This is a genomic window from Telluria sp. ZB2R32, assembly GCF_059685715.1.
The window spans coordinates 511,479-568,598 of sequence record NZ_JCASIG010000003.1; the positions used below are offsets into that span (position 1 = coordinate 511,479).

General features: G+C 65.6%; 49 protein-coding genes and 6 tRNA genes (2 of these 55 running past the window's edge). 31 read left to right on the forward strand and 24 right to left on the reverse strand.

All coding sequences use genetic code 11. The features are described 5' to 3' along the window. The 5 genes from AC56LG_RS11685 to AC56LG_RS11705 form a co-directional block, all read right to left on the reverse strand. On the reverse strand, nt 1-25 hold the beginning of the coding sequence (locus AC56LG_RS11685; RefSeq protein ID WP_497166268.1) for a diguanylate cyclase. Its footprint begins 1,334 nt before the window's first position; the window shows 25 of its 1,359 coding nt (coding positions 1-25); it begins with the start codon at nt 23-25; its stop codon lies off the left edge, out of view. A 169-nt stretch (nt 26-194) separates the two neighbouring features. Continuing rightward, nucleotides 195-1,388, reverse strand: coding sequence for an aminotransferase-like domain-containing protein (locus AC56LG_RS11690; RefSeq protein WP_497166269.1), 1,194 nt, complete (start codon nt 1,386-1,388; stop codon nt 195-197). Between the two features lie 106 nt (nt 1,389-1,494). Then, the gene (locus AC56LG_RS11695; RefSeq protein ID WP_497166270.1) at nt 1,495-1,956 is read right to left on the reverse strand and encodes a RidA family protein; all 462 of its coding nucleotides are present in this window, start codon (nt 1,954-1,956) and stop codon (nt 1,495-1,497) included. Between the two features lie 74 nt (nt 1,957-2,030). Further along, nucleotides 2,031-3,230 carry an alpha/beta hydrolase gene (locus AC56LG_RS11700; protein WP_497166271.1) on the reverse strand — a complete coding sequence of 400 codons (1,200 nt, stop codon included), beginning with the start codon at nt 3,228-3,230 and terminating at the stop codon, nt 2,031-2,033. An 83-nt stretch (nt 3,231-3,313) separates the two neighbouring features. Further along, nucleotides 3,314-3,880 carry a hypothetical protein gene (locus AC56LG_RS11705; protein ID WP_497166272.1) on the reverse strand — a complete coding sequence of 189 codons (567 nt, stop codon included), beginning with the start codon at nt 3,878-3,880 and terminating at the stop codon, nt 3,314-3,316. 235 nt (nt 3,881-4,115) lie between these two features. Between AC56LG_RS11705 and htpG the strand changes: the two genes are divergently transcribed. Beyond that, nucleotides 4,116-6,029, forward strand: a complete 1,914-nt coding sequence (htpG, locus tag AC56LG_RS11710; RefSeq protein WP_497166273.1) for a molecular chaperone HtpG — start codon at nt 4,116-4,118, stop codon at nt 6,027-6,029. 187 nt (nt 6,030-6,216) lie between these two features. Here the strand turns inward: htpG and AC56LG_RS11715 are convergent, their stop codons facing one another. From AC56LG_RS11715 to kynU, 4 genes are read right to left on the reverse strand one after another with little or no spacing between them, the layout of a single operon-like run. Beyond that, nucleotides 6,217-7,347 (reverse strand): acyltransferase family protein, encoded by a 1,131-nt coding sequence (locus AC56LG_RS11715; protein WP_497166274.1) that lies wholly within the window; start codon nt 7,345-7,347, stop codon nt 6,217-6,219. Between the two features lie 37 nt (nt 7,348-7,384). After that, entirely contained in the window at nt 7,385-7,930 is a 546-nt protein-coding gene (locus AC56LG_RS11720; RefSeq protein WP_497166275.1) for an RBBP9/YdeN family alpha/beta hydrolase, read from the reverse strand. Nucleotides 7,931-7,981: 51 nt separating this feature from the next. Next, entirely contained in the window at nt 7,982-8,824 is an 843-nt protein-coding gene (gene kynA, locus AC56LG_RS11725) for a tryptophan 2,3-dioxygenase (protein WP_497166276.1), read from the reverse strand. Nucleotides 8,825-8,832: 8 nt separating this feature from the next. Further along, nucleotides 8,833-10,092, reverse strand: a complete 1,260-nt coding sequence (kynU, locus tag AC56LG_RS11730; protein ID WP_497166277.1) for a kynureninase — start codon at nt 10,090-10,092, stop codon at nt 8,833-8,835. A gap of 586 nt (nt 10,093-10,678) precedes the next feature. Here kynU and flhD point away from each other — a divergent pair. The 15 genes from flhD (at nt 10,679) to AC56LG_RS11805 (ending at nt 23,243) form a co-directional block, all read left to right on the forward strand. Continuing rightward, nucleotides 10,679-10,996 (forward strand): flagellar transcriptional regulator FlhD, encoded by a 318-nt coding sequence (gene flhD, locus AC56LG_RS11735; RefSeq protein WP_229437064.1) that lies wholly within the window; start codon nt 10,679-10,681, stop codon nt 10,994-10,996. A gap of 109 nt (nt 10,997-11,105) precedes the next feature. Next, a complete protein-coding gene (gene flhC / locus AC56LG_RS11740; protein WP_497166278.1) occupies nt 11,106-11,693 on the forward strand; it encodes a flagellar transcriptional regulator FlhC in 588 nt (195 codons plus the stop codon). Nucleotides 11,694-11,700: 7 nt separating this feature from the next. Next, on the forward strand, nt 11,701-12,462 hold the full coding sequence (locus tag AC56LG_RS11745) for an SAM-dependent methyltransferase (RefSeq protein ID WP_497166279.1): 762 nt from the start codon (nt 11,701-11,703) through the stop codon (nt 12,460-12,462). Between the two features lie 155 nt (nt 12,463-12,617). After that, on the forward strand, nt 12,618-13,478 hold the full coding sequence (gene motA / locus AC56LG_RS11750; RefSeq protein WP_497166280.1) for a flagellar motor stator protein MotA: 861 nt from the start codon (nt 12,618-12,620) through the stop codon (nt 13,476-13,478). Nucleotides 13,479-13,521: 43 nt separating this feature from the next. Next, nucleotides 13,522-14,451 (forward strand): flagellar motor protein MotB, encoded by a 930-nt coding sequence (gene motB / locus AC56LG_RS11755; RefSeq protein WP_497166281.1) that lies wholly within the window; start codon nt 13,522-13,524, stop codon nt 14,449-14,451. 33 nt (nt 14,452-14,484) lie between these two features. Next, on the forward strand, nt 14,485-15,033 hold the full coding sequence (locus AC56LG_RS11760) for a chemotaxis protein (RefSeq protein WP_497166282.1): 549 nt from the start codon (nt 14,485-14,487) through the stop codon (nt 15,031-15,033). A 48-nt stretch (nt 15,034-15,081) separates the two neighbouring features. After that, the gene (locus AC56LG_RS11765) at nt 15,082-15,447 is read left to right on the forward strand and encodes a response regulator (protein ID WP_497166283.1); all 366 of its coding nucleotides are present in this window, start codon (nt 15,082-15,084) and stop codon (nt 15,445-15,447) included. Nucleotides 15,448-15,501: 54 nt separating this feature from the next. Continuing rightward, nucleotides 15,502-17,640 (forward strand): chemotaxis protein CheA, encoded by a 2,139-nt coding sequence (gene cheA, locus AC56LG_RS11770; protein ID WP_497166284.1) that lies wholly within the window; start codon nt 15,502-15,504, stop codon nt 17,638-17,640. 24 nt (nt 17,641-17,664) lie between these two features. Beyond that, a complete protein-coding gene (locus AC56LG_RS11775; protein ID WP_497166285.1) occupies nt 17,665-18,153 on the forward strand; it encodes a chemotaxis protein CheW in 489 nt (162 codons plus the stop codon). Nucleotides 18,154-18,219: 66 nt separating this feature from the next. Further along, nucleotides 18,220-19,086 (forward strand): CheR family methyltransferase, encoded by an 867-nt coding sequence (locus AC56LG_RS11780; protein ID WP_497166286.1) that lies wholly within the window; start codon nt 18,220-18,222, stop codon nt 19,084-19,086. Nucleotides 19,087-19,109: 23 nt separating this feature from the next. Next, nucleotides 19,110-19,706, forward strand: coding sequence for a chemoreceptor glutamine deamidase CheD (cheD, locus tag AC56LG_RS11785; RefSeq protein WP_497166287.1), 597 nt, complete (start codon nt 19,110-19,112; stop codon nt 19,704-19,706). Nucleotides 19,707-19,732: 26 nt separating this feature from the next. After that, a complete protein-coding gene (locus AC56LG_RS11790) occupies nt 19,733-20,794 on the forward strand; it encodes a protein-glutamate methylesterase/protein-glutamine glutaminase (protein ID WP_497166288.1) in 1,062 nt (353 codons plus the stop codon). 144 nt (nt 20,795-20,938) lie between these two features. Then, on the forward strand, nt 20,939-21,331 hold the full coding sequence (gene cheY / locus AC56LG_RS11795; protein WP_192052371.1) for a chemotaxis response regulator CheY: 393 nt from the start codon (nt 20,939-20,941) through the stop codon (nt 21,329-21,331). Between the two features lie 2 nt (nt 21,332-21,333). Continuing rightward, nucleotides 21,334-21,981, forward strand: coding sequence for a protein phosphatase CheZ (gene cheZ / locus AC56LG_RS11800; protein ID WP_497166289.1), 648 nt, complete (start codon nt 21,334-21,336; stop codon nt 21,979-21,981). Between the two features lie 56 nt (nt 21,982-22,037). After that, entirely contained in the window at nt 22,038-23,243 is a 1,206-nt protein-coding gene (locus AC56LG_RS11805) for an EAL and HDOD domain-containing protein (RefSeq protein WP_497166290.1), read from the forward strand. A 183-nt stretch (nt 23,244-23,426) separates the two neighbouring features. Here the strand turns inward: AC56LG_RS11805 and AC56LG_RS11810 are convergent, their stop codons facing one another. The 6 genes from AC56LG_RS11810 to metG form a co-directional block, all read right to left on the reverse strand. Then, nucleotides 23,427-24,158: a PilZ domain-containing protein gene (locus AC56LG_RS11810; protein WP_497166291.1), complete on the reverse strand. Its 732-nt coding sequence runs from the start codon at nt 24,156-24,158 to the stop codon at nt 23,427-23,429. Between the two features lie 18 nt (nt 24,159-24,176). Then, nucleotides 24,177-25,016, reverse strand: coding sequence for a pantoate--beta-alanine ligase (panC, locus tag AC56LG_RS11815; RefSeq protein WP_497166292.1), 840 nt, complete (start codon nt 25,014-25,016; stop codon nt 24,177-24,179). 36 nt (nt 25,017-25,052) lie between these two features. Continuing rightward, nucleotides 25,053-25,931, reverse strand: coding sequence for a segregation and condensation protein A (locus AC56LG_RS11820; RefSeq protein WP_497166293.1), 879 nt, complete (start codon nt 25,929-25,931; stop codon nt 25,053-25,055). 30 nt (nt 25,932-25,961) lie between these two features. Beyond that, on the reverse strand, nt 25,962-26,162 hold the full coding sequence (locus AC56LG_RS11825; protein WP_497166294.1) for a DUF3460 family protein: 201 nt from the start codon (nt 26,160-26,162) through the stop codon (nt 25,962-25,964). Nucleotides 26,163-26,235: 73 nt separating this feature from the next. Then, nucleotides 26,236-27,552, reverse strand: coding sequence for an enoyl ACP reductase FabMG family protein (locus tag AC56LG_RS11830; protein WP_497166295.1), 1,317 nt, complete (start codon nt 27,550-27,552; stop codon nt 26,236-26,238). A gap of 139 nt (nt 27,553-27,691) precedes the next feature. Further along, nucleotides 27,692-29,833 (reverse strand): methionine--tRNA ligase, encoded by a 2,142-nt coding sequence (gene metG, locus AC56LG_RS11835; protein ID WP_497166296.1) that lies wholly within the window; start codon nt 29,831-29,833, stop codon nt 27,692-27,694. 147 nt (nt 29,834-29,980) lie between these two features. Between metG and apbC the strand changes: the two genes are divergently transcribed. From apbC to AC56LG_RS11905, 14 genes are all read left to right on the forward strand, one after another. Next, complete coding sequence (gene apbC, locus AC56LG_RS11840) at nt 29,981-31,069, forward strand: iron-sulfur cluster carrier protein ApbC (protein WP_497166297.1); 1,089 nt, start codon at nt 29,981-29,983, stop codon at nt 31,067-31,069. Next, on the forward strand, nt 31,070-32,089 hold the full coding sequence (locus AC56LG_RS11845) for an RNA methyltransferase (RefSeq protein ID WP_497166298.1): 1,020 nt from the start codon (nt 31,070-31,072) through the stop codon (nt 32,087-32,089). It begins immediately after the preceding gene. Between the two features lie 174 nt (nt 32,090-32,263). Continuing rightward, nucleotides 32,264-34,810, forward strand: coding sequence for a bifunctional diguanylate cyclase/phosphodiesterase (locus AC56LG_RS11850; protein WP_497166299.1), 2,547 nt, complete (start codon nt 32,264-32,266; stop codon nt 34,808-34,810). A 42-nt stretch (nt 34,811-34,852) separates the two neighbouring features. Beyond that, the gene (locus AC56LG_RS11855; protein WP_497166300.1) at nt 34,853-36,235 is read left to right on the forward strand and encodes an aminotransferase class I/II-fold pyridoxal phosphate-dependent enzyme; all 1,383 of its coding nucleotides are present in this window, start codon (nt 34,853-34,855) and stop codon (nt 36,233-36,235) included. Continuing rightward, the gene (locus AC56LG_RS11860) at nt 36,228-39,821 is read left to right on the forward strand and encodes an AMP-binding protein (protein WP_497166301.1); all 3,594 of its coding nucleotides are present in this window, start codon (nt 36,228-36,230) and stop codon (nt 39,819-39,821) included. Before AC56LG_RS11855 ends, AC56LG_RS11860 begins: the two co-directional genes overlap by 8 nt. Nucleotides 39,822-39,851: 30 nt before the next feature. Beyond that, nucleotides 39,852-41,255: a glutamate--tRNA ligase gene (gltX, locus tag AC56LG_RS11865; protein ID WP_497166302.1), complete on the forward strand. Its 1,404-nt coding sequence runs from the start codon at nt 39,852-39,854 to the stop codon at nt 41,253-41,255. A gap of 75 nt (nt 41,256-41,330) precedes the next feature. Further along, a tRNA-Ala gene (locus AC56LG_RS11870) sits at nt 41,331-41,406 on the forward strand. A 46-nt stretch (nt 41,407-41,452) separates the two neighbouring features. Then, nucleotides 41,453-41,528: transfer RNA gene (locus tag AC56LG_RS11875), tRNA-Glu, on the forward strand. Between the two features lie 90 nt (nt 41,529-41,618). After that, a tRNA-Ala gene (locus AC56LG_RS11880) sits at nt 41,619-41,694 on the forward strand. A gap of 39 nt (nt 41,695-41,733) precedes the next feature. Further along, nucleotides 41,734-41,809: transfer RNA gene (locus tag AC56LG_RS11885), tRNA-Glu, on the forward strand. Nucleotides 41,810-41,855: 46 nt separating this feature from the next. Next, nucleotides 41,856-41,931 (forward strand) — tRNA-Glu (locus AC56LG_RS11890). A 65-nt stretch (nt 41,932-41,996) separates the two neighbouring features. Then, entirely contained in the window at nt 41,997-43,157 is a 1,161-nt protein-coding gene (gene earP, locus AC56LG_RS11895; protein ID WP_497166303.1) for an elongation factor P maturation arginine rhamnosyltransferase EarP, read from the forward strand. A gap of 67 nt (nt 43,158-43,224) precedes the next feature. Beyond that, complete coding sequence (locus tag AC56LG_RS11900) at nt 43,225-43,800, forward strand: elongation factor P (RefSeq protein WP_192052358.1); 576 nt, start codon at nt 43,225-43,227, stop codon at nt 43,798-43,800. Between the two features lie 145 nt (nt 43,801-43,945). Further along, entirely contained in the window at nt 43,946-45,547 is a 1,602-nt protein-coding gene (locus tag AC56LG_RS11905; protein ID WP_497166304.1) for an amidase, read from the forward strand. 44 nt (nt 45,548-45,591) lie between these two features. Here the strand turns inward: AC56LG_RS11905 and AC56LG_RS11910 are convergent, their stop codons facing one another. From AC56LG_RS11910 to AC56LG_RS11950, 9 genes are all read right to left on the reverse strand, one after another. Further along, nucleotides 45,592-46,068 (reverse strand): TssQ family T6SS-associated lipoprotein, encoded by a 477-nt coding sequence (locus tag AC56LG_RS11910; protein WP_497166305.1) that lies wholly within the window; start codon nt 46,066-46,068, stop codon nt 45,592-45,594. Between the two features lie 10 nt (nt 46,069-46,078). After that, a complete protein-coding gene (locus AC56LG_RS11915; protein ID WP_497166306.1) occupies nt 46,079-47,518 on the reverse strand; it encodes a PEGA domain-containing protein in 1,440 nt (479 codons plus the stop codon). 89 nt (nt 47,519-47,607) lie between these two features. Beyond that, nucleotides 47,608-49,014, reverse strand: coding sequence for an ATP-dependent RNA helicase DbpA (gene dbpA / locus AC56LG_RS11920; protein ID WP_497166307.1), 1,407 nt, complete (start codon nt 49,012-49,014; stop codon nt 47,608-47,610). A 23-nt stretch (nt 49,015-49,037) separates the two neighbouring features. Continuing rightward, nucleotides 49,038-49,292 carry a hypothetical protein gene (locus tag AC56LG_RS11925; RefSeq protein WP_497166308.1) on the reverse strand — a complete coding sequence of 85 codons (255 nt, stop codon included), beginning with the start codon at nt 49,290-49,292 and terminating at the stop codon, nt 49,038-49,040. 65 nt (nt 49,293-49,357) lie between these two features. Beyond that, nucleotides 49,358-49,434 (reverse strand) — tRNA-Met (locus AC56LG_RS11930). A 54-nt stretch (nt 49,435-49,488) separates the two neighbouring features. After that, nucleotides 49,489-50,628, reverse strand: coding sequence for a methyltransferase (locus tag AC56LG_RS11935; protein WP_497166309.1), 1,140 nt, complete (start codon nt 50,626-50,628; stop codon nt 49,489-49,491). Between the two features lies 1 nt (nt 50,629). Next, nucleotides 50,630-50,839 (reverse strand): hypothetical protein, encoded by a 210-nt coding sequence (locus tag AC56LG_RS11940; protein ID WP_497166310.1) that lies wholly within the window; start codon nt 50,837-50,839, stop codon nt 50,630-50,632. 345 nt (nt 50,840-51,184) lie between these two features. Further along, nucleotides 51,185-54,946: an AAA family ATPase gene (locus AC56LG_RS11945; protein ID WP_497166311.1), complete on the reverse strand. Its 3,762-nt coding sequence runs from the start codon at nt 54,944-54,946 to the stop codon at nt 51,185-51,187. Then, nucleotides 54,943-56,184, reverse strand: coding sequence for an exonuclease SbcCD subunit D C-terminal domain-containing protein (locus tag AC56LG_RS11950; protein ID WP_497166312.1), 1,242 nt, complete (start codon nt 56,182-56,184; stop codon nt 54,943-54,945). The genes AC56LG_RS11945 and AC56LG_RS11950 overlap by 4 nt, the downstream gene beginning before the upstream one ends. 116 nt (nt 56,185-56,300) lie before the next feature. Here AC56LG_RS11950 and AC56LG_RS11955 point away from each other — a divergent pair, with 116 nt between their 5' ends. After that, nucleotides 56,301-57,120 carry the 5' portion of a winged helix-turn-helix domain-containing protein gene (locus AC56LG_RS11955; RefSeq protein ID WP_497166313.1) on the forward strand. 419 nt of this gene lie beyond the right edge of the window, so only the first 820 of its 1,239 coding nucleotides appear in the window; the start codon lies at nt 56,301-56,303; the stop codon falls past the right edge of the window.

A 57,120-nucleotide genomic window follows, 5' to 3' on the forward strand; every position in this document is an offset into this window, starting at 1 on the left:
CCGGGGCGAGGGCGGGAGTGGACATTGCGTGCGTCGCGGTGACGGATGTGATCTCGTTCAAAATCATACCGCGATGTCGGTACGAGCGGGCAATTTTGTTGCTTCTAAGCCAGTTTTATTTGTTGCAATTATGCAACCAATCGGGGTGCCCGTTTTCGTCCGGTGGACGGGTTTTCCCCGTCCACCGGACTTTTTTACAACATCGCGGCGATCAGCTTGCCCAGGATCGCAATCCCTTCGCGAATGCGCTCCGGCGGCACCGTCACGAACGACAGCCGCAGCGTATTGGTCTCGCCTTCGTTCGCATAGAAGGGCGCGCCCGGCACAAAGGCGACGCGCGAAGCGATGGCCGTGTCGAGCAGTTTCATGGCGTCGATGCTCTTCGGCAGGGTCACCCAGATGAACATGCCGCCGTCCGGCCTGGTCCAGCTGACGCCTGGCGGGAAGTGCTCGTCCATCGCATCGAGCATGGCGCGGCACTGGTTGCCGTACAGGGTGCGGATGGTGGGAATGTGCTCGTCGAGGAAGCCATCCTTGACCACTTCGTGCACCACCATCTGGGTCAGCTGGGCGGTGTGCAGGTCGGCCGCCTGCTTGGCCAGTTCGAGGCGGCGCACCAGCGGCAGCGGGGCGCACACGTAGCCGAGGCGGATGCCCGGCGTAAGCACCTTCGAGAACGAACCCATGTAGATGACGCCGTCCGGGTTCATGGCGACCATCTTCGGCATCGGTGCGCCCGAGTACGAGAGGGCGCCGTAGGGATCGTCCTCGATCAGGGGCAGGCCCAGGCGGGCGCAGGTTTCCACCAGTTCCTGGCGGCGCGCGATCGAGAGCGAGCGGCCGGTCGGGTTCTGGAAGTTCGGCAGCGAATACAGCAGGCGCGCGCCGTCGGCCACGGCTTCGATCGAGGACGGCACCAGGCCGTCGTCGTCGGTGGCGACCGAGGCGAATTCCGGGCGATAGACCGAAAACGCCTGCAGCGCGCCCAGGTAGCTCGGGGTTTCGACCAGCACGCGGCTGCCTTCGTCGATCAGCACCTTGCCGATCAAATCGAGCGCCTGCTGCGAGCCCGACACCATCAGGATCTGCTCGGGCAGGATCTTCGTTCCTTCCGTCGACAGCGAAGCGGCGATCCATTCGCGCAGCGGCGCGAAGCCATCGGTCGGACCGTATTGCAGGGCGACCTTGCCGGTCTGCGACAGCACCTTGTCGTAGGCCGCCTTCATGCGCTCGACCGGGAAGGTCGCGGGCGAGGGCAGGCCGCCGGCAAAGGAGATGATCTCCGGACGCTGGGTGATCTTCAGGATCTCGCGGATGAACGAGCTTTGCAGGCCCTGCGCGCGCTCCGAAAACTGCCACTGGATGGGATAGGGATTCTCGATTTTCATGCTGGTCTCACTGGTAGGTGCCGCCGGTCGGGCCGGCCATGATGGCGTGCCGGTAGGCCGCCTGCCGTAAAAAAGGCCGGGCTTGTGGCCCGGCCTCCAGGAAGTGTTACGCGACTTCGACGATCATTTCGATCTCGACGCAGGCGCCGCGCGGGATCTGGGCCACGCCGAAGGCCGAGCGGGCGTGCTTGCCGGCGTCGCCGAAGACTTCGCCGAACAGTTCCGAGGCGCCGTTGGTGACCAGGTGCTGCTCGGTGAAGTCCGGGGTCGAGTTCACCAGGCTCATCAGCTTGACGATGCGTTTGACACGGGTCAGGTCGCCGCCGCAGGCATCCTGCAGGGTGCCCATCAGGTCGATCGCGATCGCGCGTGCGGCTGCTTGCCCGTCGGCCGTGGTCTTGTCCTTGCCCAGCTGGCCGACGTTGACCGAACCGTCGGCATTCTTGGCGATGTGGCCCGACACGAAGACCAGGTTACCGGTCTGCACGTACATGACGTAGGCGGCGGCCGGGGCGGCGGCGTTCTGCAGGGTGATGTTCAGTTCCTTCAGTTTGTCGTAGACGGACATGGTGTTCTCTGTAGCGTGGATGAAGCCGGTATTGTACGACTTGCCAGCCCGGATGGACACCGCCCGGCGCGGCCTTATTGCGGTTGCCGGTCGAGTTCCCCGATGGCGGCATTCCAGACGTTCACCCAGGTGTTCAAGCCGTGGCCGCTCGGGACATAGGTCTCCGTCACGGCGGCGCCGCGCGCTTTCAGCCCGGCCGCGATCACCAAAGCGTTCTGGTAATAACTGCGTTCCATGTAACCGGCGCCCACGAAGGCAAGGCGGCCAGCCAGGGAGCCGTCGCCGCGGGTACGCCACTGCGCCGGCGACATGACGATGGCGCCGTCGAAATGCCGGCCCTGCGAGAACAGTGCATCGTAGGCCCAGGCGCCGCCGTTCGAGTAACCGGCCGCCAGCCGGCGTTGGGGCCGGACGCCGCCTTCGATCCGGCGCGCCAGGTCCGCGGTGACGAAACGCATGAAGGCGTCGTAGCGCGCCGGGTTCGCGTCCAGCACCAGTTCCTCGATGCGCGACCCGGCGGGGTCGCGCTCGGCATTGTGCACCCCGGCCACGACGAAACGGCGCATGTCGAACCCGTTCGCCAGCGCGTTGTCGACGAGTTTGCCGATGTCGTGACCGTCGGGCATATAGAGGACCGAGCAGGCAGCGACCGTCGCGCGGCAGGACGCGCCCCGGAAGACGGTGACCTTGCGCGCTCCGTATTCGCCCGCTGCGGCATAGGTGCTGGTCGTCAATTGCGCCCCGGCGCGGGTGACCAGGCCAGGGATGACCTTGTCGCCGGCAAACACGAACTGCGGCGAGCCGCGCAGCTGGAAGCGGGTCTCCGGGCGGCCTTTCAGTTGCAGGAATTGCAGGTCCAGCATGGCGCTTGCCATCCGGTTCCAGCGAAAACTAGCGGCATATACATTTTCCGAGACCTTGTCGAGGTAGGCCTGGATTTCGCAGCAGAGGTAAGGGCCTTTCGGGTAGGCGATCTCGCCCGGCGTCATGCGGACGCTGACGAACAGGGTGTCGCCTTCCACTGCATAGGCGAAATCCGTCGTTTTCAGCTTGTCGAGTTCGGCCGCGATGGCCGGTGCCGACAAGGGTTGCTTGCAGGGGAGTTCGTCACTGGCGGCGCCGGGTTCCGCGCTACAGGCGCGCATGTCGCGCGGAATGAAAGTGTCCGCGGCGGCAGGATTGCAAAGCGCCAGGCCGGTCAGCGTGAACAGCAGGGACAGGATGCGGCGCACGCGCGCGCGGCAGGTGGGGAAGAAGGTGAACGGTGCGGTCATCGTCAGCGAGTGAAATTTGCCAACGGCCGAGTATAAGCATTTTATTTTCTTACAAACTCACCAATTGTCATCCTGGCGGGGCATCACGCCGCGCCCTCGGCCATCCGCCGGAAGGCGGCAATCACCCGCGACCCCGGCTCGGCGCCGCGTTCGCGGTAGCCGACGTGCTGGTAGGCGTACCAGTAGCTGATGACGCGCCGCTCGGTCGTGTCGAGGAAGCGCGGATTGTCGCGCAGGAAGCTGCCATAGGCGGCGTCGAGACCGGGCAGGGCCGCTTCGATGGCGGCCACGATCTGGGCCACGTACTCGCCGACCAGACGCACAACGAAGGGAATGACCCAGTCGTGGCGCTCGCTCAGCAGGCGGCGCACGCAATGCTCGCGCACGAAGCCGTCGTGATCGCGCGTGCCGAGACAGAGCGCGATCGCCCCCTCGATCCCTTCGATGCGCGTGGCCGCCAGCAGGGTGTCGGGTTTGCAGTACAGCCGTTCCGGAATGAACAGTTCCTCACCGTGCAGGCGGACCGCAAAGCAGTGCGGGGAAATGCGCGGCTGTTCGAGGGCAAGGCGATCGGCAACCCCGTCCACCCTGAGCGCGAGTGCGGCGGGGAAGGCGCGGGCAAGCTGGAGCATGGCATCGGGTGCGGTCATGTTTCCCGTTCCGGAAAAATGCGATTGGCAGGGTGATCAGGGCAATCATACGCCGCTAGTTCGCACGAGGAAAATATTTTGTTGTCATTTCGTCAAGCGCGCAGCGCTCATCGGACTCCAGCCCGAGCTTCCCACCCCGGTCCGAATAAGTGCCTCTTGAAAAGCGTAACCTTATCCCAATATTGCAGCAATCCGTTCAACCGTATCGTTAACCAGAACCACCACGAGGAACAAGATGGCGCACGCCGAAAAAGAAACCCTTGGCTTTCAAGCTGAAGTCAAACAGCTGCTGCAACTGATGATTCACTCCTTGTACTCCAACAAGGAAATCTTCCTGCGCGAACTGATCTCGAACGCCTCCGACGCCGCCGACAAGCTGCGCTTCGAAGCGATCAACAACGATGCCCTGTACGGCAACGACCATGAACTGAAGATCCGCGTCAGCTTCGACAAGGATGCCAAGACCGTCACGATTTCCGACAACGGCATCGGCATGAGCCGCGACGAAGTGATTTCGCACCTGGGCACGATCGCCAAGTCGGGCACCAAGGAATTCTTCTCGCGCCTGTCGGGCGACCAGCAGGCCGACGCGGCCCTGATCGGCCAGTTCGGCGTGGGCTTCTATTCGGGCTTCATCGTCGCTGACCGCATCACGGTCGAAACGCGCCGCGCCGGCGCGGAAGGCAGTGAAGGCGTACGCTGGGAATCGACCGGCGAAGGCGACTACAGTGTCGAATCGATCGAAAAGACCGGCCGCGGTACCGACGTCATCCTGCACCTGCGCGCTGGCGAGGAAGAGCTGCTGTCGAACTGGAAGCTCAAATCGATCATCCGCAAGTACTCCGACCACATCTCGCTGCCGATCCTGATGCAGAAGGAAGAGTGGGACGAGGAAGCCAAGGCGACCGTGCTGAAGGACGAGTTCGAGACCGTGAACCAGGCCAGCGCGCTGTGGGCGCGCAACCGCTCGGACATCACCAAAGAGCAGTACGACGAATTCTACAAGCACGTCTCGCACGACTTCCAGGAACCGCTGACCTACACGCACAACCGCGTCGAAGGCCGCAGCGAGTACACCCAGTTGCTGTACGTGCCGGGCCACGCGCCGTTCGACCTGTGGGACCGCAACAAGCGCGGCGGCATCAAGCTGTACGTCAAGCGCGTCTTCATCATGGACGACGCCGAGCAGCTGATGCCGACCTACCTGCGCTTTATCAAGGGCGTGATCGACTCGGCCGACCTGCCGCTGAACGTCTCGCGCGAGATCCTGCAGGAGTCGCGCGACGTCAAGGTGATCCGCGAAGGCTCGACCAAGCGCGTGCTGGGCATGCTGGAAGAACTGGCGAACGCCGACGAAGCGGACACCAAGGCCAAGTACGTCACCTTCTGGAAGGAATTCGGCCAGGTGCTGAAAGAGGGCATCGGCGAAGACGCGACCAACAAGGACCGTATCGCCAAGCTGCTGCGCTTCGCCTCGACCCAGAACGACTCGGATGAACAGACCGTCTCGTTCGCCGACTACGTGGCGCGCATGAAGGAAGGCCAGGACAAGATCTACTACGTCACGGCCGACAACTTCAACGCGGCGAAGAACAGCCCGCACCTCGAGATCTTCCGCAAGAAGGGCGTCGAAGTACTACTGCTGACCGACCGCGTCGACGAGTGGATGCTGTCGTTCCTGACCGAATTCGAAGGCAAGGAACTGACCTCGGTGGCCAAGGGCGGCCTCGATCTCGGCAAGCTGGAAGACGAAGCCGAGAAAAAGGAACACGAAGAGACCGAGACCCAGTACAAGGAACTGGTCGAGCAGATGAAGGGCGCGCTGGCCGATAAAGCCAAGGACGTGCGCGTGACGCACCGCCTGACCGATTCGCCGGCCTGCCTGGTGGCGGACGAGCACGAGCTGTCGGCCAACCTGGTGCGCATGCTGAAAGCCGCCGGCCAGAACGCCCCTGAATCGAAGCCGATCCTCGAGATCAACCCGAACCACCCGCTGGTGACGCGCCTGAAGTACGAAGACGCGGCGAGCCCGCGCTTTGCCGACTGGTCGCACATCCTGTTCGACCAGGCGATGCTGGCCGAAGGCGGCAGCCTGGCCGATCCGGCCAGTTTCGTGAAGCGCTTGAACGAGATGCTGCTGGCGAAGTAAGCGTTGACGTTGAATGAAAAACCGGGCTTCGCGCCCGGTTTTTTTGTGCCGCGTGTTTGACGGATGCGCCGCGAATGATCGTCGGTGCGTACGCGTGGGCTCTCGAGCCCACGCAGTTCAGCGCATGAATTCGCAGCGCCGTTCGATCCGAAAATGGCAGTTCCGTAGGGTGGGCATGCCCACGCGTTCAGCGCACGAATTTCGCACCATCGGTCCGATTCGCAAACGGCAGCTTGCCGGCCATCCATGTGAACATGCGCTCGAACCACCACTTGCGATGCTCGGTGATCTCTCCCGCCAGCCAGGTCGCCGAAACGATGACGACCACCAGCGACAGCACGTCGACCGGATCCGAGCGCCGGTGCGGATACACGATCAGCCACACCCGCATCACCAGCGCGTGCACCAGGTAGAGTGTGAAGGTGTACGAGGCCAGCCAGCGCAGCGGGCGCTCGACGCGCAGCAGGGCGCGAAAATCCAGGTTCTTCGCGCAGACGAAGTTGAGCACCACCAGCATGCACACCAGGTAATCGGCCAGGAAGCGGTCGGCGCTTTTCAACTGCAGGGCGGCGAAGGGCCAGTGCGCGTGCGCCAGCGCGCGCAGCGTCGCTTCCAGGTCGCTCGCCTTGTACAGCGCCAGCAAGGCCAGCGAGACGGCCCAGCCGGCCAGTGCCAGCGGGCGCGCGATCGTGTGCTTTTTTTGCCAGTGGTAGGCGCCGACGCCGGCCAGCCAGACCGGCAGCAGCAGCCACAGTTTCGGGCCGACGAACAGCAGCAGCGAGCCGACCGCCACGATGCGGCGCGCGCCGCGCAAATAAAAGGCGGCGCCGAACAGCACGTAATACCAGACCTCGTAGCCGAGCGACCAGTAGGGGGCCAGCAGTGGCGGCGGCTCGGAAACGGTCCAGAGCTCGCCCATGAACAGCAGGTGCAGCGGCAGGTAGAGCCAGGGCTTGGCGAGCTGGTAGTACTCGGACGGCGCGACGAACCCGCCCCAGCTCAGCAGCGCCGCGGCGGCAAAGCCGAGCAGCACCAGCGGCAGGGCGACCGAGTAGATGCGCGTGCAGCGCGCGATGCAGTAATCGCGTAGCCCGGTGTTCTTGCGCTCGGTGGTGTAGGCGATGACGAAACCGGACAGCACGAAGAACACCACCACCGATTCGCGCCCGAGGGTCAGCCACCATGTGCTCGTCCCGGGCAGGAGCGCACCATAGGGGCCGAAATGGCTGAGGACGACGAGCATGGCTGCGAGAAAGCGGCAGCCGTCGAGGTAGAGCGAGAATGTGCGCGGAAGGGGAGGGGCCTCAGGTGCCATCATGTGCCATCGGGGTGCCGGTGTGTGCAGCCGGTCTGTGCTACTTGCGCACTTGCGCCAGGAATTCCTGCAACAGCCGCTCGCCCTCGGGCCATTCGCCATAACCGCTGTCGGCGTTCACGTGGCCGGCCTCGCCGATTTCGACGTAGCGGCTGCCCCAGGCTGCGGCAAAGGCTTGCGCCCGTTCGCGGGTGACGAATTCGTCGTTCGTGCTGGCGACCACCAGGCTGGGAAAAGGCAGGGGCGCCAGCGGCACCGGCGCGAAGCCGTTGCTGCCGATCGGGTAAGAGGGCGCATCGACGTCGCTCGGCGCCACCAGGAAGGCGCCGGCCGCGCGCAGCGGCGAACCGGAGGCGGCCCAGTGCGCGGCCAGGATGCAGCCGAGGCTGTGCGCGACCAGCACCGGCGCGCCGTTGCAGGCGGCGACCGCCGCATCGAGTTCGGCCACCCATTCGTCCCGGGCCGGGTTGTTGAAGTCGCGGTGCGCGACCCGGCGCCACTCCGGGTTGCGCGCTTCCAGGTGCGACTGCCAGTGCTGCGGGCCCGAATCCCACAAGCCGGAAAGAATCAGTACGTCGCCATCCATGGAATCTCCTTTGTATTCAAGCCATTCTACATGGCCTGATCGACAACACCCTTACAGCGCCGTGCGCAGCGCGAACAGTTCCGGGAACAGCGCCACGTCGAGCATCTTGCGCAGGTAGCTGACGCCCGCGGTGCCGCCGGTGCCGGTCTTGAAGCCGATGATGCGCTCGACCGTGGTCACGTGGCGGAAGCGCCAGAAGCGAAAGGCGGTTTCCAGGTCGACCAGCTTCTCGGCCAGTTCGTACAGGCCCCAGTGGCGCTCGGGTTCCTGGTAGACGGCGAGCCAGGCCGCCTGCACCGAATCGTCGTGCGCAGTGGGTTCCACCGGCGAGCGCGCCAGGCGTTCCGGCGCGATCGCGAAACCGTTGCGCGCCAGCAGCTGCACGGCTTCGTCGTAGATCGAGGGCGCGTCCAGCGCGGCGGCCAGGATCGCATGCGCCGGCGGGTTCTTTTCGTGCACCGCCAGCAGCGCCGCGTTCTTGTTCCCGAGGATGAATTCGAGTTCGCGGTACTGGTGCGACTGGAAGCCCGAGGAGGCGCCAAGATACGGCCGGATCGCCGTATATTCGGATGGTGTCATCGTCGCCAGCACGTCCCAGGCATGTACCAGCTGGTCCATGATGCGCGCCACCCGCGCCAGCATCTTGAAAGCCGGATCGAGTTCGCCCGTGCGCAGGTGCACGCGCACGGCATGCAGTTCGTGCAGCATCAGCTTGACCCAGAGCTCGCTGGTCTGGTGCTGGATGATGAACAGCATCTCGTTGTGGTTGGGCGAGAGCGGGTGCTGGCTTGAGAGGATCTGGTTCAGGCCAAGGTAGTCGCCGTAGCTCATCGACTCCTTGAAGTCCATCTTCGCGCCGTGCCAGTCGGCGCCCTTGTTCTGGTTGCTGTCCATGGTGGCCCTCAGGTCACGTTGCTGCGTTCGGCGGCCACGTCGTAATCGGCGCGGTCGAGGATATCCTTCAGTATCGCCACCGCGTCCCAGACGTCGACGAAACGCGTGTACAGCGGCGTGAAGCCGAAGCGCATGATCTCCGGCTCGCGGTAGTCGCCGATCACGCCGCGCGCGATCAGCGCCGCCATTACCGCATAGCCGTGCGGATGGGTGAAGCTGACCTGGCTGCCGCGCCGTGCGTGCTCGCGCGGCGTGACCAGTCCGAGCGGGTGATCGGCGCAAGTCGCTTCCACCAGTTCGATGAAGAGGTCGGTCAAGGCCAGCGATTTGGCGCGGATCGCCGCCATGTCGGTCTTTTCGAATACTTCCAGCCCGCACTCGACCAGGGCAAGCGACACTACCGGCTGGGTGCCGCACAGCGCACGGCCGATGCCGTCGCTGGGGGCGAAGCCATGTGCCATCGCGAATGGCTTGGCGTGGCTCCACCAGCCGGTGAGCGGATGGGCGAATTGCGCCTGGTGGCGCTGCGGCACCCAGATAAAGGCGGGCGAACCGGGACCGCCGTTCAGGTATTTATAGGTGCAGCCGACGGCGAAGTCGGCTTCGGCCCCGTTCAGGTCGACCGGCACCGCGCCGGCCGAATGGGCCAGGTCCCAGACGATCAGGGCGCCGTTCGCATGCGCGTGGCGGGTCAGCGCGGCCATGTCGTGCTGGTAGCCGGTGCGGTAATTCACGTGGGTCAGCATGACGACGGCGCAGTCGGCGTCGATGGCGGCGGGCAGTTCTTCGACCGAGTCGACCAGGCGCACACGGTAGCCGCGTTCGAGCCAGCCGGCCAGGCCCTCGGCCATGTAGATATCGGTCGGGAAGTTGCTGCGTTCGGTGACGATGACGCGGCGCGCGGCGTTCGGTCCGGCGGCCTGCATGTGCACGGCGGCAGCCAGCGCCTTGAACAGGTTGAGCGAGGTGGTGTCGGTGACGGCCACTTCACCGGCCCCGGCGCCGATCAGCGGCGCCAGGCGTTCGCCCATGCGCTTGGGCAGGTCGAACCAGCCGGCCGTGTTCCAGCTCTTGATCAGGTCATGGCCCCATTCGCGCGCCACCACCGCCTGCGCGCGTTCGAGCGCCGCGCGCGGGCGCGCGCCCAGCGAATTGCCGTCGAGGTAGATCAGGTCCGGCGGCAGGTCGAATCGTTCGCGCAGCGGCGCCAGCGGATCGGCGGCGTCGCGGGCGAGGCAACTGGCTCGGGTAATCGAAAGTTCGCTCATGCTGATATCTATGGAAAGAGTGGAGGGCAGGCCGTTCGGGCGGGAGTGTAGCAAGAAAAAGGTGAGGCAAGAGCGTTGCCCGATGACGATTTGCTATCTTCCGAAGAGCGCGTGCACTTTTTTCAAATTATTTTGCTTCCAACCCTAAAGTCCAGGCGAACGCTGCCGTAAAGGAATCAGAGCCGGCGGAACGATGTCGAAAATTATTTCAAAAATAGTTCGACAGCACCCTAAAGTTCTTCCCGACCCTGCCGTTAATGGTGCATCAGGCAACGAAGGGTGTGAAAAAATAATTCACAACAGCCCTAAAGTTCCGGTTTTGGTTGACGTAAACCAACACATGAGCGCGTTGCTGTACTGGTCAATTTGTTGATTCAGCGTAACTCAACGCAGCAGTTCCGCCTCCTTCTTCATAGGAGCGCACTCCTCATCGGCCCGGGTTTGTCAGACAAACTCCTACGGGTACACCCGCGTTTGCCGGACGCAAAATACAGCGTCTGTCCGATTCCCCTAATGTTTCTCTACAGTCAGAATCTATCTCACTGGCAACACACACTGCCAGGCTTAACGGAAGATGGAGAAGAAAATGACTGCAAACGACATGATGGCTGAAATTCGCGACGCCAACCTGAGCTACCTGATGCTGGCCCAGCAAATGATCCGCGCCGACAAAGTCACCGCCATTTTCCGTCTCGGCATTTCGGCCGACATCGCCGACCTGATCGAAGGCATGAGCAATGCCCAGATCCTGAAGCTTGCCGGCGGCAACATGATGCTGGCCCGTTTCCGCTTCGACGACACTGCCATCCTGTCGATGCTCACCAGCCATACCAAGGACCGTGCCCTGGCGCAGTCGCACGCCGCCATCCTGATGGCCGGCCAGCCTGCCGAAGAAATCGCCTGACAGGCAGCAGGACCGCGTCGGTAAAATTTCTTTTTGGCCACATTGTAAAATCCCCGTTGAGCTCAGCTGATGGTGTACGATAAGCCGTGACACAATCCGGAGCTATGGGATGAGTAAAAAAAGCGTCGTATCTGAAGCGCAGGAAATCCAGCTTGCCATCGAGCTGATCAATTTAGGCGCCCGCCTGCAACTGCTCGAGAGCGAAGTCTCGCTGTCCCGCGAGCGCCTCATCAAGCTGTACAAGGAACTCAAGGGAATGTCGCCGCCGAAGGGCATGCTGCCGTTCTCGACCGACTGGTTCCTGACCTGGCAGCCGAACATCCACTCCTCGCTGTTCATCAATATCTATAACTTCCTGGTCGAACATGCCGGCGCGTCCGGTGTCCAGGCGGTGATGAAGGCCTACCAGCTCTATCTCGAACAAATGCCGGCCGCACCCGGCGAAGAGCCGCTGCTCTCGCTGACCCGCGCCTGGACCCTGGTGCGTTTCTTCCAGAGCAATATGCTGGCGCTGGCCCCGTGCGGCAAGTGCAAGGGCAAGTTCGTCGTCAATACCTTCGACCTCAACCGCGACTACCTGTGCGGCCTGTGCCACATGCCTTCGCGCGCCGGCAAGACGCGGAAAGCCAAGGATGCCGCCGCCCAGAGCGCGGCCGAAGCCGAAGCCGCCCGCCAGGATCCCCAGGCCGAGGCGTGAACCCGCCATGATCGTTCGCTTTCTGCGCATACCGAGCGTGCGTGCGCTCCTGTGCCAGATCGCCGCGTTTCCCTTGACCCTGTGCGCGGTCTACCTGCTGGCGCGCGCCGGCACGCAGCCGTCCACCCTGGCGGCTGCCTTCCTGCAAGGCCTGTTCGCCGCCGTGGTTACCTGGCGCTGGCGGCTGGCGCCGTGGTGGATCGCGATCTGCCTGCTGTTTCCACTGGCCCTGTATGGCGCCAGCGGCCTGGCGCTGCCGCCCTGGCTGTTCCTCGCCGTGTTCCTGTTCATGCTGGTCTTGTACTGGTCGACCTTCCGCACCCAGGTGCCGTATTATCCGTCCGGCAAAAGCGCCTGGGATGCGGTGGCCGCGCAGCTGCCGCAGGGCAGGGCGCTCAAGGTGATCGACATCGGCAGCGGCCTGGGCGGCCTGGTGCTCGACCTCGCGCGGCGCTCACCCGGCATCGACGCCACCGGCATCGAACTGGCGCCGCTGCCCTGGCTAGCAAGTTTCTTGCGCGCGCGCCTGAGCGGCAGCCGCGCCCGCTTCATCCGCGGCGACTACGCTGCGGTCGACTTCGGCGGCTACGACGCCGTCTTCGCCTACCTGTCGCCGGCGGCGATGACGGCCCTGTGGCACAAGGCGCGGCGCGAGATGCGGCCGGGCAGCATGCTGATGTCTTATGAATTCGCCATTCCAGATGCACAACCAGCCGTATCGCTCCATCTACAAGATACTGGTCGAACTCTCTACATATGGCACTTTTAGGCCACAGATCGGGCCTTTTTACTTGCCCGTAGGCCATTCTCAAGCTATTGTTCCAGCTAATGTAGTTCCCCACGTAAATATTTTTTCTGAGATACATTGTCTCGGATCACTGGCCGCGTCCGGCCCTCCCATCGATCGCTTTCTGGAGCACGTTCTTGTTAGTCATTATTGGTTACGTCATTGTCTGCGCGTCGGTGTTCGGCGGCTTCGTCATGGCCGGCGGCCACGCGGCCGTGCTGTTCCAGCCGATCGAACTGTTGATGATCGGCGGCGCGGCCGTCGGCGCCTTCTTTGTCGGTAACAATAACAAGTCGATCAAGGCCACCATGAGGGCGCTGCCGAGCGTGTTCAAGGGTTCGCCCTACACGCGCGACATGTACATGGAACTGATGTCGCTGCTGTTCGACGTGCTCTCCAAGGTGCGCAAGGAAGGCCTGATGTCGATCGAAGGCGATATCGAGTCCCCCGAAGCGAGCCCGCTGTTCTCGAAGTATCCGCTGGTCCTGGCCGACCATCACATCATCGAATTCATGGCCGATTACTTGCGCCTGATGGTGTCGGGGAACATGGACGCCTTCCAGATCGAGAACCTGATGGACAACGAGATCGAGACCCACCACCACGAAGGCGCGGTGCCGGCCCACGTGATCGCCAAGCTGGGCGACGGCCTGCCCGCCTTCGGTATCGTGGCCGCCGTCATGGGCGTGGTCCACACCATGGAATCGGTCGGCATCCCGCCGGCGGAACTGGGCATCCTGATCGCCAAGGCGCTGGTCGGTACCTTCCTCGGCATCCTGCTGGCCTATGGTTTTGTCGGTCCGCTGGCGAGCCTCCTGGAACAGAAGCTGGAAGAGTCGAGCAAGATGTTCCAGTGCGTGAAGGTGACCCTGCTGGCCAGCCTGAACGGTTATGCACCGGCCCTGGCCGTCGAATTCGGCCGCAAGGTGCTGTACTCGACCGAGCGCCCGACCTTCGCCGAGCTCGAAGAGCACATCAAGAAATCGAAGAGCAAATAAGTGCTGCGTCTTCCCTTTAACCTGACTACTGCACGGAACCCCGATGGCCGATGAAGGAATGCGCCCGATTATCGTCAAGCGGATCAAGAAGACCGCGGGCGGACATCATGGCGGCGCCTGGAAGATCGCCTACGCCGACTTCGTGACGGCGATGATGGCCTTCTTCTTGTTGATGTGGCTGCTCGGTTCGACCTCCAAGGGCGACCTCGACGGCATCTCGGAATTCTTCAAGAACCCTTTGAAGGTGGCGATGTCGGGTGGTTCCGGCTCCGGCGACAGCTCGTCCGTCATCCAGGGCGGCGGCACCGACCTCACGCGCCGCAACGGCCAGGTGAAAAAGGGCGACATGGAAACCAACAAGAAGACCTACGACCTGAACGACGCCAAAGCCGCGCTGGAAAAGGCCGAGGGCGAGCGCCTGCGCACGCTGAAGGCGAAGATCGAGGCGGTCATCGACGCCAATCCGACCCTGAAGAAATACCGGAACCAGCTGCTGCTCGACATCACCAGCGAAGGCTTGCGCATCCAGATCGTCGACGAGCAGAACCGCCCGATGTTCGCGCTGGCGAAAGCCACGCTGCAGCCCTACACCAGCGACATCCTGCACGTGCTGGGCATGGTGCTGAACGACGTGCCGAACCGGATCGGCCTGTCCGGCCACACCGATTCGACACCGTACTTCAGCGACGCCGGCTACAGCAACTGGGAACTGTCGGCCGACCGCGCCAACGCCTCGCGCCGCGCCATGGTGGTGGGCGGCCTGGCCGACGACAAGATCCTGCGCGTGGTCGGCCTGGCCGCGGCGGCACCGCTCGACCGCGCCGACCCGTTCAACCCGATCAACCGCCGCATCAGCATCATCGTGATGAACAAGCGCACCGAAGACGCGGTCATGCGCGACGCCGCCACGCTCGACGTGCCGGCCCAGGATGGCGCGGCGGCGGCCGAGGCCGTGGTGGCGGCGACGAAGTAAGCAGTAGCGCAATAGCAGCGACCGGAGGACAAGATGGCAAGAAAAAAGATATTGGGTTCGCATGTGAGGCGCCTGCTGTCGGGCGTGTCGGCGCACGGGCGGCGCCACCTGGCCGAAGTCGAGACCGACCTGCAACAGACCGAATTGCTGCTGGAAGAAGCGGTGGACAAGCTCACCAGCAGCTTCATGGCCATCCATGGCGCCGTCGGCGCGCGCCAGGGCGCGATCGACCGCCTGCTCGCCGGCGCCACCCTGGCCCCTGAAGATGCGGCGCAGCTGGCGGCGATGTCGGGCGACGTCGGCACCCACGTCAACACGGCGATCACCAGCATGCAGTTCCAGGACATGACGAGCCAGCTGATCGCGCGTACCCTGAAGCGCGTGACCGGCTTGCGCGAATTCCTCGGCACGCTCGACGAACACGGGGCGGCCATCGGCCCCGACACGGACAGCGACGAAATCATCGAGCGCCTGGGCAAGGTCAGCATGGCGCTGGCGATCCAGTCGCTCGAACTGCGCAGCGTGCTGCGCAAATCGGTCGAACAACAGCATCTCGAAAGCGGCGACATCGAACTGTTCTGACGGTTCCGCGCCCTACACTGAACAACCAAGAACAAGCAGGAGCACAACATGGCTAAAACAATTCTCGCGGTCGACGATTCGAGCTCGCTGCGCCAGATGGTGGCGTTCAGCCTGAAGGCCGCCGGCTACCAGGTGGTGGAAGCGGTCGACGGCCAGGATGGCCTCGACAAGGCGCGCAACCAGGTCGTCGACCTGGTCCTGACCGACCAGAACATGCCGCGCATGGACGGCCTGGCGCTGATCAAGCACCTGCGCGGCCTGCCCGAGTACCAGAAGGTGCCGATCCTGATGCTGACCACCGAATCCTCGGACGAGATGAAAGCCAAGGGCCGCGCGGCCGGCGCCAACGGCTGGCTGGTCAAGCCGTTCGACCCGCAGCGCCTGATCGAAGTCGTCAAGAAAGTGATCGGCTGAGGCGATGGCGCAGCGCTTCGACACGATCCGCGCGGTTCCATTCCGGGTTAAACCATGACGATCGACATCAGCCAGTTTTACCAGGTCTTTTTCGACGAGGCCGAAGAGCTGCTCGCCGAAATGGAACGGCTGCTGCTGAACGTGGACGTGGCCGCCCCGGACAGCGAAGACCTGAACGCCATCTTCCGCACGGCGCACTCGGTCAAGGGCGGCGCCGCGACCTTCGGCATCACCGACATGAGCGAAGTGACGCACGTGCTCGAGTCCCTGCTGGACCGCATCCGCAAGGGCGAGATGGCGCTCACCAGCGGACACGTCGACGCCTTCCTGGCGGCGAAGGATACGCTCAAGATGCAGCTCGACGGCCACCGCAACGGCGCCGCCGTCGACCAGGATGCGGTCGCCACCGTGCGCATGATGCTGCATGACCTGTCCGAGGGACTGGTGCCGGCGGCATCCGCACTTGCCCCATCCTTGGCACCGTCGTTCCTGCATGCCGAACCGAAGGCGCAGACGGGCGAAGGCGCGCACCGCTACAAGATCGAACTGCCGGAAATCGCGCAGCGCGACGTCAACGCGCTGGTCGACGAGCTGGGCCTGATGGGCCGCGTGTCGGTGACGCCGCTCGACGGCGGACGCAGCGCCCTGGTCATCACGACCCACGAGAAGCTCGACGACATCGTCGCCATCTGCTCCTTCGTGCTCGACCCGGACGACCTCAAGATATTCGAAGCGCCGCCCCTGACGCCGCAGCAGTGCGCGCTCGAGGCGGCGGAACGCGCGCGCATCGAGGACGAGCAGGGCTACGGCTTTTTCGACCCGGCCGACGACGTGCCGGCAGTGCAGGCCGAGCTGTCCGACGAAGAGCGCGGCTACGGTTTCTTCCAGCCGATCGAGCAGATCCGCGCGCTGGCCGGGGTCGATGCGCCGGCCGCGGCGGCAATCGCCGTCGAAGCGGTCGAAGCAAAGGCTGCCAGGAAAGACGACAAAGGCGCCGAAACGTCCTCGATCCGGGTCTCGGTCGAAAAGGTCGACCAGCTGATCAACCTGATCGGCGAACTGGTGATCACCCAGGCCATGATCGAGCAGCGTTCCAGCAATCTCGACCCGATGCTGCACGAGCGCCTGCTGTCGTCGGTATCCCAGCTCACGCGCAACACGCGCGAGCTGCAGGAAGCGGTGATGTCGATCCGCATGATGCCGATGGACTTCGTGTTCTCGCGCTTCCCGCGCATGGTGCGCGACCTTGCCGGCAAACTCGGCAAGAAGGTCGACTTCATCACGCATGGCGCCGCGACCGAGCTCGACAAGGGCCTGATCGAGCGCATCGTCGATCCGCTGACCCACCTGGTGCGCAATTCGATCGACCACGGCATCGAGATGCCGGCCGCGCGCGCGGCCGCCGGCAAGTCGGAAGCGGGGCGTTTGTTCCTGTCGGCCGGGCACCAGGGCGGCAACATCGTCATCGAAGTCGCCGACGACGGCGCCGGCCTGAACCGCGAGCGCATCCTGGCGAAAGCGGCGCAGAACGGCATCCCGGTTTCCGACAGCATGCCTGACGCCGAAGTCTGGCAACTGATCTTCGCGCCGGGCTTTAGTACGGCCGACGTCGTCACCGACGTCTCGGGCCGCGGCGTCGGCATGGATGTTGTCAAACGTAATATCACCGCGATGGGCGGTTCGGTCGACATCCGCTCGGCGCGTGGCTTCGGCACCACGATTTCCATCTCTTTACCGCTGACACTCGCGATTTTGGATGGGATGACTATACGTTGCGGTGAGGAAATCTATATCCTTCCATTAGGCTATGTCGTCGAGTCGCTGCAACCGCGCCGCGAAGACGTGCGCGACATCGCCGGACGCGGCCAGGTGCTCAAAGTGCGCGGCGAATACCTGCCGCTGATCGCCCTGCATGGCGTATTCGGCATTGCCGCGCGCGTGCAGGACCCGAGCGAAGGCATCGTCGTGATCCTGGAATCCGAAGGCAAGCGAGCGGCGCTCCTCATCGACGACCTGGTCGGCCAGCAGCACGTGGTAGTGAAGAACCTGGAAGCGAATTACCGCAAGGTGGCCGGCATTTCCGGCGCCACCATTCTCGGCGACGGCGGCGTCTCGCTGATTCTCGACGTGGCGGCGCTGGTGCGCTCGTCGAGTCCGTTGCGCAAGCTTGCCGACGAGGCCCTGGCCTCATAACCGAAACCATAACGAGGAATACACATGTCCATGAACCTTTCCCAGGCCACCGACGGCGCCGGCAACGAATACCTCGCCTTTACGCTCGGCTCGGAAGAATACGGAATCGACATCCTGAAGGTGCAGGAAATCCGCGGCTACGAAGCCGTCACCCGCATCGCCAACGCGCCCGAATTCATCAAGGGCGTGATCAACCTGCGCGGCATCATCATCCCGGTGGTCGACATGCGCATCAAGTTCAAGCTCGGCACGCCGACCTACGACCAGTTCACGGTCGTGATCATCCTGAACATCGCCGGCCGCGTGATGGGCATGGTGGTCGACAGCGTCTCGGACGTGACCACGCTGACCCCGGACCAGGTCAAGCCGGCGCCGGACATGGGCAGCGCGTTTTCCACCGACTACCTGATCGGCCTGGGCACGGTCGACGAGCGCATGCTGATCCTGGTCGACATCGACCGTTTGATGTCGTCCGCCGAAATGGGCCTCATCGACAACAAGCTGGCCGCATAAGCTGCACGGCACCGAGCAGACAACCGCCGGCTTCCACAACCGGCAACGAAACATAGGTAAGGCAAAGTGCCGTTACACACATCCGACACAGTCAAGGAATTTGACTTCACGCGCGCCGACTTCGAGCGCGTGCGCGCCCTGATCTACCGCCGCGCCGGCATCTCGCTGGCCGACAGCAAGCAGGAAATGGTCTACAGCCGCCTGGCGCGGCGCCTGCGCGCGACCGGCATCGTCTCCTTCGGCAAGTACCTCGACGACCTCGAAGCAGGGCGCCTGGGCGAGGAGTGGGAGTCGTTCACGAATGCGCTTACCACCAACCTGACCTCGTTCTTCCGCGAAGCGCACCACTTCCCGCTGCTGGCCGAACACGCCAACGCCTTGCGCGGCCGCGAGCACGCGCCGCTGACGATCTGGTGTTCGGCCAGTTCGACCGGTGAAGAGCCGTATTCGATCGCGATGACGCTGTGCGAAGCCTTTGATTCGCTCACGCCGCCGGTGCAGATCGTCGCCACCGACATCGATACCAACGTGCTGGCCACGGCCAGCGAAGGCATGTACGGCCTGGAACGCGTGGAAAAGATGGACCCGGCGCGCCTGAAGCGTTTCTTCCTGCGCGGCAAGGGGCGTAACGACGGCATGGTGCGTGTGCGTCCGGAACTGCGCCAGCTGGTCACCTTCCGCCAGCTGAATCTGCTGAGCGACAACTGGCCCGTGAACGGTCAATTCGATGCGATCTTTTGCCGCAACGTGATGATTTATTTTGACAAGGAAACGCAGCGCAAGATCCTGGCGCGTTTCGTGCCGCTGATGAAGCCGCATGCGTTGCTGTTCGCCGGCCACTCGGAAAACTTCCTCTACGTGTCCGACGCGCTGCGCCTGCGCGGCAAGACCGTCTACGAGCTCAATGAAATTCGCAACGAGCGCCGCGCGTGACGCGTCTGACTTCCGGAAACACCATGCATTCGAATAGCCAGTTCGCCACCAACGTGTACTACGACCGCACCTTCGACTGCGACGCGGCGAAGATCCTGCCGGGCGAGTATTACTACACCGGCAAGAACATGCTGATCGTGACCGTGCTCGGTTCCTGCGTCTCGGCCTGCATCCGCGACCGCGTGACCGGGCTGGGCGGCATGAACCATTTCATGCTGCCCGACGGTGGCGACAGCGGCCCGGTATCGGCCTCGATGCGCTACGGCAGCTTTGCGATGGAAGTGCTGATCAACGACTTGCTGAAAGCCGGCGCCCGGCGCGAAAACCTGGAAGCGAAAGTCTTCGGCGGCGGCGCCGTGCTGCGCGGCTTCACCGCGATGAACGTGGGCGAAAGGAATGCCGCCTTCGTCATGCAGTTCCTGAAAACGGAGCGCATCCCGGTGCTGGCCGAAGACCTGAACGACATCCACCCGCGCAAGGTGTACTTCTTCCCGAAGACGGGGAAGGTGCTGGTGAAAAAACTCATGCAAACCCAGAACGACACGCTGGCGAAACGCGAACTCGACTACGCCAAGCGTTTGAAAGTCGAGCCCGTCGGCGGCGCGATCGATCTGTTCTGATTTGTTCTGACTCGTTAGGAGACCCAATGAAAACCAAGGTCCTGATCGTCGACGACTCGGCCCTGATCCGCAGCGTGATGAGCGAGATCGTCAATTCGCAAGCCGACATGGAAGTCGTGGCCACGGCGCCCGATCCGCTGGTCGCGCGCGAACTGATCAAGAAACACAATCCCGACGTACTGACCCTCGACGTCGAGATGCCGAAAATGGACGGCCTCGATTTCCTCGAAAAGCTGATGCGCCTGCGCCCGATGCCGGTGCTGATGGTGTCGTCCCTGACCGAACGCGGCTCGGAAATCACGATGCGCGCGCTGGAACTGGGCGCGGTCGATTTTGTTACCAAACCAAAAATCTCGATCGGCAGCGGCATGCGCGAATACACCGAACTGATCGCCGACAAGATCCGCGCCGCCGCGCGTGCCCGGGTGAAACGCGCGGCGCCGAGCCCGGCGCCGACCACTTCCTTGCCATCGATGCGCAGTCCCTTGATTTCGTCCGAAAAGCTGATCATCATCGGCGCCTCCACCGGCGGCACCGAGGCGATCCGCGAATTCCTGATGCAGATGCCCTCGGATTGCCCCGGCATCCTGATCGCCCAGCACATGCCGGAAGGGTTTACCACCTCGTTCGCGCGCCGCCTCGATGCGCTGTGCAAGATCACCGTGTGCGAATCCGCCGGCAACGAACGCGTGCTGCCGGGTCATGCCTACATCGCGCCGGGGCATTCGCACCTGCTGCTGGCGCGTTCCGGCGCCAACTACATGACCCGTCTCGAACAAAGCGAGCCGGTCAACCGGCACCGGCCCTCGGTCGACGTGCTGTTCCGCTCGGCGGCGCTGGCCGCGGGCAAGAACGCGGTCGGTGTGATCCTGACGGGCATGGGGAAAGACGGCGCTGCTGGTATGCTGGAGATGAAAAACGCCGGTGCGCAAAATTTCGCCCAGGACGAAGCCTCGTGCGTCGTGTTCGGCATGCCGCGCGAAGCGATCGCCATCGGCGCCGCCCACGAAGTGGCGCCGCTGACCGCCTTGCCGGGCCTGGTGCTCGGCCATCTGGCGGCGCATGGCGGCAGAGCGTTGCGCGTTTGATCCGGATCGATCCGAATCGTTGCGTTTCCGGTCTGTTTTATCGCCGTACGGCAACAAAAATGCTATCCTTGAGCTTGCTCGATGCTGCAGATGCCAGCGACTCAAGCCACACTAACCATAGTAAAGAATCAAACGGAGTAATTCATGGCTGATCCAAAGATGCGTTTCCTGGTTGTTGACGATTTCTCGACGATGCGCCGCATCGTCCGGAACTTGTTGAAAGAACTGGGCTACGCCAACGTCGACGAAGCGGAAGACGGCGTCATGGCGCTGGCCAAGCTGCGCAGCGAGCAATTCGACTTCGTGGTCTCGGACTGGAACATGCCCAACATGGACGGTCTGACCATGCTGCAAAACATCCGTGCCGATCCCGCACTGGCCAAGCTGCCGGTGCTGATGGTCACCGCGGAAGCGAAGAAGGAAAACATCATCGCGGCGGCCCAGGCCGGCGCCAGCGGCTACGTGGTGAAGCCATTCACCGCGGCCACGCTCGACGAGAAGCTCAACAAGATCTTCGAGAAAATGGAAAAGGCCTGATCATGGTCGAGCCGATCGCCGCAGTTGCTTCGGACCCAGTCGCACACGACGAAGTCCTGATCCGGGTAGGCCACATGACGCGCGCGCTGCACGACAGCCTGCGCGGCCTGGGCCTCGACAAGCTGGTCGAAAAGGCGGCCAGCGACATTCCGGATGCGCGCGACCGGCTCGATTATGTGGCGCGCCTCTCCGAACAGGCCGCCAGGCGCGTGCTCGACGCCACCGATACGGCCAGCCCCCTGCAGGATGCGGTCGAAAGCCGCAGCGCCGAGGTGCGCACGTCCTGGCAGGCGCTGCTGGACGGCGGCAACGGCGGCGAGGCCGACTGGCGCACCCTGGCCGAACGCACGGTGGCGACGATGGCCGAGAACGAACGCGCCGCAGCCGCCACCCGTGCCGAGCTGATGAACATCATGCTGGCCCAGGACTTCCAGGACCTGACCGGCCAGGTGATCGGCAAGATCACCTCGATCGCGCAAGACCTGGAAAAGCAGCTGGTGCAAGTGCTGATCGATTTCGCCCCGAGCGAAATCCGGCGCGAGCTCGACAGCGGCCTGCTGAACGGTCCGCAGATCAAGCCGGAAAACAACACCGAGGTCGTGGCCAACCAGGGCCAGGTCGACGACCTGCTCGACAGCTTGGGGTTTTAAGCAGCAACTTGAGTACCGGCGGCATCCAGCCGCTTCTGTATTAGCGCGGGCACGTCATGCATCACACCAACTATATTGTCCGCGAACCGCTGCTCGATTCCGCGCAGCGCGTCATCGGTTACGAATTATTGTGGCAGCGCGGCGGCCAGGCCATGCTTGACGCCGACCTCGAACAGTTGGTCGGCTTCGTCGCCGAGCACGTCAACCACGACGAGCACGGCTGGCTGCTGCGCGACAAGCAACTCTTCCTCGACGCCGTTCCGGCGATGCTCTCCACCGATGCGCTGTTCAACCTGCCGCCCGAACGCACGGTGCTGAGCCTGCAGGCGCGCCACCTGATGGACCCGAACGCCCGCGCCGCCGTGCAGGCCGTGCGCGCCGGCGGCGTCGGCATTTCGCTGCGCGGTCTCGAGGTCAAGCACCTCACGCCCGCACTCGCGCCGTATGCTTCGCACGTCGAGATGCGTTTTTCCGGCATCAACGTGGCCGAGCAGGCGCGTACCTACGCGGCCGCCCGGCAAGCGGCGCTGCGCATGGTCGGCCGTCCGGTCACCAACTGGATCGACTACGACGCCTGCGCCGCGCTCGGCCTCGATGCCTTCGTCGGCAAGCTGCACCTGACGCCGCGCCCGGGCAATCCCGTGAAAGGGCTGAACCCGGCCCAGACCATCATTCTGCAATTGATGCAGATGGTGCAAAACAACGACGACATTCCCAAGCTTGAAAGCGTGCTGAAACGCGACCCGGCGCTCACCTATAAACTGCTGCGCAACATCAATTCGGCCGGTTTCGGCGCCGGGCGCGAAGTGCAGTCGATCCGCCAGGCCATCAGCCTGATGGGCTACGCGCCGCTGTACCGCTGGCTGACCATGCTGCTGGCCAGCGCCAGCGCCAGCGGCTACTCGCCGGTGCTGATGGAAACAGCCGTGGTGCGCGGGCGCCTGACCGAACTGCTGGGTTTGCATACGCTGCCGAAAAGCGAGGGCGAACACCTGTTCGTGGCCGGCATGTTCTCGCTGCTCGATCGCCTGCTCGGGTTGCCGATGAAAGAAGTGCTGGAGACGATTCCGCTGCCGCCGGAAGTCGTGCGCGCGCTGATGGCGCGCGAGGGGATGTACGGACCTTACCTGGCGCTGGCCGAGGCCTGCGAGCTCAGTTCGAACCTGGTCGGTGCGCTGGCCGGGTCGCTGGGCCTGACCCCGCTGGAAGTGAACAGGGCGCACCTGTCGGCGCTGGCGTGGGCGCAGGCGGTGACGCAGTAGGGCAGTGATCGCCATTCAAACGCTGTGACCGATGTTTGAATGTGTCGTTGAGCATGTGTTTCGAACGCGTGGGCACAAGTGCCCACCCTACGCTACGCTATCTTTCCATGAACTTGCTACGGACGGTCGTGCACCGTAGGGTGGGCACTTGTGTCCACGCGGATGCGGCCCATGCGTGTCGAATCACTTTCTGGAACCCGACGTCACCAGATGCTCCAGATTCTGCTGCATCTGCATCTCGATACTGTCGAAGCTGCACCCGACCTGCACCTGTTCGCCCAGCAAGAAGCTGCGGAAAGGGCGCAGCAGGCGGATTTCGAGGTCGGCGACGATCGCCAGCGCCGGGCCCAGCTGCAGGCGCACGCTCTTCAATTTTCTTCCGATATACAGTTCCGCCGCTTCACCGGGCGTCGCGCGCAGGCCGACGCCGCCGGTCGAGTAGTCGCACAGCGGCAGCTCGAACTGCTTGTTCATCAGCGTGAAGGTGGCGGCGTAGCTGCCGCTGATCGGGGTATCCAGGCGCGGCGCCGCGCGCCGGTTCAGGACCAGGCAGGTTTCCGGGAACACGGCCGGCACCATATTCGGCGTATCGGGGAGTGCAGCCCAGTCGCTGTCCAGGTCGAACTGCAGCCTGGCGTTGCCCTCGAGCGCGGCGACGAAGGTGGCGCGGCCGGCGGGGAGGTCGGCGGCGACGTCGAGCGTGAATTGCGGTTCTTCCGGGTGTACGAAGGCGATGCGCACCAGGGTCGGCTCCCCCAGGCTCGGATAGACCGTCAGCGGCTGGCCCAGCCGGGCCAGGCTGGTGAGGGTTTCGCCGATGTCGAAAGGATCGCGCATCGCGTGCGGCGACGCATCGGCGTCGATGCGCGCGAGGACGCCGGCTGGGTGGGGCGGGTTGTGTGGGGTATCGGTCACGGCGGCGATCCTTCGCCTTCAGATTTCGAGGTTGTCGATCAGGCGCGTGGTGCCGAGCTTGGCAGCAGCGAGCACCACCAGCGGCGCGCCCTGCGCCAGGTCGCCGGCCGAAGGCGGCTGCAGGTCGATGCGTTTGCGCACCGAGATGTAGTCCGGCTTCCAGCCGCGCGCGGCCAGTTGCGCCATCGCTTCGCGTTCGACCGAGAAGATGTCGAGGTGGCCGCCGCGCATTTCGTTGGCGACGAAATTCAGGCCCTGGTACAGGGCCGGCGCTTCGGCGCGCTCTTCCGGAGACAAGTACATGTTGCGCGAGGACAGCGCCAGGCCGTCTTCGGCGCGGAAGGTTTCGGCGCCGATGATTTCGGTCGGCAGCGCGAACTGGCGCGCCATGTTACGCACGATCATCAGCTGCTGGTAATCCTTCTTGCCGAACACGGCCACGCGCGGCTGCACGCAGGAAAACAGTTTGGTCACGACCGTGCACACGCCGCCGAAGAAGCCGGGGCGGAATTCGCCTTCCAGCGTATTGCCGAGGGTATCGGGCGGCTGGACGCGGTATTCCTGCGGTTCCGGATACAGGTCCTTCTCGGTCGGTGCGAACAGCACGTAGACGCCTTCCTTTTCCAGCTTCTCGACGTCGGCCTGGAAGGTGCGCGGGTATTTGTCGAAGTCTTCGTTCGGGCCGAACTGCAGGCGGTTGACGAAGATCGAGGCCACCACCGGGTCGCCATGCTTGCGCGCCAGGCGCATCAGCGACAGGTGGCCTTCGTGCAGGTTGCCCATCGTCGGCACGAAAGCGGTGCGCAGCTGGCCGCGCATCTGGTCGCGCAGTTCGTCAATGGTCGTGATGATTTTCATAATTGGATGCTTAAAAATGTGTGCGCGGCATGAGGCCTATGCCGGCGAGTATGCCAGGCGCACGTAGATCGGTGCGAAGGGCTCGGCCTGGGTGATTTCGACCAGGGTTTCCTTGGCCAGTTCGAGCAGGGCGACAAAGTGCACGACGACGATCGGTACCGAGGCTGCGCCATGGAACAGTTCGCCGAATTCGACGAAGCGCTGTGACTGCAGCGTGCGCAAGATCGCCGACATGTGCTCGCGCACCGACAGTTCCTGGCGCCCGATGCGGTGGTGCTGGGTCAATTTCGCGCGGCGCAGCACGTCGAGCCAGGCGCGCTGCAGGTCGTGCGGGTCGACCTGCGGCCAGACCGGCTCGAGACTTTGCTCGACCGGCAGCGAAGGACGCTGGAAATCGCGTCCTTCCTGCGGGATCAATCCCAGGTTCACGGCCGCGATCTTGATCTGTTCATATTCCAGCAGGCGCCGCACGAGTTCCGCGCGCGGGTCGCCGCCGTCGTCGATCAGGTCATCCTGGCGCTTGGGCAGCAACATGCGCGACTTGATCTCGATCAGCATCGCGGCCATCAGCAGGTATTCGGCCGCCAGCTCGAGGTTGCTCTTGCGGATCTCCTCGACGTATTCCAGGTATTGCAGGGTGACCTGCGCCATCGGGATGTCGAGAATATTGAAATTCTGCTTGCGGATCAGGTAGAGCAGCAGGTCGAGCGGGCCTTCGAAGGCGTCGAGGAAGATCTCGAGGGCGTCCGGCGGGATGTACAGGTCGTTCGGCATGCGCAGCAGCGGCTCGCCGTACAGGCGCGCGATGGCGGCCGCGGCGATGTCGTCGAGGCCGGCCGGATCGGCCGGGTCGACGATTGCCGCGGCAGGCAGGTCTGCGGCGACGACGTCGCCCGCCTCTGGCGCCTCAGGCACAACCTGCTCCGGCAACACGCCCCTCAGCCTTTAGAACTTGGTCTGGTACGGATAGGCGTTCTGGCGCAGGCGCGATTCCTTGATGCGCGCTTCTTCGTCGAGCGAAATCGGCAGCTTGTCCCACAGCAGGGAACGGCCTTCCTGCTGGCGCTGTTCCATGCCCGGCGTCTTGGACTTCAGCTCGTCGATGAACTTGGTGTGCTCGGATACGTAACCGGTAAATTTAGGCATTGTCTTGGTCGATAAAAAGGTAAGCCGGAACGGCGAGGCAGATTGTTCTGCCCATACGTTCCGGCGTCAAGGATTACGGGTGCAGCGCGTTGAGTTGGCGTGCAATGATGTCGTGGTTCAGCCACACGACCGGTGCAATCTTTTCCGACGCGCCGTGGAACATCAGCGGACCGGCGCCTTCCAGCACCAGCGAGGACAGGTGGTCGGTGATCAGCGCCTTCTTGTCCTTGTGCAGGTTGGTGATGGCTTCCGAAGTGCCGATCATCACGTCCGCCAGGGCCGGGGTGTTGTCCATCGGCCAGGCTTCGAAGTTGCGGAACTGGGCGCTGGTGGCATCGTTGTTGTATTGCTCGATGGTGTCGAGCAGCGATTGCAGCGAGCTGCCTTCGCCCAGCAGGTCCTGGCAGATCTGCCATTGCTGGTCGGCCCATGCTCCGCCGCCTTCCTTTTTCAGCGCAGTCAGCAGCGGGAACAGCGACAACTCGACGCCGACGAAAATGTCCGACGAATTGGTGCGGATTTCCGGGCAGTTGAAGACGGTGGCCGTCACGCCCTGGTTCCAGGCGGCTTGGGCGATACTTTCCAGGCGCATCTTGGCATAGCCCTGGGTGTAATTCGTGTAGGTCTGCCACTGGTATTCGCCGCCGATCAGGATCTCGGTGCCGTGGTAGCCGTAGGCGGTATAGCGCACTTCGCCGCCGGCTGCCGTCACGCGTTCGCGGATCGTGCGCGAGGCGTCGATCAGGTACTTCAAGGTGTTGGCGCTGACTTCGTCGAAGTTCATCAGGATCAGCTTGCCGAGATCGCTGTCGAGCAGGGCGCGCGAGGACATGAAACGCTCGCCGCGGCCTTTGTAGATGCGGTTGGCAATGGCCAGGAAAGCCTTGATGCGGGGAATACCGCCCGCCATGGTATGGGCGAAGAAGACATTCGCACCTGCCGGCACCAGCGTGTCGATCTCGGCCATGACCTGGGCGGCCGACTCAGTGAAGCGGCGCACGCCGGCTTCGCGGCAGCGCTCGATCTTTTCCCAGTCCAGCTTGTCTTCCTGCCAGCTTTTCAGGGTGATGCCGGACAGCATTTCGGTCGGATTCTGTTCGCCTTCCGGGGCGTCCATGTCGAACCCGGCCATCAGCGGCACGTTGATGATGCGTCCACCGAGTTTTTCTTCCGCTTCCGCGTGTTCTTCGGCGCTCAAGGCGCGCAGGGCGCCGGTCTCGTCGCGGCGGCCGACGGTAATGCCGACGATCGTCATGCCCGCGGCGCGCGCCTCGTCGATGAGGCCGTTCACATAGCCGCGGCCGAACAGTTCGCCGAAGAGGACGAAGACGTCGCCCTTGCGGAACACGTTGGCGGTAGGGATGTGGCGCAGGGGAGTGAGTTCGGTCATGTTATTTTCTACCTCTCAAGGAGTTTGTAGGGGCGTCTGGAGCGCGTGTTTCTTGACGAAAAACGGCATTATAACGCCGCCGTGCGCCCCGGAAAGTGCTCGTTCCAGGGCGCTGTTGCTACATTGTTGCTGTATCTAATCAGCGGATGCGCATGCCCGGCGTCGCGCCCGGCATCGGGTCGAGCAGGTACAGGCCCGGATTGGTTTTCTCGTCGGCGGCCGAGGCGCACAGCACCATGCCTTCGGAAACGCCGAATTTCATCTTGCGCGGCGCCAGGTTGGCCACCATCACCGTCAGCTTGCCGACCAGGTCTTCCGGTTTATACGCCGACTTGATGCCCGAGAACACGTTGCGGTGGCGGCCTTCGCCCACGTCCAGCGTCAGGCGCAGCAGCTTGCCGGCGCCTTCGACGTGTTCGCAGTTGACGATGCGGGCCACGCGCAGGTCGATCCTGGTGAAATCGTCGATCGAGATTTCGGGGGCGAGTTCTTCGATGTCGGCGCCGTCGTCCTCGACCGGAGCGCTTGCGGCAACGGCGAGGCTGGCATCGGACACAACCGCAGTCGGGGCAGGCACCGGCTTGTCGAACAAGTTCTCGACCATCTTGGCGTCGACGCGCTGCATCAGGTGGCTGTAGGCGCCGATCGTGCGGCCCAGCATCGACGCGGTGACGGCGTCACCTTGCGTATCGGCCCAGCTCAGGGCACTGTCGCCCAGGAATTCCGAGACACGCGCGGCCACTTGCGGCAGCACCGGCGACAGCATGATCGTCAGCTGGCGGAACAGGATCAGGGCCGTGGTGCAAACGTCGTGCAGTTCGGCCGTCCTGGTGTCGTCCTTGGCCAGGATCCACGGCTTGTTTTCGTCGACGAACTGGTTGGTGACGTCGGCGATCTCCATGATCTCGCGCAATGCCTTGCCGAATTCGCGCGCTTCGAAGCTGGCGGCGATGCTGGCCTGGCGCTCGGCGCCCTCAAAAGTCAAGGCCTTGGCGATCCAGCCGCGGGCGTTGTCCGACAGTTCGGACGCCAGCTTGCCGTCGAACTTCTTGGCAATGAAACCGGCGCAACGGCTGGCGATGTTCACGTACTTGCCGATCAGGTCGCTATTCACGCGGGCGACGAAATCCTCGCCGTTGAAGTCGAGGTCTTCGACTTTCGCGTTCAGCTTGAAGGCGAGGTAATAGCGCAGCCATTCCGGGTTCATGCCCAGTTCCAGGTAGCGCAGCGGCGAGATGCCGGTGCCGCGCGACTTCGACATCTTTTCGTTGTTCACCGTCAGGTGGCCGTGGACGGCGACCTTCAGCTTGTCGATGATCGGGTGGCCCGAGAAATTCAGCATCGCCGGCCAGAACAGCAGGTGGAAGGAAACGATGTCCTTGCCGATGAAGTGGACCTGCTCGGCATGCGGGTCCTTCAGGAAGGCGTCGAAGTCGAGGCCCTGCTTGTCGAAATAATTCTTCAGCGACGCCAGGTAACCGACCGGCGCGTCCAGCCAGACATAGAAGAATTTACCTGGCGCATCCGGAATCGGGATGCCGAAATAAGGCGCGTCACGGGAAATATCCCAGTCGGCCAGCTTTTCGCCGGATTCGCCCAGCCACTCGGAAACCTTGTTCACCATTTCGGGCTGCAGGCGGCCCGGCGTGTTCAGCCATTCCTTCAAGAAATGGAAGCAGCGCGGGTCGGACAGCTTGAAGAAATACTGTTCGGACGGTTTGAGGACCGGAGTCGAGCCGGTGAAGACCGAGTACGGGTTGATCAGCTCGGTCGGCTGGTAGGCGGCGCCGCAGACTTCGCAGTTGTCGCCGTACTGGTCCTTCGCATGGCACTGCGGGCACTCGCCCTTGATGTTGCGGTCGGCCAGGAACATGCCCTTGACCGGGTCGAAGAAGCGGTCGACGGTTTTGGTGACGATCAGGCCGGCATCGCGCAGCTTGCGGTAGATGCCCTGCGAGAGTTCGACGTTTTCCGGCGAATCGGTCGAATACCAGTTGTCGAAGCCGATGTGGAAGCCGTCGAGGTACTGGGCGCGGCCGGCGGCGATCTTGGCCACGAATTCCTGCGGGGTAATGCCTTCCTTTTCGGCGGCGATCATGATCGGCGTGCCGTGGGTGTCGTCGGCGCAGACGAAGTGCACTTGCCTGCGGGTGTCGCCGTCGCGCTGCATTCGCTGGAAGCGGACCCAGATGTCGGCCTGGATGTATTCCATCATGTGGCCGATGTGGAAGGCGGCATTCGCGTAGGGCAGGGCGGTAGTGACGAACAGCTTGCGGGTCATGGTCGAAACGCTATTGGAAGAATGAAAGAAAACATTTTACCAGTGGATGGCCCTGAACGCGCAGGGGGTATTCCTCGGGTTTATCGGGATAGCCGGAGGGATTGGGCCGATTTTTGCTACACTGCGCCCATCACATTGGAGAAATACATGAGCATTACTGCAGACGACGTCAAGCTCGCATTGGCAAAGGTCATCGATCCTAATACGGGCAAGGACTTCGTGTCCTCGAAATCGGTCAAGAACATCCAGGTCGACGGTGGCGACGTTGCTTTCGATCTCGAGTTGGGTTATCCGGCGAAAAGCCAGGTTGCGCCGCTGCGCTCGCTCGTCGTGAATGCCGTCAAGGGCATTCCGGGCGTCAGTAACGTCAGCGTCAGCGTCCAGGTCAAGATCCTGTCGCACGCGGTGCAGCGCGGCCTGAAGGTCATGCCGAACGTGAAGAACATCATTGCCGTTGCTTCCGGCAAGGGCGGCGTCGGCAAGTCGACCACGGCCGTCAACCTGGCCCTGGCCCTGGCGGCCGAAGGCGCCAGCGTCGGCGTGCTCGATGCCGACATCTACGGCCCCTCGCAGCCGATGATGCTCGGCATTAATGCGCGTCCGGAAAGCACGGACGGCAAGACCATGGAACCGCTGGAAAACCACGGCGTGCAGGTATCCTCGATCGGCTTCATGATCGATCCGGACGAGCCGATGGTCTGGCGCGGCCCGATGGTCACGCAGGCGCTGCAGCAACTGCTCGAACAGACCAATTGGCGCGACCTCGATTACCTGATTGTCGACATGCCGCCGGGCACCGGCGACATCCAGCTGACCTTGTCGCAGAAAGTGCCGGTTACCGGTGCCGTGATCGTCACCACGCCGCAGGACATCGCCCTGCTGGACGCACGTAAAGGCCTGAAAATGTTCGAGAAGGTCGGCATCCCGATCATCGGCATCGTCGAAAACATGAGCACCCACGTCTGCTCGAACTGCGGCCATACCGAAGCGATTTTCGGCCATGGCGGCGGCGAAAAGATGTGCCAGGACTTCGGCGTCGATTTCCTCGGCGCGCTGCCGCTGACGATGTCGATCCGCGAACAGGCCGATTCGGGCCGTCCGACGGTGGTCGCCGATCCGGACGGCGCGGTGGCGACTGTCTATAAGGAGATCGCGCGCAAGGTCGCCGTCAAGGTGGCGGAGAAGGCGAAGGACATGACGAGTAAATTCCCGACCATCGTCGTCAAGAACGACTAAATGCGGATTGGTGCGATCCGGGAGCGGCTCGCCGCTCTCGGTGCCTTGCCCGAACACCAGGCGCGCGTCCTGCGCGACTGGGTGCAGGGCGCGCCGCACGACCGCGGGCGGCGCCGCCCCGCAGATTATTTACCCAAGGCTGTGCGTGACGCACTGCCGGCGCTGGACGCCGAGCTGGCGGGACTGGTACGCGTCATCAGCACGCATGCGGCCGAAGATGGCTCGGCGCGCCTGCTGGTGGGGCTGGCCGACGGCCAGGCAGTGGAGACCGTGCTGTTGCCGCGCGACGGGGTCTGCGTGTCGAGCCAGGTCGGTTGCGCCGTCGGCTGCCGCTTTTGCATGACCGGGCGCGACGGTTTATTGCGCCAGGTGACGAGCGGCGAAATCGTGGCGCAGGTGGTGCTGGCGCGGGCGCAGCGGCCCGTCAAAAAGGTCGTGTTCATGGGCATGGGCGAGCCGGCCCACAACCTCGACAACGTACTGGAAGCCATCGACCTGCTTGGGGTCAAAGCGAATATCCCGCATAAAAACCTGGTGTTTTCCACCGTCGGCGACCCGCGCGCCTTCGAGCGCCTGGCGCAGGGCCGCGTCAAGCCGGCGCTGGCGCTGTCGCTGCACACGACCAAACCGGCATTGCGCGCCGAGCTGCTGCCGCGCGCGCCGCGCCTGTCGCCCGCCGAGCTGGTCGCATTCGGCGAAGCCTATGCGCGCCTGAGCGGTTATCCCATCCAGTACCAGTGGACGCTGCTCGAAGGCATCAACGATGACGAAGAAGAACTCGACGGCATCGTCGCACTACTGCGCGGCAAGTACGCCATCCTGAACATGATCCCGTATAACACCATCCCCGACCTGGCCTTCCGCCGCCCCAGTTGGGAACGGGCGCGGGCAATTGCGGCATCCCTGCACGCGCGCGGCGTGCTGACCAAACTGCGCGACTCGGCCGGGCAGGACGTCGAGGGCGGTTGCGGGCAGTTGCGCGCACGCGTCGCGCGGTCCATCCCGCTCAAACGGGCCTGAGCCAGGTATCGATTTCCGCCTTTTCGGCGAAACACGACAAATTTTCTTGTCAAGCGTTGCGCGCATGCTTTTCCGCGTTGTTTCTGTTCAAAAATAAAGTCTGTAGGAAATTTCCTTCCTACACTGGCGGTTGACCCTATTCGCCAATCGGCCTTCTGGCCGTACCAAGGACACATGAACAGCACCTGCGCGCGCTGGAGCGACCGTTATATGGTCGCCAATCACTGGTTCATTCCTGCAGCCCTGCTGGACCAGGCCGCCAGCGCCCGCGCGCGCGCCGAAAACGTCGTCAACGCCGCCTTGCTGGCCGCTACCGCCGGCCCGTTCTACGCACTCGCATACCACCTGCTGGGATTCGACATCGCCGCCATCGAGATCCTGCTGTGCTGCGCCTGCATGCTGTGTTCGCCCTTGCTGCTGCGCGTCAGCGGCAGCATCTGGGCTGCGCGCGAACTGTTCCTGTGCGCGCTGTTCTTCAATTTCACTTGGCTCAGTTTCAATCTGGGCGGGATCGGCGCGCCGACGGCTAGCTGGCTGATCACCGCGCCGCTGGTGGCGATGTTCCTCGGCGGCGTGGCCAGCGCGCTGTTCTGGCTGACGCTCAGCTGCACGGCCGCGGTCGTCATCTATGCCTTGCCCGGGGCCGGCTATCCGCTGCCGGTCCACCCGGTGACCGACATGGCGCTGCTGTATCTGGTGTGCCATCTCGGCTTGTTTATCGTCGTGCTGATTTTCGCGTTGCTGTTCGAACTGACCAAGACCCAGGGTTTCGTGAAACTCGAGCAGGCGCTCGGCACCATCAACGAGCTGGCGATCCGCGACGAGCTGACCGGCGTGCACAACCGGCGCTATCTGCTAAGCCTGATCGAAAAGGAAAAGGAGCGCTGCGACCGCAATGGCCGCGTTTTCTGCCTGTGCCTGCTCGACATCGACTTCTTCAAGCGTATCAACGACACCTGGGGCCATGCCGCCGGCGACACCGTATTGCGCGCCTTTGCCGAGACCGTCCAGGGCAAGGTGCGCGGCAGCGACAGCTTCGGGCGCTATGGCGGCGAAGAATTCCTGCTGATGCTGCCCGAAACCCCGTCCGCCGACGCGATGGTGCTGGCCGGACGCGTGCGTGCGGCGATCGAAAAGATGCGCTGCCAGGATGGCGGCAACGAGATCGCACTGACGGTGTCGATCGGCGTGGCAGAGTACCGCGTGGGCGAGGCGGTCGGACTGGCGGTTGCGCGCGCCGACGAAGCCTTGTACCTGGCCAAGTCGAGCGGACGCAACCGGGTGGTGTGCCATGGGGAGGCGACGGCGCCGGCGGCGCAGGCACTGCGCAGCGGCGAGGCCGGCAGCGCCGGCTTGCGCGACCTGGGCGCGAGTGTGGGGCGGATGCTCGAGGGCGTGCACTGCGACCAGCTCACGGGGCTGCTGAACCGCCGCCTGCTGCGCGACCGCCTGCGCCACGCCATGGACCGCGCCGACCGCAACCGCCGCCTGGTGGCGCTGCTGCTCCTGAATATCAACAAGTTCAAGGAAGTCAACGACGCCCTCGGCTGCGAGGCCGGCGATGCGCTGCTGGTGCAGGTCAGCGCCAACATCCGCCAGTGCCTGCGCGACGGCGACACCGTGGCGCGCTGGAGCGGCGACGAATTCGTCGCCCTGCTCGAGGACATGGGCGAGGAAGTCGATGCGCGCCAGGTGGCCGAAAAAATCCTCGACCGCTTCGGCTTGCCGCTCTCGCTGGGAGCGGCGGTGGGCGAGCGCGAATGCTTCGTCACGCTGTCGGTCGGGATCGCGCTGTATCCGGCCGAGGACTGCGACCTCGACGCGCTGCTCAAGCGCGCCGACATCGCCATGCGCAGCGCGCGCGCCTGGGGCGAAAACAGCGTGCACCTGTATTCGAGCGCAGCCTGCGAGCCGCAAAGCGAGCGCCTGACGCTGAAGAACGGCTTGCGCGAGGCACTCACGCGCGGCCAGCTGTTCCTCGAATACCAGCCGCAGGTCGACCTGGGCACGCACCGCATCGTCGGCGTCGAGGCGCTGCTGCGCTGGCAGCATCCGGTGTACGGCCGCATCGATCCGGGCCGCTTCATTCCGCTGGCCGAGGAAACCGGCATGATCGTGCCGATCGGCGACTGGGTGCTGCGTACCGCCTGCGCCCAGAACCGCGCCTGGCGCGACGCCGGCCTGCCCGGCGTGAAGACGGCGGTGAACCTGTCGGCGCGCCAGCTGCGCCATCCCGGCATCGCCGCGCGCGTGCTCGAAATCGTCCAGGACGCGGCGCTCCCCAACGGCTGCCTCGACCTCGAAATCACCGAAGGCGTCCTGATCGACGACCTGGCCGCCAACCGCGAGGTCCTGGGCGCGCTGCGCGCGGCCGGCGTGCTGGTCTCGATCGACGACTTCGGCACCGGCTACTCGAGCCTGAACTACCTGTCCGAACTGCCGGTCGACGTGCTCAAGATGGATGGCCTGTTCGTGCGCCGCCTCGGCCAGAGCGTGCGTGCGCGGCCGTATGCGATCGCCGAGGCGATCGTGGCGATGGCGCAGCGGCTCGAACTGAAAGTGATCGCCGAATGCGTCGAAACGGCCGAACAGCTGGGCGACCTGTGCGCCATGCGCTGCGACGAAGCCCAGGGTTACCTGTTCCACCGTCCGCTGCCCGCCGAGCAGGTCGGTGCGCTGCTGGCGCGCCAGGCCGACCAGCAGGCGCTGGCGCCAGCCTGATTTCATTTCCCCCGTTTTTCCCTTTTTTGCGAGGAGTACACCGTGCACGAGGAAACGATCGTCTTCGAGCGGGCCGCCGACGTCGCGCAACTGGAAGCCTGCGGCGCGCTGCGCGGCAGCGTCGCCCAGTTCGCGCAGCCGCGCGGCGCCAACCTGATGCGCCGCACCGAGGCGCTCGACAGCTGGTGCCGCCTGCGCGCCGAGCATGGCGTCTGGCAGTACGCGCGTGCGCTCGACGGCGCGCCGGGGCCGGAGTCGAACCTGCACGACGAGGGCGCGCCGCCGAATACGGCAACGCGCGGCATCAATTTCGCCTCGCAGGATTACCTGTCGCTCGCATCGCACCCGGCGATACGCGAAGCGGCCCAGGCGGCGCTCGAGGAGGCCGGCCCGCACAGCGCCGGCTCGGCGGTCCTGCTGGGGAACAACCGCCTGTCGCTGGCGCTGGAGGCGGCGCTCGCCGAACTGGTGCAGATGGAGCACGTGACCCTGTTTCCGACCGGCTGGGGCGCCGCCTTCGGCGCGATCACGGCGCTGGTGAACGCGCGCGACTACGTGCTGGTCGACGGGCTCGCACACGCGTCGCTGCGCCAGGGCGCCAATGCCGCCACCCGCAACGTGGCGCTGCACCGCCACCTCGACACCGGCCACGTGCGCGAACTGCTGGCCGCGATCCGCGCGCGCGATACCGAGAACGGCATCCTGGTCGTCACCGAAGGCCTGTTCAGCATGGACGCCGACATGCCCGACCTGCCGCTGATGCAGCACCTGTGCCGCGAGTACAACGCAACCCTGCTGGTCGACGTGGCGCACGACCTGGGGGCGCTCGGACCGGGCGGCAGCGGCAGCCTGGGCATGCAGTCGATGCTGGGCAAGGTCGACCTGGTGATGGGCGCGTTCTCCAAGACCTTCGCCTCGAACGGCGGCTTCGTCGCCTGCGCCTCGCGCGCAGTGAAACGCCAGCTGCAGCTGTTCGCCGGCCCGCACCTGTTTTCGAACGCGCTCTCGCCGGTACAGGCGGGCTGCGTGCTGGCGGCGCTGCGCATCGTCGCCGGCGGCGAGGGCGACGCGCTGCGCGAAGCGCTGCTGGCCAATGCCGTGGCGCTGCGCGCGGGCCTGGCCGAAACCGGGATGCGCTGCCTGGGCGTGCCCTCGGCGATCGTGCCGCTCTGGATCGGCAGCGAACAGGTGGCGCGCCTGGCCGGGCGCACGCTGGCGCGCGAAGGGGTCTTCGTCAACGCCGTCGAGTACCCGGGCGTGCCGCTGGGGGCGGCGCGCCTGCGCCTGCAGGTGATGGCCGGACACCGGCCGGCCCAGATGCGCCAGGGCGCGCGCATGATCGGCGCGGCGGTGAGCGGCGCCGTCGCCGCGCTCGGCGTCGAGCCGGCGCGCCAGCCCGCCCCGCGGGAGCGCGCCCGTGGCTGAAGCTTCCGAACCGGCCATCGTCCTGCTCGCGCAACAGTTGCGCGAGCGGGCAGCGCGCACACCGGAGCGCATCGCCTACACCTTCCTGCGCGAAAACGGCAGCGAACAACATATCGGCTACGCCGCGCTGGCCGCGCGCGTCGATGCGCTCGCCACGCACCTGCGCCGGCACGCGGACCCCGGCGCGCGCGCCTTGCTGCTGTATCCGGCCGGGATCGATTTCATCGTCGCCTTTTTCGCCTGCCTGGCGGCCGGCGTGGTCGCGGTACCGGCGGCGCCGGCCAACCGTGCGCGCGACGCGGTGCGCCTGGCCGGGCTGGTGAGCGATGCCGCCCCGGCGCTGGTGCTGTGCGCGCCCGAAGCGCATGACGCCACCGCCGCGGCGCTGGCGCGTGCCGGGTGCGCGGCGCCGCTGCTGGACGCCGGGCCCGCTGCGGGGAGTGCGGTCCTGCCGCTGCCGCCGGTGGACAGCGTCGCCTTTCTCCAATATACCTCCGGCTCGACCGGCCAGCCGAAGGGCGTCGAAGTCACCCACGCCAACATCGCCGCCAACGTGGCCGCGATCGGCAGCGCCTTCGGCTTCCATCCCGACACGGTCATGGTCAGCTGGCTGCCGCCGTTCCACGACATGGGCCTGATCGGCAGCATCGTCGCGCCGCTGGCGATCGGCTTTCGCTCGGTGCTGATGGCCCCCGGCGCCTTCCTGCGCCGCCCGGGCGCCTGGCTGGAAGCGGTCACGCGCTACCGCGCCACCTGCAGCGGCGGACCGAATTTTGCCTGGGACCTGTGCCTGCGCCGCATCGGCAGCGCGCACAGGGCGGCGCTCGACCTGTCCAGCCTGGAGGTGCTCTACAACGGCGCCGAACCGGTGCGGGCGGCGACGTTGGCGCGCTTCGCCGACACGTTTGGCGCTTGCGGCCTGCGGCCCGAGGCGGTCTTTCCGTGCTACGGCATGGCCGAGGCGACCCTGCTGGTGGCCGGCGGGCCACGCGCACGGGCGCCGCGCACCTTCACGGTCGATGCCGCCGCGCTCGAACGTGGCGTAGTAGCCGAAGGCGCGCCGGGCCAGGCCGGCAGCCGCACGCTGGTCGGTTGCGGCGTGCCGGCGCCGGGTGTCGAGGTGGCCGTAGTCGACCCGGCGCGCTGCGTGCCGGCCGCCATCGGATCGATCGGCGAACTCTGGATCGCCGGGCCGGGTGTGGCGCGCGGCTATCATGGCCGGGCGCAGGACAGCGCCCAGCTGTTCGGCCTGCGCGTGGCCGGGGCGCCGCCGGCGCTGGCCGGCGCGCGCTGGCTGCGCAGCGGCGACCTTGGCTTCGTGCATGCGGGCGAAGTCTATATTACCGGCCGCCGCAAAGATGTCATCGTCGTCCATGGCCGCAAGATCCATGCGCGCGACGTTGAAGCGCTGGCGGAAGACGCCTGTGCGGAACTGGCGCCGAACAGCTGCGCGGCCTTTGCGCTCGACGGCGAGGAGAACGAAAGCCTGGCGCTGGTGGTGGAGGCGCCGCGCGCGCTGGCCCGCGGCGGCGACGTCGATGCGCTGGCGCGCCGCATTCGTGCAGCCGTGGTGCACGGCACCGGCATCCCGCTGCATACGCTGGCCTTCGTGGTGCCGGGCGGCTTCCCGCGCACCACCAGCGGCAAGGTCCAGCGCGCACGCTGCAAGGAGGGGCTGCACAAGGGCAGCCTGCCGCTCCTTGCGATGAAGTGGGCAAATTCGGCGCCCGGCATGGAAGGCAGCGCCGAGCGCGCCGATGCCGTCATCGGCTGGCTGCGCAGCTATGCGGCGCGCCGGCTCGATTCGCGCCTGGCCGACGAGCGCCGTTCGCTGGCGCCGCATGTGCTGCTCGACTTCGGCGCGCGCGGCCTGCTCGGGCTGCAGGCGCCGCAGGACAGCGGCGGCCTGGCGCTGGCAACGCGCGACCTGGTGCGCGTGATGGCGCAACTGGCCGCGATCGACCTGACCCTGGCCACCATGGTCGGCGTGCACAATGGCCTGGGCCTGCGGCCCTTGCTGCGCTTCGCGCCCGAGCCCTTGCGCGCGCACTGGCTGCCGCAGCTGGCCGCCGGTCGCCAGCTGGCCGCCTATGCGCTGAGCGAGCCGCAGGCCGGATCGAACCCGCGCGCCATCGGCACCCGCGCCGACCGCATCGACGGCGGCTGGCGCCTCACCGGCGAAAAGCACCTGATCGGCCTGGTGGCCTGGGCCGGCGTGCTGACCGTGTTCGCGCGCGCTTTCGACCCGGTGGGGCGGGCGCTCGGCACCGTGGCGCTCCTGGTTCCGGGCGACGCGCCGGGCCTGCAGCTGGGACCGGAAGCGCTGACCATGGGCATGCGCGCGATGCCGCAAAGCGCGGTGCGCTTCGATGGCGTGTTCGTGCCCGACGCCCAGGTGCTGGGTACGCCCGGCGCCGGCATGGACGTGGCCCAGGACGCGATGGGCTTTGCGCGCCTCGGCATCGGCGCCCTGTGCGTGGGCGCCATGAAGCGCTGCCTGCAATTGATGACCCGTTATGCCGCGCGGCGCGACGTCGCCGGCGGGCGCCTGTTCGACAATCCGCTTACGCTGCTGAGCCTGCACGAACTCGATTGCGCGATCGGCGCGGCCGAAGCCCTGGTCGATGCGCTGGCCGGCAGCATCGACGACGGCGCCGCGCTGCCGCTGGACGCCTGCAGCGCCTGCAAATGCGTGCTGTCGGAATTGTTGTGGGAAGCGGTCGACCGCCTGATGCAGATGCTGGGCGGGCGCGGCTACCTGGAAACCAACCTGGCGCCGCAACTGCTGCGCGACGCGCGCGTGCTGCGCATCCTCGAGGGGCCGAGCGAAGCCCTGTATGCGCACCTGGGCGCGCTGGTGCGCCTGCCCGGCAATCCGATCGCGCAGGCGGTCGAACGCTGCGGCGCGCCCGATTACCTGGCGCTGCTGGCGAACCTGCCGGCGCAGGGCAGCGGCGCCTGGCAGGACGGGCGCAACGGCGAATTCGCCGCCTGGACCCTGCTGGCGGCGGCCGCCCGCGGCGAAGCGGCGGCCTGGGCGGCGCGGCGCCTGGACGCGTTGCGCCGCCAAGTGGAGGTCGAGAGCGCGGCCGTCACCGATTGCCCGCCCGCCGGTGCGCTGCTGGCGCGCGTCGCGCAGCACGCGCTGGCGATCGGCGACGTCGAGCAATGCGCGCCGGGCGAGGCGGGCGGGCTCGACGCCTTGCTGCGCCAGGCGCTGGCCGAGGCAATCGAAGTGGCCATCGTACCGGCGCCACCCCCGGCAGCGCCGTCAAGCCTGGACCTGGTACACGCCTGCCTGCAGCGCTGGCTGCGCGAAGGCGGTCTCGGGGACGCGGGCATGGGTGGCGCGGAGACGGGCCTTGCGGCCTGGGGCGTCGATACGCCGTTCAGCGACCTCGGCATCGATTCGCTGGCTTCGGTGCCGCTGGCGCTCGAAGTCGAGCAAGCCAGCGGGGTGCCGGTCAGCGCCGAGCTGCTCTACGATTACCCGACGGTGCGGCTGCTGGCCGGCTATATCGACGAACAGTGCGGGGAACAGAGAGAGGCGGCCACGGCGCTGCCCGCATCGGACGCATCGGGGTAGAATAGCCCCTTTACCCTTACGCTTTTCGCCATGACCGTCCGCACACCCGTCCGTACCCGCTTTGCCCCCAGCCCGACCGGCTACCTCCACCTCGGCGGCGCCCGCACCGCGCTGTATTCCTGGGCCTTTGCCCGCCACTTCGGCGGCACCTTCATCCTGCGCATCGAGGACACCGACCTCGAGCGCTCGACGCCGGAAGCGGTGCAGGCGATCCTGGACGGCATGCAGTGGCTCGGCCTGGCGCACGACGAAGGCCCGTTCTACCAGATGCAGCGCATGGACCGCTACCGCGAAGTGGTGGCCGGCATGCTCGAAGCCGGCACCGCCTACCTGTGCTACTGCTCGCCGGAAGAAGTCGAGGCGATGCGCGAGCGCATGCGCGCAGCGGGCGAAAAGCCGCGCTACGACGGCACCTGGCGTCCGGAACCGGGCAAGACCCTGCCGAACGTGCCGGAGGGCGTGAAGCCCGTCGTGCGTTTCAAGAATCCGCTGGACGGCGAAGTGACCTGGAACGACGTCGTCAAAGGCCCGATCACGATCGCCAACAAGGAACTCGACGACCTGATCATCGCGCGTCCGGACGGCACCCCGACCTACAACTTCTGCGTGTCGGTCGACGACTGGGACATGAAGATCACCCACGTGCTGCGCGGCGACGACCACGTGAACAACACGCCGCGCCAGATCAACATCCTGCGCGCGCTCGGCGCCGAGCTGCCGGAATATGGCCATCTGCCGATGATCCTCGGTCCCGACGGCCAGAAGCTCTCCAAGCGCCACGGCGCCGTCAGCGTGATGCAGTATCCGGAGCAGGGCTATCTGCCGGAAGCGATGCTGAACTACCTGGCGCGCCTCGGCTGGAGCCATGGCGACGACGAGATCTTCTCGATGGAACAGTTCACCGAGTGGTTCAACCTCGAACACCTGACCGCCTCGGCGGCCCAGTTCAATCCAGAAAAGCTGGCCTGGCTGAACAACCATTACATCAAGGCCGCCGACAACGAGCGCCTGGCCGGCCTGGTGCGTCCGAAGCTGGAAGAGCAGGGTGCGCAGTTCGACGGTTCTCCGGCGCTGCCCGGCGTGCTGGCCCTTGTGAAGGACCGCGCCAACACGATCAATGAACTGGCCGATGCATCGATGCTGTTCTACCGCACGCCACAGCCGGATGCGGCGCTGCTGACCCAGCACCTGACCGACGCGGTGCGCCCGGCGCTGGCTGCCTTTGCCGAGCGTTGCCAGACGGTCGAGTGGAACAAGGCGGCCATTGCCGCCATGCTCAAGGAAGTGCTGGCCGCGCACGGACTGAAGATGCCGCAGATCGCCATGCCGCTGCGCTTGCTGGTCACGGGCCAGCTGCAGACGCCGGCCATCGATGCGGTGCTGGAACTGTTCGGACGCGAGGCCGTTTTGGCCCGTGTAAATAAGGGACTGTAATTCGTTTGATCTTCTTCAAAACGGTATTTGCGTAATGCAAGAACCCCCGCTATAATGCTCGCACTTCAGCAGTACGGGGGTATAGCTCAGCTGGGAGAGCGCTTGCATGGCATGCAAGAGGTCAGCGGTTCGATCCCGCTTACCTCCACCAAGTTGAAGTGCAGTTTGTAGTAAATAGTAGTAAGCGGTAGTTCAGGGTCCCCATCGTCTAGAGGCCTAGGACATCACCCTTTCACGGTGAGTACCGGGGTTCGAATCCCCGTGGGGACGCCAGAGTGTTGGCAGAAGTTTGCCGAAAGCTGCGCCAGCGGCAGCGAGTAGTAGAAGCAAGAGCAGTATGGTATGATGTTGTTTTGCCCCGTGGGGGGTATAGCTCAGCTGGGAGAGCGCTTGCATGGCATGCAAGAGGTCAGCGGTTCGATCCCGCTTACCTCCACCACGTCGAAGAATTCGTAGTTTGGTAAGTCGGTAGTTCAGGGTCCCCATCGTCTAGAGGCCTAGGACATCACCCTTTCACGGTGAGTACCGGGGTTCGAATCCCCGTGGGGACGCCAAGAATTTGGCAGTAGTAGTAAAAAGTAGTAATCGGAACAGTTTTAGGTCCCCATCGTCTAGAGGCCTAGGACATCACCCTTTCACGGTGAGTACCGGGGTTCGAATCCCCGTGGGGACGCCAGTAGTTGCAAAAAGCCGCCTTGAGCGGCTTTTTGCTTTTCCAGTCCCTTTTTATTCGGTCGTACCATGTCCACCTCCCCATCGCTCGCCATTTTCTGCAAGGTCGTCGACAACTACGGCGACATCGGCATCTGCTGGCGCCTCGCGCGCCAACTGCATGGCGAGCATGGCGTGGCGGTGACGCTCTGGGTCGACGACCTGGCCAGCTTCCGCCGCATCTGTCCCGACGTGGATATCGCGGCGGCAGTGCAGACCGTCGCCGGCGTCGCGGTGCGCCACTGGTGTGGCCAGGACGGTGAATTCAGCCCGGCCGAGGTCGCCGACATCGTCATCGAATTTTTCGCCTGCGATATTCCGCCGGGTTACGTCGAAGCGATGGCGGCGCGCACGCCGCGGCCGGTCTGGCTGAACCTGGAAGGCTTGACGGCGGAAGAGTGGGTCGAGGGTTGTCACCAGCTGCCGTCGATGCACCCACGCCTGAAGCTGACCAAGCATTTCTTTTTCCCCGGCTTCACCGCCCATACCGGCGGCCTGCTGCGCGAAGCGACGCTCGAGCGGGAACGCCTGGCCTTCCTCGCCGAGCCGGGGAGGGTGCAGGCCTTTCTGCAGGGACTCGGCCTGGCCGATGCCGAAATCGATGCCTGTAAAGTCTCGCTGTTCTGTTATCCGCACGCGCCGGTCGCCGAACTGTTCGCGGCCTGGCAGGGTGGCGAGCGCAAGGTGACTTGCCTGGTTCCCGAAGGCGTTGCCGCCGGTGCGGTCGCCGCGTTTCTCGGTACGGAGGCAGTCGCAGGCGCCGTGGCCACGCGCGGCATGCTGACCGTGCGCGTGCTGCCCTTCGTGCCCCAGCCCGACTACGACCGCCTGCTGTGGGCCTGCGACCTGAACCTGGTGCGCGGCGAGGATTCCTGGGTGCGCGCCCAGTGGGCCGGTAAACCGTTCGTCTGGCACATCTATCCGCAAGACGAGAACCTGCACCACAAGAAACTGCGCGCCTTCCTGGGGCGCTATGCGCCGGACGTCGGCAGCCTCGACGCGTTCATGCTGCACTGGAACGGCGCCGCAACGGCAGACGCCGACTGGCCCGCCCTGTGGTCGGCGTTGCAAGGTGACGCGGCCGTCCTCGCCGCCCGCTCCGAGGCGTGGCGGAAAGAGATGGAGGGCAATGGCGACCTTGCATCGAACCTGCTCGCATTTGCTACTCACATTGCCACTTCACTTCGATAGGCACGGCCCGGGTTACGTGATATCATGCCCGGTTACTGCAACCCCTTTTTAGAATACTCAGACTCCTATGAAACCCGCAAAAGAGATCCGTGTCGGCAACATCATCATGGTTGATGAGAAGCCTTTTATCGTGCTGCGTTCCGATGTCAACGGCTCGAGCCGCACGGGCTTCACCTACAAGTGGAAGATGAAGAATCTTCTGACCAACGCTCCGCTGGAAAACGTGTTCCGTGGCGATGACAAGTTCGACGTCGTCGTGCTGGACAAGAAGCCGGTGACCTACTCGTACTTCGCCGATCCACTGTACGTCTTCATGGACGAAGAGTACAACCAGTTCGAAATCGAAGAAGAAAACCTGGGCGACGCGCTGCATTACCTGAAAGACGGTATGGAATGCGAAGCCGTGTTCTATGACGGCAAGGCCATCTCGGTCGAACTGCCGACGACGATCGCACGCCAGGTCATCTACTCGGAGCCAGCGGTCAAGGGCAACACCTCGGGCAACGTCCTGAAAGAAGCCAAGATCGAGAACGCCATCGAAGCCCACCAGCACATCGTCATGGTGCCGCTGTTCGTGAGCCAGGACGACACCATCGAGATCGATACCCGCACCAACGAATACAAGCGCGTGGTACGTAACTAAGCCGTCACTGATCGACGAGCTGGTACGAAAAAACGCTGCCCTTTGCCGGCAGCGTTTTTTTTCGTCCCGACATTCCTGTGCAAATGGTGCTGGACAGAAAGCACTGCTATGCTATTGCTTTACTAAAATAACAGTGGAGAGCAGCATGGATCGCAGGGATTTCGTTCGACTCGGTGTGGCCGCCGGCGCAATGGCCGGCGCGGTGGCGCAGGCAAGCGCCGCGGCGATGCCGAAAGGCGTTGCACTCGACAACCTGCTCGACGCCGGCGTGCGCGAGCAGGGCGCGGCCATGGCGGCCGGCAAGCTCAGCTCGCAGCAGCTGGTCAGGCGTTACCTGGCGCGCATCGCCGCCGTCGACAAGGCCGGTCCGCGCCTGAATTCCGTCATCGAACTCAATCCCGATGCCCTCACCATTGCTGCCGAGCTCGACCGCGAACGCGCGGCCGGCAAGTTGCGCGGTCCGCTGCACGGCATCCCGGTCTTGCTGAAGGATAACATCGCCACCGGCGACAAGATGAGCACCAGCGCCGGCTCGCTGGCCCTGGACGGCGTGCGCGCCACCCGCGACGCCTTCGTTGCCGAGCGCCTGCGCGCGGCCGGCGCCGTCATCATCGGCAAGACCAACTTGTCGGAGTGGGCCAACATGCGCTCGACCCACTCGGTCAGCGGCTGGAGCGGCCGCGGCGGCCAGACCAAAAATCCCCACGCGCTCGACCGCAACACCAGCGGCTCGAGTTCCGGTTCCGGCGCGGCGATCGCCGCCAGCCTGGCCACGCTGGCGGTCGGCACCGAGACCGACGGCTCGATCGTGTCGCCGAGTTCGAGCTGCGGCATCGTCGGCCTGAAACCGACCCTGGGCCTGGTCAGCCGCAGCGGCATCATCCCGATCGCCCACTCGCAAGATACCGCCGGCCCAATGACGCGCAGCGTGGCCGATGCCGCCCTGATGCTGGCCGCCATGACCGGCATCGACAACGACGATGCGGTGACGAAAGAAAGCCAGGGCAAGATCGCCGACTATGCGGCGGCCCTGCGCCTCGACGGCTTGCGCGGCAAGCGCATCGGCGTGGCGCGCAATTTCTTTGGCGGCAGCACGGCCGTCGACGAAGTCGTCGAGAAGGAATTGGCGGTGTTGAAGGCGCAAGGCGCGATCCTGGTCGACGTCAAGCTGCCGAACACCGACAAGTACAACGAAACCGAAGTCGAAGTGCTGCTGTCCGAATTCAAGCCCGACCTGGCCGCTTACCTGGCCGGCTACGCCCCGCATGCGCCGGTCAGGAACATGGCCGACGTGATCGCATTCAACGACAGGAACGCGTCTCGCGAAATGCCGTTTTTCGGCCAGGAACACCTGATCGCGGCGCAGGAGAAGGAAGGGCTGGAGGGCAAGGCCTACCGCGAGGCGCTGGCCAACAACCGCCGCTATTCGCGCGAAGAGGGCATCGACAAGATCCTGCGCGAAGAAAAGCTGGACGCGCTGGTGGCGCCGACCGGTGGCCTGGCCTGGCTGACCGATTACATCAATGGCGACCACTACGGCATGAGCTTCTCGTCGCCGGCGGCGGTGGCCGGCTACCCGCACATCACGGTGCCGGCCGGTTTTGCGCGCGGACTACCGGTCGGCATCTCGTTCGTCGGCGGCGCCTATAGCGAAGCGACCCTGATCGGCATGGCCTATGCCTACGAGCAGGCGTCGAAGCGGCGCCGCGCACCGGCCTTCCCGGGTTCGGTCAACATCAAGGCTTAAACAATTGTTTGCCGGCACCAACAAATGTTGGTGCCGTACTTCGTTTAGCCGCGCTTGGCCCGTTCAAAGGCCGGGCCCCACAGCGGATGTCCCTGTTCGCCCGCTTCCAGCGAGAAGCCGGGGTCGATCTTCAAGGCGCGCTCGAATGCCTGCTCGCACTGCTTCGGGCGCGAGGTCACGCAGTAGCTGAAGGCCTGGTATTTCAGCGCCGTCACCCGCACGCGCGCCGGCGCGTTGGCGCGGATGTCGTTCGAACCGAGCCGCTTGATGGCCCCATCGAAATCCCCATCGTGATACAGGCGGATGCCGTCGCGCAGGGCAGCCTGTTCGCGTGCCGACTGGGTGTCGGTGCGGCTCTCGGCGCGCGGGCGTGACTCGTCCTGGGTGGCACTGCGCGCGCTCACGCGCGGATGGTTGCGTTCGGGATTGCGCTCGAACAGCGGCGCCATCTCGGCGCAACCGGCCAGCAGGCCCGCGCACAGCAGCGTTGCCAGCAGGCGCGGAGGATGGAATGTTGACATGGCAGCCTCCTTAGCGAGCCGGAGCCCTGAAATCGTAGGCGATGGTCGCCGTTTCGCGCGCGCCGGCATCGACCGTGATGGTGTGCTCGGCGAAGTTCGGATTGGCGATCCGGATCGTGTGGCGGCCGGGCGGCAAGGTCAGGCGCTTGATCGGCGGACTGACGCCGCGCTCGATGCCGTCGACATACACGGTCGCCCAGGGTTTGATCAGGAGTTTGTAGGTGGTGCCGTCGGCGACCGCCTCGGTGGATGTTGCCTGAGTGGGAGGTGGCGCCGGCGCCACGGCCTCCGGGGCGGTGTCGGGCGCCGCGCCCGTGGTCGCGTCGAGTTCGCTGTCGGCCGGCTGCGGACCGGCGGGCTGGTCGGTTGCGGGGGTGACAGGTGAGGCGGCGGACGAGGCCGAAGGCGGCGCCATGACCGTTTCGCTGCCGGCGAGCCCTGTCGCGGCACGCTCGGCCGACGGCAGGGTCAGCGGCACCAGGTCGCGCGCATCGTTCTGGTTCATATAGGAGACGAGGGCGCCGCCGGCTGCCAGCACGACGATCGCCGCGCCCGCGATCATGCCCCAGCGCTGGGCGCGGTTGCCGCGGGCTTTTGCTGGTTGCGTGGCGGCCCGCACGTTGCCCGGGGCACCCGGGGGAATTGCTGCGGACGGCTTGCGCGGTGCAGCCTGGGCCGGTTCGATGCGCTCTTGCAGGGGAGCCGGGGCGATTTTTTCCGGACGCGGCGCATTCGCCGCCGCGCCATCCTCGCTGGCAGGTTTGCGCAGCATGCCGGATTCGGTGCGTTCGCGCAGGCTGAGCGGTTCCGGCACCGGGTTTGCGGTTGGCGCCGGAACACTGGCCGGAGCCGCGAAATCGCCGGGCGCCGGCGTCGTGTCGATCGGTGCTTCGGACGCGGCTGACGCTTCCACAGGCGCCGCCGCAGCCACGGCCGGTTCCTGCGCAGCGGGCGCCGGCACGACCACGTCGCCCGACCCGGCCTCGAGGCCGAGCAGGGCGCGCATGTCGTCCACCGACTGCGGGCGCAGGCGCCGGTTCGGCCCCAGGCAGCAGTCCAGCCCTTTGGTCAATTGATCACTGTAATTGTCGTACAGGCGCGGGCCGAGCGGCCCTTCCGGCGGCAGCTCGGCCGTGATCGCGTAATGGAGGACCAGCGCCAGCGCGTGCAGGTCGGCGGAAGGGGACGAAGATGCGTTCGGCGCAGTGTCCGGCGCTTCTGCCGCGGGCATCAGCAAGGCGTCGCCATTGGCCAGCATCACCAGCGACTCGGGCGTGATGGGGCGGTGCGGCGCCCCGGTCGCGTATTGCCGTTCGAGGGAATCGAGGGTGTGGCGCAGCAGGTTGCGGCACCAGGCCTCGTCTACCAAAGCCGGCGTGTGCTCGACGATGTCGCGCACCGGGCGCCCGTCCGCGAACGGCGTATAGATCGTTGTATGTTGGCTGGTCATTGTGCTAAACGTTTATTTTTAGCAAAACTATGCCAGATTTACCGCAACTGCGCCGCTATTGAATCAAGCGTGCGCGGCATGGAAGTGGATCAGACGTCGAGGAAGCGCATCTTGAAGCTGCGGCCCTTGAAGCTGCCGAATTCCGGCCCGAGCTTGTTGCCGGCGTTGAGCTTGCGGTAAGCGGCGTCGGCCACGTCGCGGGCGATGGCGACATAGGTCTGGAATTCGGTGACGTTGATCTTGCCAACCTGGTCCTTCAGCAGTCCCGCGTCGCCGGTCAGGGCGCCGAGCACGTCGCCCGGACGCAGCTTGTCCTTCTTGCCGCCGGCGATGATGAGCGTGGACATCGGCGCCGGTTCGGCCGGCAGCACCGAGTCGCCCAGGTCGTCGAGCTTGTACCAGGACACCGGGGCGTCCTGGTATTCCTCGATCGCGCGCACCCATTTCTTTTCGTTCGGCGCGCACAGCGACAAGGCCAGGCCCGTCTCTTCGCCGCGGCCGGTGCGGCCAATGCGGTGCACGTGCACTTCGGCGTCCTTCGAGACGTCGACGTTGATCACCGCTTCCAGGTTGGCGATGTCGAGGCCGCGCGCGGCGACGTCGGTTGCCACCAGCACCGAGCAGCTGCGGTTGGCGAACAGGATCAGGATCTCGTCGCGCTCGCGCTGCTCGAGCTCTCCGTACAGGGCGAGCGCCGAGAAGCCCTGGTCGCGCAGCGAGTCGGCCAGTTCGCGGCAGTGCGCCTTGGTGTTGCAGAAGGCGAGGGTCGACACCGGCTTGTAGTGGCGCAGCAGGCGCGCCACGGCGTCGTCGCGGTTGTCGAAGCCGACTTCATAGAAGCGCTGCTCGATCTTCGATGCGTCGTGCTGGCTCTCGACCGCGATCTCGACCGGGTCGTTGAGGAAGCCGGCGGTGGCGTGGCGGATGTCGTCCGGGTAGGTCGCCGAGAACAGCAGGGTCTGGCGCCGCTGCGGGCAGGCCGAGACGATGCCGGCGATCTCGTCGTAGAAACCCATGTCGGTCATGCGGTCCGCTTCGTCGAGCACCAGGGTCTGCACTTTCGACAGGTCGATCGTCGCGCGGCCCAGGTGGTCGCGGATGCGGCCCGGCGTGCCGACCACGATGTGGGCGCCGTGTTCGAGCGAAGCGATCTGCGGACGCATCGACACGCCGCCCGTGAGCGTCAGGATCTTGACGTTGCCGACGCCGCGCGCCAGGCGGCGCAGTTCGCCCGCGACCTGGTCGGCCAGTTCGCGCGTCGGGCACATGACGAGTCCCTGGACCGCGAACCAGGCCGGATTGAGTTTTTGCAGCAGGCCGATGCCGAAGGCGGCGGTCTTGCCGCTGCCGGTTTTCGCCTGCGCGATCAGGTCGCGTCCCTGCAGCACGGACGGCAGGCTGGCGGCCTGGATCGGCGTCATGGCGTGGTAGCCGAGCGTATCGAGATTGGCGAGGAATTGCGGTGCCAGCGGCAGCGCGGAAAATGGTGTGGTCATGCGGCCTCCAGCCGGAAAACCGGTTATGGAGCCGGCGCCCAGACCGGCAAGCCGGTCAGATCAAGGTTGTCGTCGCGGCGCCAGACTGGCAGGCCGGTAGTGTCGGTTTCTTCGAGCAGGGAAATCTGTTCCTGCTTCATGCCGGTGCGGCGTGGACGGGGAGTGCGCTTGCGTTCAACTGTGTGATCGACCGCAGCCTCGACGGAACCGCTGTCGAGCGGGGCGGCCGGTTCGAAACCCGGCAGGTCGATCGTCGCGTTGTCTTTCTTGTCTCTCATCCGGCGTCGCTGGCCCAAAAACAAAAGCCCGGCTACGAGAGTCGGGCTTGTCTGAATCTAGTGTTTGGTTGCGGGGACAGGATTTGAACCTGTGACCTTCGGGTTATGAGCCCGACGAGCTGCCAGACTGCTCCACCCCGCAGCGCTATTGTACTGCGGGGTGCGCCAGAATGCAAATCGGCGAGTGGATATGGATTCAGGCGGCGCGCAAACGCCACAGCGAGGTCACTTCCCGGGCCCGCGCCCCGTGCAGCGGATCGTCCGCATCCTGCGCCTTCGCGTGGGTCGGACGCACGTCGTGGCGGCCGGCAACTTCCAAACCGGCGGCCGCGATCCATCCGACCAGCTGCTCGCGCGTGCGCAGGCCCAGATGCTCGGCGAAGTCCGACAGGACCAGCCAGCCTTCGCCGCCCGGCGCCAGGTGCGCCTTCAAACCGTTGAGGAAACCGCGCAGCATGCGGCTGTCCGGATCGTAGATCGCGTATTCGATCGCCGAACTCGGCTTGCCCGGCAGCCAGGGCGGATTGCAAACCACCAGGTCGGCCTGGCCTTGCGGGAACAGGTCGGCCTCGACGATCTCGACCTGCGCATCGAGTCCGAGGCGCGCGATGTTCTCGCGCGCGCAGCCGAGGGCGCGTGCATCCATGTCGGTAGCGACGACGCGGCGCAGGCCGCGCCGCGCCAGCACGCTTGATAACACGCCGGTACCGGCGCCGATGTCGAAGGCGAGGTCGGTTTTCTGCGGCAGCGGCGCCTGCGCCACCAGCTCGACGTACTCGCCGCGCACCGGCGAGAACACGCCGTACCAGGGGTGGATGCGATCGTCCAGCGCCGCAATCGGCACGCCCTTGCTGCGCCATTCGTGCGCCCCGATCAGACCGAGCAGCTCGCGCAGCGAGACCACGAACGCTTCGGTCGCGGCGCCATACGCTTCGTTGCAGGCCTGGCGCACGTCGGGCGCGCGCCGCAGCGGGATCGTGTAATCGGCATCGAAGGGGATCAAGAGCATCGCCAGCGTACGCGCGCGCTGCAGTTGCGCCAGGCGGTGGCGGTGGAACTGTTCGGTCAGCGTGGGCGGCGTCGCGCCGGCCTTGATGCGCTTGGCGCGCGCCGGCTTGTGGTCGATGCGGCGCGCCAGCGCCTGCACCAGCTGGCGCGCATTCTGGAAATCGCCGCGCCAGAGCAGGGCGGTGCCGTCCAGCGCCAGCCGGTACGCCGCATCGGCCGTCATGGTGTCGTCGGCGATCACCACCTTTTTCGGCGCCGGCCAGCCGCTCTCCGAACGCCACAGCGCCGAACGCGACTCGCCGTTTTCAACCCATTCGATGCGCGTCATATCAATGATGGTGATGCCAGTTGCCGTCGGCCGACTCGATGAACGATTTCACGGCGTCGGCGTTGCCGGTCGCATGGCGTTTCACTTCGCCGCAGCCGCAAATGCCCTGGTAAGGCTGGATGTGCGAGCAGGCCGAGACTTTCTGCAGGTAGACGGTGACGGGTTTGGCGCACTTGGCGCATTTGAAGGTGAGGGTGCGGGCGGGTTTCATGGGTAGGTGCGTGGTGAATACAAAGGGCGTCATTGTACAACGCTGTGTGAGCGGGCGATGGGCGCTCACGGCGTCCTTACGCCAATCGCACACGATTATGTAACTAACCAACAATGGCGAACCGAGCCCCGCAAACCCCGGCTGTCAAGACGCACAGACCCGTAAGGTGGGCGGCTGTACCTGGAAGCCAGCCCGTCCCCAGCTCTGAACGCCGCCCACGCGTTCAACCGCAAGCTGAAACATCGCGACGGATTTCCCGACCGTTGAACGCGTGCGCGGCGCACCTGCCGCAGTTCCGCTACCGGAAGAAGGGTTAGCCGCGCACCTTACACGTACGTCGCAAGCTCAAACCCCCACGCTCACCGCGCTGCTGCCCCCGCCCGCCGGCCGTACCTGGATCTTGGCCGCGATCCGCTCCGTCATCTCCTGCACGTGCGAGATCACGCCAACCTTGCGTCCCATCGACTGCAGCGCATCGAGCGCATCCATCGCCACGCCCAGCGTATCGCTGTCGAGCGAGCCAAACCCTTCGTCGATGAACAGCGACTCGACCCGCACCCGGTTCGACGACAGCGAGGCCAGGCCGAGCGCCAGCGCCAGCGAGACCAGGAAGGATTCGCCGCCGGAGAGCGAATTGACCGAACGGATTTCGCCGCCCATGTCCTGGTCGCGCACCATCAGCGCCAGCGACGGCGCGCCGGCGTTGTCGACGCGTTCCAGGCGGTAGCGCCGCGCCAGCTGGTTCAGGTGGCTGTTGGCGTAGCCGAGCAGGACGTCGAGCGTGAATTGCTGGGCGTAGTTGCGGAACTTCTTGCCGTCGGCCGAGCCGATCAGCTCCGACAGCCGGCCCCAGCGCGCTTCGATCGCCTGCTGGCGCTCGATCTCGGCCAGCATCGACTGGGCCTTCTCCCGGCGCGCGTCGTCTTGCGCCGCCTGCAGGCGCAGGGCGGTGGCGCGTTCGTGTACGGCGCTGCGCTCTTCCAGCACCGCCGCCAAGGCATCGGCGACCGCTGCACCGTCCTGCATGGCGCCATCCGGCGCAGCGCTCTGTTCATGCATGTCGCGCTGGGTCCTGCGCTCGGCGAGCACGGCGGCGGCCCGGGCCAGGGCTGCGTCGAGTTCGGCCAGTGCCGCCCGTTCGCCGGCCAGCCAGTTGGCGCCGACGGCAAGCAGGCCCGCCAGTTGCGCCTGGTTTTCCACGGGTTCGAGTTCGCCGTGATCGGTGGCGTAGTCTTCGATCCAGCCGGCCAGGCGTTCGCCGGCGTCGCGCGCGTCGTCCTGCAGGGTGCCGATGCGTTCCTGGGCCTGGGTCAAGGTGCTGCGCACCCGGGTTTCGCGCTGTGCCGCTTCACCGGCCGCGGCCTGGCGCGCGGCCAGCGTTTCGCGTGCGCCCGTCACTGTGCGGCGCAGGGCCTGCTCGACCTCGCCCACGGCGCGGCCGTCGAACAGCGCGGCGCGCGACTGGCGCCGTTCGCGCAGTTCGGCTTCGCTGCGCGCGAACGCTTCCTCGGCCGCGGCGGCCGCGGTGACCGCGTGCTCGGCGCGCACGGACGCTTCGCGCTGGGCCGCTTCCAGCGTGGCCAGCGCGAAGCGCTGCTCGGCCAGCTGGGCAGATTGCGCCGTCCATGCCTTCGCCTGCGCCGCGCGCGCCGCCTGCCACTGTGCCGGATTGCGGCGCCAGGCGTCCTGCCAGCCGTCGCCCACGGATTCCGCCAGCACCGGGTCGAGTTCGGCCAGCAGGGCTTCCAGCGTTGCGCGGTCGCGTTCGAGCTGGGCGCTGAAACCCTTGTGTTCGAGTTCCAGCGTCGCCAGCGAAGTGCGCACGTTCTGGGCCAGTTCGCGTGCGCGCACGTGTTCGGCATTGCCGGCATCGAAGGCGGTTTGCGCCGCCTCGCGCGCTTGCGCGGCGCGGCGCGCGGCGCCCTGGCGTGCCTCGACGGCGAGCAGCGCTTCGCGCACGGCGTTCGTTTGCGGCTCGAACCAGGGCTTGCGCTCGCCCTCGGGCGGGGCATCGTTTGCCACCGGATTGGCGCGCCAGCTGGCATCGAGTTCGCCGATGTCGTCCAGCAGCGTCGCCCGTTCCTCGCCCAGCGCCGCCAGCCGTTCGCCGGCGGCCGCCAGCTGGGCGCGGCGCGTGGCCTGGTCACTCAAATTGTCCTGCACCGCGGCGCGGCGCTCGCCCACCTGGGCACGCAAGGTGTCGAACACCGCATGCAGGCGCGCGTCCTGGTGCGCGTAAGGATGGGCTTCGCTGCCGCACACCGGGCAGGGTTCGCCGTCCACCAGCGCGCTGCGCAAGTCTTCGACGTTCCCGGCGACCGCCAGTTCGGCGGCGGCGAGGGCCTGTTCGGCCTGGGCGGCGGCGCTCGCCAGCAAGGGCGCCGCTGCTACAGCAGCGGCCAGCGCCGCCTCGGCGGCGGCGCGTGCTGCCCGTGTGCGTTCGATCTCGGCATCGATCCGCGCCAGGTGTTCGCGCGCGGCTTGCAAGCCCTTGGCGATGCGGGCGGCGGCGCCCAGGGCTTCGCGCCGTGCTTCGAGTCCCTGGCGTTCGTCGTGCAGGGCATCGAGGTCGAAGCCGGCCAGCGCGGTCGCGGCGGCCGCGCGCGCGGTGTCGAGTTCGGCGATGCGCGCGCTGGCGCGTTCGGCCGTATCGAGGGCCGCTTCCAGCGTCGCAGCGGCATTTACGCGGGCGCGCTCGGTTTTCGCCAGCGCGGCCAGGTTGGCGGCCTCGGCGCCGGCGGCCTGCGCGGCGCTATTGAACAGCTTGTCCCACTGCGGCCATCCGGTGGCCAGCGCTTCGTGCTGGCGGTGCGCGGCGAGCCAGTCGGCGCTGCGTGTGGCGGCGTCGCGTGTTTGTGCGAGGCGGGCATCGGCGTCAGCCAGGATGCCGCGCGTGCGTAGCGCTTCGGCAGCGGTAACGTCGCGCCGGCCCGCCAGCTGCGCGTGGGCTGCGGCTAGGGTACCGATGGTGGCGTCGAGCGCCTTGGCCGCGTCGAGCTGGGCGGCGGCGTCCAGTTGCGCGGCTTCGGCCGTTTCCAGCGCCGTTGTTGCGGCCTGTACTTCCTGCTGCGCCAGGCGTGCGGCATCGACTGCACGCGCCAGCTCGCCCTGGCCGTTCGCCAGCGTCGCTTCCAGCTGCGCGCGTTCGGCATCCAGGCGCGCCAGTTCCGCCATCAGCGGACGCGCCGCCTGCACCGCGTCCAGCGTGGCCAGGCGCACGCGCCGCTCCCCCGCGTTGTCGGCCTGCGTGCGCGCTTCCAGCAGCAGGCTTTCGGCCTGCGCTTCGCTCAGGCGCAGGCGTTCGCGTTCCTGGTGCCAGCGCAGCTGCGCTTCCAGCAAGGCGCGGCGCACGTCGACCGCCTGCAGCGCCACCTCCGCCGCGGCGCGCTCGGCGTCGAGTTCGGCGCGTGCTTCCTGGGTCAGTGGAGCCTGGTCGGCCAGGCGCGCGGTCAAACGGCGCACCACATCCTGTTCCTGCTTGTAGCGCTCGAAGGCGCGCTTCGAGATTTCGCTGTAGACGGCGCTGCCGGTCAGCGTCTCCAACAACTCGCCGCGTTCGTTCTCGTCGGTTTTCAAAAAGGCCGAGAACTCGTTCTGCGCCAGCAGCACCGAGCGCGTGAACTGCTCGAACGACAGGCCGATGCGCGCCGCGATTTCAAGTTGGGCCTCGGTCTTGGTGCCGCCCAGGGCCACCATCTCGGGCAGGCGGTGCAAGGTCATGTTCGAGGCTTGCAGCAAACCGCTGACCTTGTTGCGCGAACGGCGCACGCTCCAGCGCGCGCGGTAATGCACGCCGTCGTTGCCGACGAAGTCGACTTCGGCGTACCCTTCGGCCGAACCGCGGCGCAGCAGGTTGCGCGCGTCCGTGGTCGAGACGGATTCGCCGCCGGCGTCGGGCAGGGCGCCGCGGCTGCTCCTTCCCTGCAGGCGCGGCGTGTTGCCATACAAGGCCAGGCAGAGGGCGTCGAGCAGGGTGCTCTTGCCGGCGCCGGTCGGGCCGCAGATGGCGAACAGGCCGGATGAGGCCAGCGGTTCGCTCTCGAAATCGACGCAAAAGTCCCCGGCCAGGGACGCCAGGTTGCGTCCCGCAATACGCAGGATCTTCATGCGCGCTCCGCGTCGCCGGGCAGCATCAGTTCGGCAAAGGCCGTCAATTGCTCGTTCGGCGCATCCTCGCCGAAGCGTTGCTGCCACAGGCGGCGGAAGATGTCGTCCGGCTGCAGCTGGGCCAGCTGGTCGAGCGTCAGGGCATCGGCCCCGTCTTCGCGCGTGACGGTCTTGCGGGTCGGTTCGATCTTCGCCAGCCGCACCGGCTTGCCGGCGATCGCCGCTTCCACCTGCGCGCGCAGGCTCGGTTCGGGGCCGTCGAGCAGCACCCGCACTTCGAGGTAGGGGCGGCATTGCGGCGGCAGGTCCGGGTCGAGCTGCAACGCGTCCAGAGCGGCCAGCACTTCCGGCAGCGGCGCTGGCTTGGGCGGCACCCGCAGCAGGTCGACCGCGCGCGGCACCAGCAGGGGCGTGACTTCCTTCGCCACCGGGCCATCGAGGTCGATGCGCAGCACCTGGTGCTGGTAGCCGACCTCGGCGAACGAGAGCGGCAACGGGCTGCCGGAATAGCGCAGGTGGTCTTTCTTGCCGACGCGCTGGGCCAGGTGAAGGTGGCCGAGGGCCGCATACGCGATCTCGGGCGCGAACATCGAGGCCGGCAGCGCTTCGGTGCCGCCGATGACGATGCGCCGCTCGGAGTCGATCGAGGACTGGCCGTCGACCATGTGGCAGTGACCCATGGCGAGGATCGCCTGGTGCGCTTCGCGCCGCGCCTGCGCCAGCGCGAAGGCCTGTTGGTAGAGCAGGGCGATGCCGTTCAGGTAGGCGTCGCCCTCGACTTCCGCCTTGGGCACGTCGCCGGGGCGCAGGAAAGGCACGCCCAGGCACCAGGCCTCGATTGCACCTTCCTTACCACGCAGCGGCACGAGCAGGCGTTCGAGGTCGATCGCACCCTCGCGGTTGCGCACCACGTTGCCGATCACGACTGTACCGTGCGCTTCCAGCAGCGGCCCTGGTGCTTCCAGCCGCCCCGGCGAATCGTGGTTGCCGGCGATGACGACGATCTGCAGCTGCGGCGCGCGCGCCCTGGCGCGCTGCAGAAAGTGGTACAGCTGGCGCTGGGCGGCGGACGAGGGATTGGCGTTGTCGAAAATGTCGCCCGCGATCAGGAGCGCGTCGGCGCCTTCGTCGACGATCGTGTCGAGCAGCCAGTCGAGGAAGCACTGGTGTTCGTAGGTCCGGTCGTAATTGTGCAGGGTCTGGCCGAGGTGCCAGTCGGAAGTATGCAGCAGCCGCATGCGGATATGGAAAAGGGAAGGTGGGATCGGCTGCACTATAGCGCAGCTGGGCGGCGCGTTCAAAAAAAATCCGGCAGCGATGGCGTTGCTTATTGAAACCTCATTAGAATATTTACATGAGCGAATTAACTCTCTCCATCGGCGCCGCGCGCGCCCTGCACCTGGCGGCCCAGGGACTGCTGCAGCCGCGCCGCCGCAAGGCCGCCCTGGGCGACGTGCCGGAGGCGATCCGCCGCATGGGAGTGTTGCAAATTGACACAATCAGCGTCGTCGCGCGCAGTCCCTACCTGGTCTTGTGGAGCCGGCTCGGCGATTACCCGCCGGCCTGGCTCGACGATGCGCTGGGCGCAGGCAAGCTGTTCGAATACTGGGCCCACGAAGCCTGTTTCATCCCGCGCGAAGATTACGGCCTGTACCGCCACCGCATGCTCGACCCAGGCGCGATGGGCTGGAAGTATTCGGCGACCTGGATGCGCGAGCGCGCCGGCGACGTGGCGGCCTTGCTGGCCCACATCCGCACCAACGGCCCGGTGCGCGCATCCGATTTCGAGCGCAGCGACGGCAAGGCCGGAGGTTGGTGGCAGTGGAAACCGGAAAAGCGCTCGCTCGAAGTCCTGTTCACGGCGGGCGCGCTGATGATCGCGCGCCGCCACAACTTCCAGCGCGTGTACGACCTGGCCGAGCGCGTGCTGCCGGAGTGGGACGACGCGCGCATGCCGGCGCTGTCCGAGGTCCAGCGCACCTTCGCCCTGCGCGCCGTGCGCGCGCTGGGCCTGGCGCGCGCCGGCTGGATACCCGATTACCACCGTACCCGCCGTCCCCACGTCGATCCGGCGCGGCTGGCCGCTGAGGGTTTGCTGCTGCGCGCGCGCGTGGCCGGCTGGGACGATCCGGTCTACATCCATCCGGACCACCTCGACCTGGCGCAGCAGGCCG

Excerpts from the sequence above, each read along its gene's own strand:
- AC56LG_RS11690 (WP_497166269.1), bottom strand. The coding sequence starts at position 1,388 with ATGAAAATCGAGAATCCCTATCCCATCCAGTGGCAGTTTTCGGAGCGC.
- AC56LG_RS11695 (WP_497166270.1), bottom strand. The coding sequence starts at position 1,956 with ATGTCCGTCTACGACAAACTGAAGGAACTGAACATCACCCTGCAGAAC.
- AC56LG_RS11700 (WP_497166271.1), bottom strand. The coding sequence starts at position 3,230 with ATGACCGCACCGTTCACCTTCTTCCCCACCTGCCGCGCGCGCGTGCGC.
- AC56LG_RS11705 (WP_497166272.1), bottom strand. The coding sequence starts at position 3,880 with ATGACCGCACCCGATGCCATGCTCCAGCTTGCCCGCGCCTTCCCCGCC.
- htpG (WP_497166273.1), top strand. The coding sequence starts at position 4,116 with ATGGCGCACGCCGAAAAAGAAACCCTTGGCTTTCAAGCTGAAGTCAAA.
- AC56LG_RS11715 (WP_497166274.1), bottom strand. The coding sequence starts at position 7,347 with ATGATGGCACCTGAGGCCCCTCCCCTTCCGCGCACATTCTCGCTCTAC.
- AC56LG_RS11720 (WP_497166275.1), bottom strand. The coding sequence starts at position 7,930 with ATGGATGGCGACGTACTGATTCTTTCCGGCTTGTGGGATTCGGGCCCG.
- kynA (WP_497166276.1), bottom strand. The coding sequence starts at position 8,824 with ATGGACAGCAACCAGAACAAGGGCGCCGACTGGCACGGCGCGAAGATG.
- kynU (WP_497166277.1), bottom strand. The coding sequence starts at position 10,092 with ATGAGCGAACTTTCGATTACCCGAGCCAGTTGCCTCGCCCGCGACGCC.
- flhD (WP_229437064.1), top strand. The coding sequence starts at position 10,679 with ATGACTGCAAACGACATGATGGCTGAAATTCGCGACGCCAACCTGAGC.
- flhC (WP_497166278.1), top strand. The coding sequence starts at position 11,106 with ATGAGTAAAAAAAGCGTCGTATCTGAAGCGCAGGAAATCCAGCTTGCC.
- AC56LG_RS11745 (WP_497166279.1), top strand. The coding sequence starts at position 11,701 with ATGATCGTTCGCTTTCTGCGCATACCGAGCGTGCGTGCGCTCCTGTGC.
- motB (WP_497166281.1), top strand. The coding sequence starts at position 13,522 with ATGGCCGATGAAGGAATGCGCCCGATTATCGTCAAGCGGATCAAGAAG.
- AC56LG_RS11760 (WP_497166282.1), top strand. The coding sequence starts at position 14,485 with ATGGCAAGAAAAAAGATATTGGGTTCGCATGTGAGGCGCCTGCTGTCG.
- AC56LG_RS11765 (WP_497166283.1), top strand. The coding sequence starts at position 15,082 with ATGGCTAAAACAATTCTCGCGGTCGACGATTCGAGCTCGCTGCGCCAG.
- cheA (WP_497166284.1), top strand. The coding sequence starts at position 15,502 with ATGACGATCGACATCAGCCAGTTTTACCAGGTCTTTTTCGACGAGGCC.
- AC56LG_RS11775 (WP_497166285.1), top strand. The coding sequence starts at position 17,665 with ATGTCCATGAACCTTTCCCAGGCCACCGACGGCGCCGGCAACGAATAC.
- cheD (WP_497166287.1), top strand. The coding sequence starts at position 19,110 with ATGCATTCGAATAGCCAGTTCGCCACCAACGTGTACTACGACCGCACC.
- AC56LG_RS11790 (WP_497166288.1), top strand. The coding sequence starts at position 19,733 with ATGAAAACCAAGGTCCTGATCGTCGACGACTCGGCCCTGATCCGCAGC.
- cheY (WP_192052371.1), top strand. The coding sequence starts at position 20,939 with ATGGCTGATCCAAAGATGCGTTTCCTGGTTGTTGACGATTTCTCGACG.
- cheZ (WP_497166289.1), top strand. The coding sequence starts at position 21,334 with ATGGTCGAGCCGATCGCCGCAGTTGCTTCGGACCCAGTCGCACACGAC.
- AC56LG_RS11805 (WP_497166290.1), top strand. The coding sequence starts at position 22,038 with ATGCATCACACCAACTATATTGTCCGCGAACCGCTGCTCGATTCCGCG.
- panC (WP_497166292.1), bottom strand. The coding sequence starts at position 25,016 with ATGAAAATCATCACGACCATTGACGAACTGCGCGACCAGATGCGCGGC.
- AC56LG_RS11825 (WP_497166294.1), bottom strand. The coding sequence starts at position 26,162 with ATGCCTAAATTTACCGGTTACGTATCCGAGCACACCAAGTTCATCGAC.
- AC56LG_RS11830 (WP_497166295.1), bottom strand. The coding sequence starts at position 27,552 with ATGACCGAACTCACTCCCCTGCGCCACATCCCTACCGCCAACGTGTTC.
- metG (WP_497166296.1), bottom strand. The coding sequence starts at position 29,833 with ATGACCCGCAAGCTGTTCGTCACTACCGCCCTGCCCTACGCGAATGCC.
- apbC (WP_497166297.1), top strand. The coding sequence starts at position 29,981 with ATGAGCATTACTGCAGACGACGTCAAGCTCGCATTGGCAAAGGTCATC.
- AC56LG_RS11845 (WP_497166298.1), top strand. The coding sequence starts at position 31,070 with ATGCGGATTGGTGCGATCCGGGAGCGGCTCGCCGCTCTCGGTGCCTTG.
- AC56LG_RS11850 (WP_497166299.1), top strand. The coding sequence starts at position 32,264 with ATGAACAGCACCTGCGCGCGCTGGAGCGACCGTTATATGGTCGCCAAT.
- gltX (WP_497166302.1), top strand. The coding sequence starts at position 39,852 with ATGACCGTCCGCACACCCGTCCGTACCCGCTTTGCCCCCAGCCCGACC.
- earP (WP_497166303.1), top strand. The coding sequence starts at position 41,997 with ATGTCCACCTCCCCATCGCTCGCCATTTTCTGCAAGGTCGTCGACAAC.
- AC56LG_RS11900 (WP_192052358.1), top strand. The coding sequence starts at position 43,225 with ATGAAACCCGCAAAAGAGATCCGTGTCGGCAACATCATCATGGTTGAT.
- AC56LG_RS11905 (WP_497166304.1), top strand. The coding sequence starts at position 43,946 with ATGGATCGCAGGGATTTCGTTCGACTCGGTGTGGCCGCCGGCGCAATG.
- AC56LG_RS11910 (WP_497166305.1), bottom strand. The coding sequence starts at position 46,068 with ATGTCAACATTCCATCCTCCGCGCCTGCTGGCAACGCTGCTGTGCGCG.
- AC56LG_RS11915 (WP_497166306.1), bottom strand. The coding sequence starts at position 47,518 with ATGACCAGCCAACATACAACGATCTATACGCCGTTCGCGGACGGGCGC.
- dbpA (WP_497166307.1), bottom strand. The coding sequence starts at position 49,014 with ATGACCACACCATTTTCCGCGCTGCCGCTGGCACCGCAATTCCTCGCC.
- AC56LG_RS11925 (WP_497166308.1), bottom strand. The coding sequence starts at position 49,292 with ATGAGAGACAAGAAAGACAACGCGACGATCGACCTGCCGGGTTTCGAA.
- AC56LG_RS11935 (WP_497166309.1), bottom strand. The coding sequence starts at position 50,628 with ATGACGCGCATCGAATGGGTTGAAAACGGCGAGTCGCGTTCGGCGCTG.
- AC56LG_RS11940 (WP_497166310.1), bottom strand. The coding sequence starts at position 50,839 with ATGAAACCCGCCCGCACCCTCACCTTCAAATGCGCCAAGTGCGCCAAA.
- AC56LG_RS11945 (WP_497166311.1), bottom strand. The coding sequence starts at position 54,946 with ATGAAGATCCTGCGTATTGCGGGACGCAACCTGGCGTCCCTGGCCGGG.
- AC56LG_RS11950 (WP_497166312.1), bottom strand. The coding sequence starts at position 56,184 with ATGCGGCTGCTGCATACTTCCGACTGGCACCTCGGCCAGACCCTGCAC.